We start from the raw sequence: 41,619 nt of genomic DNA on the forward strand, positions 1-41,619 counted from the left end.
GGGCTTGAGATGTCTCATCCCCGCAAACACTAAACCCCCTCCAGCAACCGATCCGCCTGCGCTCTCGCCTCGTCCGTGACATCCGCGCCGGACAACATCCGCGCAATCTCCTGCCGCCGGCCTTCATTGTCGAGCGCGCGGACATCGGTGCGCGACACGGTGCCGCTGCGCGACTTGTTGATCAGCATATGCGCGTCGCCCTTGGACGCGACCTGCGGGCTGTGGGTAACGACGAGCAGCTGCGCGCCGCGCGACAGGCGCGACAGGCGGTCGCCGATGGCCGAGGCCACCGCGCCGCCGACGCCGCGGTCGACTTCGTCGAAAATGATGGTTTTCAGGCCATATTCCTCTGCCAAAGCGACCTTTAGCGCCAAAATGAACCGCGAAAGTTCACCGCCTGACGCAATTTTGCCCAAAGGCGCCAGCGGCGCTCCCGGATTGGTCGAGATCAGAAACTCGATCCGGTCCATTCCGCTTTTGTTCCAATGCTCTTCGGGCATTTCTTCAAGCAAAGTCTCAAATCTGGCGGCATCCAGCTTGAGCGGCGTCAATTCGCCAGCGACAGCTTTATCCAGCGCCTTTGCCGCCTTGGTTCGTTTCGCCCGCAGGCTTTCTGCCGCTGCAATGTAGGATTTTCTGGCACCGACCAAAGATGCTTCCAAGTCTTCCAATGTCCTGCCGCCGTCGCTGATCGCTGACAGCCTTTTCTGGAGATCTTGGAGCAGGTCCGAAAGCTTGTCCGGTTCCACCCGATGCTTACGCGCCAGTCCCCTCAGATCGAACAGGCGGGTCTCCATATCGTCGAGTCGCTGCGGGTCGAAACTCAGCGCATCGGCCGCTGCGTTGAGCTTGTCCTCGGCATCGGTCGCGTCGATGATCGCCCGGTCGAGCGACTCCAGCGCGTCTTTCAGCAGCGCGTGATCCTCGGCAATCATGTCAAGCCGCCGCGCCGCCGATCGCAACGAGGCCAGCCCGCCGTTGGAGCCGTCAAAGGCCGCGCGAATCGCCTCGAGATCGCCGGTCAGCTTCTCGCCCTTCATCATCGTCGCCCGTTCCAGCGCAAGCTCCTGCTCCTCGCCCGGCTGCGGCGCAAATTTCGACAGTTCCGCCACGCTATGCTCGAGATAATCACGGTCGTTTTCCGCCGCTTCCTGCTCCTGCCTCGCCTGCTCCAGCGCCGATTTCGCGGCCTGCCAGGCGTCAAACGTTTCGCGGACCGCAGCGCCTTCGACGCCGGCAAAATATCGAGCAAAGCCCGGTGTCCCTTGGGATTGATCAGGCCGCGGTCATCATGCTGGCCATGGATTTCGATCAGCTGCCCGCCCACCGCGCGCAACAGGGCGGCCGAGCAGGGCTGGTCATTGATGAAGGCGCGGCTGCCGCCGTCGGCCTTGACCGACCGCTTGATGATCAGCGGTTCGCCCGGTTCGATTTCGATATCATTTTCAGCCAGCGTCGCGGCCAGTCTGCTGCCCGCGGCTGGTGGTTCAAAACTGGCGGTAACCTGAGCTTTTTCCGTGCCCTGGCGGACCAGTCCGCTGTCCGCCCGATTGCCGAGCGCCAAGCCGAGACTGTCGAGCAATATCGATTTGCCCGCGCCGGTTTCGCCGGTCAGCACGGTGAGGCCAGATCCGAACTCCAGATCGAGCGCCTCAATCAATACGATATCGCGAATGGAAAGGGACTGCAGCACAGGTCCCTCTTAAAACAGGTTCAGCCTAGCTGCAACGCATTGCAGCGCCACATGCTCTTAAGTTGCACCATGTTTGTTGACCAGATCATAAGCCCGCTCGTACCATTTGCTGCCGGGATAGTTTGCGCCCAGCACAGCGGCGGTTTTCTTGGCTTCCACCGGAACGCCCAGAGCAAGATAGGATTCGGTCAGCCGCATCAGCGCTTCCGGCGCGTGGGTGGTGGTCTCATATTTCTCGATCACCGTGCGGAAACGGATCGTCGCCGCCAGCCACTTGCCGCGACGCTGGTAAAAACGGCCGATTTCCATTTCCTTGCCAGCCAGATGGTCGTTGACCAGATCGATTTTCAGCTTGGCATCGGCGGCATAGCGCGAATTGGGATAGCGGCGCGCAACCTCGCCGAGCGTGGCCAGAGCCTGTTCGGTAATCTTCTGGTCGCGGGTCACATCACCAATCTGCTCATAATAGCAGAGCGCAATCAGATAATAAGCATAAGGCGCATCCTTGTTGCCCGGATGGATCGACAGGAACCGGCGAGCCGATTCCGTCGCCTTGCTATAGTCACCCGACAGATAATAGCTGAACGCACTCATCTGCTGCGCGCGGCGGGCCCAGGGGGAATAGGGATGCTGGCGCTCGACTTCGTCAAACAGCGCCGCCGCAATCTTGTATTCACCGCGGTCCAAACGCGATTTCGCAGCATTGTAGAGCGTGTCGACATCGCGAGCGACGTAGCGCGTATCGGTACCGCGACCGCCACCGCTGCCACCAAACATTGCACAACCGGAAAGCGCCGTGGCGGAGAGACCTATTACGGCCCATTTGAAAATGTGTTTTGTCATATGGCAGACCTCTTAACCGCTTGTTTTCATCCAGCCAAGAATAAAGCAAAAAAGCCGCTGGAGCGGAGTGACACTCCCTGTTCGGTTGCAGCTTTACCAGAGATTAATCCGGCCCGCTTGCGGCAAATATTCCGCGCAAGAAAAAGGGCCCGAATTGCTCCGGGCCCTCTTGCTGTTCCGTTTTCGGGAAATCTAGTCTTCGGTGATCGAGGACGGCAATGGAATATCGCCGCCGCCTTCGTTCTTCGGACCGTCATTGTTCCGGCCACGTCCGCCGCCGTCACGGCCACGTCCGCCACCATCACGTCCACGACCGCCACCGCCATCACGACGAGGGCCGCGTGGCTTGCTTTCGCGTGGCGGACGGGTGTCCTCCAGCTCTTCGCCGGTTTCCTGGTCAACGACCCGCATCGACAGGCGAACCTTGCCGCGCTGGTCGATTTCGAGAACCTTGACCTTGACTTCCTGGCCTTCGCTCAGTTCGTCGGAGACCTTCTCGACACGCTCGTTCTTGATTTCGGAGACGTGGACGAGACCGTCCTTGCCGCCCATGAAATTCACGAACGCACCAAAATCGACCAGATTCACAACCTTGCCGTCATAGACTTTGCCGACTTCGGCTTCTTCAACAATGCCCTTGATCCATGCGATGGCCGCATCGATCTGGGATTTGTCGGAGGAAGAAACCTTGATCAGGCCTTCGTCGTCGATGTCGACCTTCGCGCCGGTTTCGGCAACGATTTCGCGAATGACCTTGCCGCCCGTACCGATAACGTCGCGGATCTTTTCCTTGTTGATCTGCAATGTTTCGATGCGCGGAGCATGTTCGGACATTTCGGTACGAACCGAAGACAGCGCCTTGCTCATTTCACCGAGGATATGCGCACGACCGCCGCTGGCCTGTTCCAGAGCAGACTTCATGATTTCCTGCGTAATGCCGGCTACCTTGATGTCCATCTGCAAGGAGGTGATACCCTTTTCGGTACCCGCAACCTTGAAGTCCATGTCGCCGAGATGATCTTCGTCGCCGAGGATGTCGGAAAGAACCGCAAATTCTTCGCCTTCGAGGATCAGGCCCATGGCAATGCCGGAAACAGGACGCGCCAGAGGCACACCGGCATCCATCATCGCCAGCGAACCGCCACAAACGGTCGCCATCGAGGAGGAACCGTTGGACTCGGTAATGTCCGACAGAACGCGGATCGTGTAGGGAAATTCTTCCACTGTCGGCAATACCGGACGGAGCGCGCGGAATGCGAGCTTGCCGTGACCGGTTTCGCGGCGGCTGGTAAATCCGAAACGGCCCACTTCACCAACCGAATAAGGCGGGAAGTTATAGTGCAGCATGAAGTTGGTGTAGCTCAGACCGTCGAGACCGTCGATCATCTGCTCCGCGTCCTTGGTGCCCAGGGTCGTGGTCACGATCGCCTGCGTTTCACCGCGGGTGAACAGAGCCGAACCGTGGGTCCGTGGCAGCAGGCCAACCATGGCTTCGATCGGGCGAACCTGATCGAGCTTGCGGCCGTCGATACGGGTGCCGTCCTTGATGATGGCACCGCGAACGATTTCGGCTTCCAGCTTCTTGACCATCTTGCCGGCGGTCATCTGCGTCTGGCCGTCTGCGTCGGCGTATTTTTCCTTGGCTTTTTCGCGAACCGCGTTCAGCGCGTCGCTACGCTCTGACTTGTCGGTTTTCTTGTACGCCGCAGCGATATCTTTTCCGACCAGCTTGCGCAGATCTTCCTTGATTTCGCTATTGTCATCACCGGCGTCGAGCTTCCATGGCTCTTTCGCAGCCTGTTCGGCCAGATCGATGATCAGGCCTGCAACCTGTTTGGACGCTTCATGTGCGAACTGGACAGCGCCGAGCATGACTTCCTCGGAAAGCTCCTGTGCTTCCGATTCAACCATCATCACCGCGCCATGCGTCGCTGCAACCACCAGGTCGAGTTCGCCTTCGGCGACGTCTTCCATGCTCGGGTTCAGCTGATATTCGCCTTCCTTGTATCCGACGCGTGCCGCACCGATTGGGCCCATGAAAGGCACACCGGAGATGGTCAGCGCAGCGGAGGCTGCAACCATCGCGAGAATGTCGGGCTCGTTGACGCCGTCATAGCTCATCACCTGACAGATCACGTTGATTTCGTTGTAGAAACCTTCGGGGAACAGCGGACGGCAAGGACGGTCAATCAAACGCGATGTCAGCGTTTCTTTTTCCGTCGCGCGGCCTTCGCGCTTGAAGAAACCGCCCGGGATACGACCGGCGGCAGAGAATTTTTCCTGATAGTGAACGGTCAGCGGGAAGAAATCCTGCCCTTCGCGCACCGATTTGGCGGCGGTAACTGCGCACAGTACAACCGTTTCGCCGAGGGTCGCGAGTACCGCGCCGTCAGCCTGACGGGCAATACGGCCCGTTTCGAGGGTGAGGGTCTGTCCGCCCCACTCCATTTCAACTTTCTTTACATCAAACATTCGTATTTTCCTTTGTCCCGCCTGCCCTATGCAGTGCGGGGGCTTTCTTGTGTCCAGCAATCCGGCTGAACAGCGGTTCGGGGTCATTATACCCCGTTCGAAGGGCATCGCCGCCTTATTGCCGCGATACCCAATGCAAAAACGGCCCCCGTCTGGGAGCCGCTTTCAAAACTCTTACTTCCGGAGACCGAGGTCCTTGATCAGCTTGGCGTAACGCTCGACGTCCTTCTTGCGAAGATAGTCCAGCAGGCTGCGCCGCTTGTTCACCATCATCAGCAATCCGCGACGGGAGTGGTTATCCTTGTGGTGACCTTTGAAATGTTCGGTCAGGTTCACAATGCGCTCGGTGAGCACAGCAACCTGAACTTCCGGGGAACCGGTATCGCCCTTTGTCTGGCCGAATTTCTGGATCAGTTCCTGCTTTTTTCTGCGGTAATCGTCATCTATTTCATTCCTTCGAACATCTTTTACATATTGAACCCGCGGACCACCTTGACGGTGCCATCAACAATCTCTGCCAGAGCGACCGGAGAACCTTCATTCTCTGTCGCTAGAAAAAGCCCGTTGACTGCGGGGTTCCCGATCAAATCCTGCTCGTCCAGCGTCAAGCCTTGCCGAAGCATTCTTGCCTGATCAGGGTCGAGGTCGAAAGCCGGGATGTCGTCCAGCCCCGCCTCAAGCGGCAAGAGGTATTCTTTAATGTCCGCGCCCTTACCAATTTCGTTGAGTTTGTCCAGCGAAATCGCCTGTTTCAGGGTGAATGGCCCGGCCTTGGTCCGGCGCAACATGGTGACATGACCGAAAGTACCGAGGGCCCGCGCAATGTCGCGGGCCAGCGAGCGGATGTAGGTGCCTTTGGAGACTTTGGCCGTGAGGGTGATTTCCGTAATTTCCTCCCTGTGCGAAGCACGGGGAGGGGGACCAGCGTTAGCTGGTGGAGGGGTCACCGCGCTTTCCCGGCTCCTCCACCACGCTTCGGCGCGGTCCCCCTCCCCTAAGCTTCGTTTCAGGGAGGAAATAGAAAGCGCATATATCGTCACCGCCCTGAGCTTCATCTCCACATCCACCCCTGCCCGCGCCAGATCATAGGCGCGCTGGCCGTCGATCTTCAGCGCCGAATATTTGGGTGGTATCTGCTCGATCGACCCGGTGAACTGCGACAAGACCGCTTCGACTTCGGTCAAAGTCGGCCGGTGGCCAGAAGTCTCCGTCACAGCCCCCTCGACATCCAGCGTCTCGGTCTCCGTCCCGAAGCCGATCGTAAATTCATAAATCTTCGACGCATCGAGCATCCGCCCGCACAGCTTGGTCGCTTCGCCCAGCGCAATCGGCAGGACCCCGGTCGCCAGCGGATCCAGCGTCCCGCCATGCCCGACCTTCAGCTTGTTCTTGCCTTTGCCGAGCAAGCCGGCTTCGCGCAAATTGCGCTTCACCGCCCCGACCGCCTGTGTCGACCCGAGTTCGAGCGGTTTATCCAATATGATCCAGCCATGGGACTTTTCCATCGTCAATCTATATCCTGCCTGAAAAGACTAGTTTTATCGGGATCAAATTCATAGCCACTACCGATATCATCGAAAAGAATCAGCGGCTTGCGGCTGATCCTGCTCCACACTTCGGGAACATGATCATCCTCGATACTGCCGCTTTCGGTTTTCTTGCGCCACGTCAGATAATTGATGCTGACAATATTCAATGCTCCGGACCCACGATGCACATGATGATTGTCATAGCCGATCAGTCCCAATTGCGCCCCCTTCAGCCGAAACGAAAATGTCCGGTTGAACATGTCCCAGGTCCCGGCGCTGGCCCAGAAACCAATATTTAGCCGTATGACGCCCTTATCGATAGTCAGCGAACCATCCGAGGCGTTGTCAATCGGATCATCGAACATCGCGCCGCCGGTAACGGGGATGATCTGGTCATTCTGAGCGATCCGCAAATATCCGCCACCCGTCTGTTTTAGCGCCACCACGATTGTGCGCGGGTTACCGTCATATTGGTCTGCGCCAAAACCGTTCCCTTCAATGACCAGTTCCGGATCATTCTGCCGGATGATAATCGCCAGATCGGGAAGACCGTCTTTATCCAAGTCCCCCTCGACAGATTTCTCCAGATACCAGCCATCGGGAACAAATCCTTCCGCTGAGGCAGAATTCAACGGAATTGAAGCAGTACCGGATTGATCCCCGACATCATCACATGCAATGCTTGCTGTATTTGCCAGCAGCAACGTCGGGGCGAGAATCAAAAGCCTCAACTTCACAAGCTCCGCTCTTCCTTGAGCAACGCGAAAATCCCAGTATCCCGGACGTAACCCGTCCAGGTAATCCGGTTCTTGCGCAGCGTTCCCTCATGTTTCGCGCCGAGTTTCAAGACGGCGGCCATCGACCGTTTGTTGCGGGTGTCGACACGAAATTCGATGCGGGTGAAGCCGCAGGCAAAGGCCTGATCGATCATCAGCTTCTTCATAATGTCGTTGAAACCGCTGCCCCGCACAGACGGTTCGATATAGGTCCCGCCGATCTCCACCACGCCGAACTTGTCGGGATTGATAAAATTGGTCATGCCGACCACTTTGTCGGTCTCACCGTTGATCACCGCGAAACGGACCCAGTTGGTGGTATCGTGAAAGGCCTGGATCGCCTTGTCGAAATTCTCGTCGAGCATGGAAACGGGATAGATGTCCCAGATATCCTGATCTTGGGCACAGGCGGCGCGCAACGGCTCGAGATGGTGCTCGGCCAACGGTTCGAGCCGAACGGGATCCTGCTCCAGCGTTGCAGATAGTTCAGCCATTGAGCCGCTCCCGGAAATGTTTCCGGCAGAGCGCAATATAGCTTTCATTACCGCCAATTTCCGTCTGCGCGCCGGCGGCTATCGCCCTGCCCGCTTCATCAATGCGCAGATTCATTGTCGCCTTCCGCCCGCATTCGCACACGGCTTTCAGCTCGACCAGACTGTCGGCAAGGCCCAGAAGCTTAGCCGATCCTGGGAATAGATTGCCCTGAAAATCCGTCCGCAGGCCATAGCAGAGCACCGGAATTCCAGCTTCATCCGCCAATCGCGCCAGTTGCCAAACTTGTCCTTCGGTCAGAAACTGGGCTTCGTCGATCATCACGCAGGCCAGCTTGCCTTCATCCTGCTCGGTACTGACTGCGGCGAACAGGTCCGTGTCCTCGCCAAAGCGATGCGCATCCGCATGCAGGCCGATCCGGGAAGCAATGGCGCCAAAACTCGCGCGATTGTCGATCGCGGCGGTCCACAGCATGACCTTCATGCCGCGCTCGCCATAGTTGAACGCCGCCTGCAGCAGATTGCTCGACTTGCCGGCGTTCATCGACGCATAATAGAAATAGAGTTTGGCCATAGGCTCCGCTTAATAACCGTTCGTGCTGAGCCTGTCGAAGCACTTTTGCGTCCTGAAACCGTCCTTCGACAAGCTCAGGACGAACGGATCTAGTCTTCGTCAGCCTCTTTCGACAAATCCTGCGCAACCTTGGGATTGTTCAGCAGGCTCTCGATATGTTCGGCGGTATCAAAGCTCTCGTCCGCCAGAAATTTCAGCTTGGCCGCATATTTCATCTTCACCCGCTTCGCGACTTCCTTCTGGAAAAAGCGGTGTTGGTTTTCAGCGCCTTGAGGACATCCGCCTCGTTCGCGCCGAGCAGCGGCTTCACGAACACCGTCGCATGGCGCAAATCCGGCGACATGCGCACTTCGGTGACGCTGACGCTGTGCGATGTCAACACCGCATCGTGCACCTCGCCACGCATCAGCAGTTCCGACAGAATGTGCCGGACCTGCTCGCCAACGCGCAGCAAGCGGACCGAACGGCCTTCGGGAGATGTATCGTTATATTTTGCCACAATAATAAAGCCTCAAATTCGTCATGCTGAACTGGGTTCAGCATCCAGAGTGACTGGCACAAATAGCGTGGCAGCCGCTCTGGATCCCGGATCAGGTCCGGGATGACGATATTATCAAAGAACCCGTTCTTTCTCCGTGACCTGGAAGACTTCGAGCATATCGCCTGGCTTGATATCGTTGGTATCTTCCAGAACCGCACCACATTCCATGCCGGCGCGGACTTCCTCGACATCGTCCTTGAACCGCCGCAGCGACGCGATGGTCGTTGCGCTGACGATGACATCGTCGCGGGTAAGACGGGCGAACAGGCCCTTGCGCAAAGACCCTTCGGTAACCAGCAAGCCGGCTGCCTTGTCTTTCTTGCCGGACTTGAACACGTCCTTGACTTCCGCACGGCCAACCACATTCTCGATCTTCTCGGGACCCAGTTCACCGGCCATTTCGGCGCGGATATCGTCGGTCAGATCATAGATGATATCGAAATATTTGAAGCGGACCCCGTCGCGTTTGGCGATTTCACGCGCCTTGGCATTGGGACGGACGTTGAAGCCGATGATCGGCGCCTTGCTGGCTCCGGCCAGGGTCACGTCCGATTCCGTGATCGCGCCAACACCGCTGTGCAGGATGCGCACCTTGATGTCGTCATTCGAAATCTTGTTCAGCGCCTGCACGATAGCTTCGGTCGAGCCCTGCACATCGGCCTTGACCAATAGCGGGAATTCGACAGCGCTGTTCGCTGCTGCAGAGAACATATTCTCGAGACTCGTCGGCGCCTGCGTGGTGCGCTTCAGCTTCTCCTGCTCGGCACGATAGGCCGCGACTTCGCGGGCCCGTGCTTCATTTTCGACCACGGTCAGTTTGTCGCCAGCTGATGGAACGCCGGAGATACCCAGCACTTCAACCGGTGTGGACGGGCCAGCTTCCTTAACCTGCTTACCCTTGTCATCGATCATCGCCCGGACCTTACCGGTCTGCGAACCGACGACGAAGACGTCGCCGCGTTTCAAAGTGCCGCGTTCGATCAAAACCGTAGCAACCGGTCCGCGACCGATATCCAGCTTCGCTTCGACCACCGCACCTTCGGCTGGACGGTCTGGTCGCGCCTTGAGTTCGAGCAGTTCCGCCTGGACGTGGATCTTGTCCATCAGTTCATCAAGGCCGATTTTCTTGAGCGCTGAAACTTCCGCGTCGAGTACGTCACCCGACATTTCTTCCACGATCACTTCATGTTCGAGCAGACGGGTGCGGACCGTTGTCGGGTCGGCGCCTTCCTTGTCGATCTTGTTGATTGCCACAATCATCGGCACGCCAGCGGCCTTGGTGTGGTTGATCGCCTCGATCGTCTGCGGCATCAGGCCGTCATCGGCAGCCACGACCAGGATCACGATATCCGTGACATTGGCACCGCGCATCCGCATTTCGGTAAAGGCTTCATGGCCCGGCGTATCGAGGAACGTGACCTTGTCGCCGTTTTTCATCGTCACCTGATAGGCGCCGATATGCTGGGTGATGCCACCGGCCTCGCCGGCAACCACGTCGGTGCCGCGCAAAGCGTCGAGCAGCGAGGTCTTGCCGTGATCGACATGGCCCATGATCGTCACAACCGGTGCGCGTGGCTTCAGCGTTTCTTCCGGATCGACATCGGCCTGGGTGTTGATTTCGACATCGGCTTCGGAAACGCGCTGGATGTTGTGGCCGAATTCCTCGACCAGCAATTCTGCGGTATCCTGGTCGATTGTCTGGTTGACGGTGACCATAGACCCCATGTTGAACAGGGATTTGACGAGATCCGCGCCTTTTTCACCCATACGTTTCGCCAGTTCCTGAACGGTGATGGCTTCCGGCACGATGACGTCGCGGATCTGCTTTTCGCGCGGTTCGCTTGGACGACCGGACCGCTGGGCCCGTTTTTCCTTTTCGCGCGCACGTTTCAGTGCTGCGAGCGAACGCGCCCGCGCAGCACCATCTTCGCCGCGCAAGGCGCGGTTGACGGTGAGCTTGCCCGACTGGCGACGATCGTTGCGGTCGTCGCGTCCGGCTTTCTGCTTTTCCTTTTCCGGCTTTGCCCGCTTCGGTGTTTCCACTGGCGTGAATTTGCGGGCTGGTGGCCGCGCGGCACCCGCAGCGGCGGGAGTCGCGGTTGAGCCGGTATCCGCAGCAGCAGGTTCGGCAGCGTCTCCGGCAGGCGCTTCAGCTGCGGCTTTCTCTGCAGCAGCAATCTCTTCCTGAGCCTTGCGCGCCTGCTCTTCTTCGGCCTTGCGCTTTTCTTCCGCGCGCTTCTTCTCTTCCGCCGTCTGCTCTTTCTTCTCGCGAGCGTCGCGCTTGCGCGCTTCCTGCATCGCTTCGAGACGCGCTTCTTCCGCTTCGCGTAGCAGTTTCGCCTGTTTCTCCTGACGGGTCAGACCATCATCCGCTTTCGGCGCGGCGGGCTGCTTCTTCGCCACAGGCTTCGGCGCGGGAGTGGCCACCGGAGCGGGCGCAGGGGTTTCCTTGACGATTTCCTTCGCCGCTTCCTGTGCGCCGGGCTTGCCGACCAGCTTCTTGCGTTTGACTTCGACCACAACCTTGTTGGTGCGTCCGTGGCTGAACGTCTGTTTGACTTCGCCAGGCTCAACCGAACGCTTCAGCCCCAGGGGTTTGCGTGCAGGTTTTGGCGTATCTTTTGTATCTTCACTCATCGAACAGACTTAATCCTTAAAATAGTAATTACTGCAATATCTTATCCAGTTTTTCCGACCGGACTACGCAACTTTCTTTTCGGCATCATCATCGACTTTATCAGAGCCGATAAAGTGAAGCCATCTCTTCAGACTGTGCGAAACCCGTCCCGCTGCGCGCTTGTCGGTTATCCCGATATGCACCACATTCTGGCGGCCCAATGCCACAGAAAGCCCCTGCCGGTCCACCGGCAATATCAGGCCACGAACATTTTCGCCCTCCCGGTCGCTGCCGACCCGCCAGGCCTGATCCAGTTTGGCGCAACCGTCACGTCCGGCGTCGGCCGCGTGGAGCAGCATATTGAGATCGCCCTGACGCGCGGCGGTTTCGATTTTCTCCGAACCGGTGAGCAGCGTTCCGCCCCGCGCCTCGAGACCCAGCCGGTCCAATGTGGAGCGCTCGAGCGCAGTTTCAAGCAATTCCGCAAGATTCCCGGGAATATCGAGCTGGCCGGTTTTGAATGCCCGAGCAAGCGCACCCTTCAGCTGTCCCTTGGCCTGCGCCGTTTCCAGCGTGGCGCGATCGACGCCGATCCAGGCGCCGCGCCCGGGCGCTTTCGCGCGGACGTCGGGTGCAATCTGCCCGTCAGGCCCCATCGCAAGACGCATCAGTTCCTCCTGGGGAAGGCTTTCCCCAGTCAGAATGCATTTACGATATGGCGCTTGATCTAGAGGTTTAGACCGCGTCTCATTGGGGAGATTCCGCATCTGCGTCCTCCCCGGTTTCTTCGCTGGCCGCAGTAGCTGGCTCGTCTTCATCCTCGAACCAGTGCGCACGCGCGGCCATGATGATTTCGTTGCCCTGCTCTTCGGTCAGGCCATATTTGGCCAATACGCCGTCGGGCTCGGGCTTGCGGTTGTCATTGCGGCGGCGCGGTTCGGATTTGCGCTTCAGAACAAGCTCGTCGGTCGCCAGGTCGGCAACATCGTCGAGCGTTTTGAGCCCCGCTTCACCCAGTGTAACCAGCATGGCTTCGGTCAGATGCGGCAATTCGGCAATCGCGTCCTCGACACCCAGTTCGGTCCGCTTCTCGCGCGCTGCCGCTTCCCGCCGTTCCAGCGCTTCGAGAGCACGGTTCTGCAATTCGGCAGCCAGTTCGTCGTCAAAGCCTTCGATGCTCGAAATCTCTTCCGGCGCAACATAGGCAACTTCTTCGAGCTCGCTGAAACCTTCGGCAACCAGCAATTGCGACAATGTTTCGTCGACATCGAGATCGTCCTGGAACATCTCGGTCCGCGCGGCAAATTCAGCCTGACGCTTCTCGCTCGAGTCCGCTTCGGTCATGATATCGATGGCCAGGCCGGTCAGTTGCGACGCCAGACGGACATTCTGTCCGCGACGACCAATTGCCAGGCTCAGCTGATCGTCTGGAACGACAACCTCGATACGGCCCTCTTCCTCGTCGATCACCACACGGCTCACGGTAGCGGGCTGCAAGGCATTGACCACGAAGGTAGCAATATCTTCCGACCAGGGAATGATGTCGATTTTCTCGCCCTGCATTTCCTGCACGACGGCCTGTACGCGGCTACCCTTCATGCCGACACAGGCGCCGACCGGATCAATCGAACTATCGTGGCTAATCACACCGATCTTGGCACGGGAACCAGGGTCGCGGGCAGCAGCCTTGATTTCGATGATACCGTCATAAATTTCCGGCACTTCCTGCGCGAAAAGATGCTTCATGAAATCCGGGTGAGCGCGGGAAAGGAAAATCTGTGGCCCGCGGTTCTCGCGGCGCACGTCCAAAATCAACGACCGGACGCGATCGCCAACCCGAGCAGCTTCGCGCGGAATCTGCTGGTCACGGCGGATCACGCCTTCGGCGCGACCCAGATCGACAACAACATGGCCGAATTCGACCGACTTCACGACACCGGTGATAATCTCTCCGCTGCGGTCCTTGAATTCTTCGAACTGCCGCTCGCGTTCTGCATCGCGAACCTTCTGGAAGATCACCTGCTTGGCGGACTGTGCGTCAATCCGGCCAAGATCGACTTCCGGAAGAGGATCGACGATGAAGTCGCCAACCTTCGAACCGGGTTCGAGCTTTTCAGCCTGCTTGATATCGACCTGCTTGAAATAATCTTCGACTTCCTCGACCACCTCAACGACCCGCCACAAGCGCAGGTCTCCCGTGTTGATGTCGAATTTCGCGCGAATGTCATTTTCTGCACCGTAACGAGCGCGAGCAGCTTTCTGGATAGCCTCCTCCAGCGCCTCGATCACAATCGCCTTGTCGATCATTTTTTCCGTCGCAACGGCGGTCGCGATCGCAAGCAACTCGGCTTTATTGGCTGAAATAGCACTGCCCATGATTAGTCTTCCTGTTCTTCTAAAGTCTGTTCTTCGATTTCGTCCGCACCTTCCGTTGAAACCGGAACGGTTGCAGCGATCAGGGCGTCGGTCAGAATCAATTTTGCGCTATGGACATTCGTAAGAGGCGTCTCCTGACTTCCCGCCTTACGATCGTCAATCTTTATTATATCACCCTCGATACCTTCGAGCAGTCCGCGCAGCTGTTTCTTGCCCGCGACAGCATCGACCAGGTTGATCCGCGCTTCGTGACCAGCCCAGTTATCGAAATCTTTTGCGCGTGTTAGCGGCCGGTCGATGCCCGGCGAACTGATTTCCAGCCGATAGGCATAGTCGATCGGGTCGCGGCCATCTTCTTCCAGGGCATCGAATTTTGCCGAGATCCGGCGCGACAAGGCGGCACAGTCGTCAATGCCGAGCTGTCCGGTCTCCGGACGCTCCGCCATCACCTGCAAAGTGGGCTCTTCCGCTCCGGACACGAATTGCACGCGCACCAGATCAAAGCCCAAAGCATCAGCTTCCGGTTTAATTAAATCTGTCAGTGCGGCAATATCGGTCAATCCAGGTCCTTAATTCTAGTAACAATGCGAATTTGCTACCGGCCCCTTGGCGCCAGCCCCTCAAATTCTTACAATGTCGGGATGACTGCTATTTAGGGGCAGATTCTTAAGATTGCAACGCCTGATTCAAACGGCTGCGATATTATAGACCAGCATGACCAGATAGACGATCAGCAATATAGCGCCTTCCCAGCGCGTTATCTTCCGCCCGGTTGCCGCGAATATCAGCAGCAGAACGGAAGCGGCAATAAGCACCGGCAGTCCGAAATTGCTGATTTCACCAGGGATCGTGCCGGGAGCGATCACCGCAGTGACGCCGCCGATCAATAGCAGGTTGAAAATATTGGAACCCAGGACATTGCCCAGAGCAACCGCGCTGGCGCCCTTGTAGGCGGCGACAACCGAGGTCACGAGTTCGGGCAGCGACGTGCCAATCGCGATTACCGTCAACCCGATCACCGCTTCGCTCATGCCGACCAGACGCGCCAGATCGACCGCACCTTCGACGAGCCACCGGCCTCCCGTGACGATCAGGATAATCCCGACCAGCAAGACCAGTATCGACCGCCAGAGCGGTTGAATATCATGCAGGTGCGTGTCCGAGATTTCGAGAGCTTCGGCTTTTTCGTGCAGAGCGCTCGCTCCGGGCGGTTGTGTCCGCTCCGCCCAATAGGCATAGCCGAGATAGCCTGTCAGCAGCATTAGAAAAAACACCGATGGCGACTGTAATACCGGTCGTGCTGGCGACCAGCCACAGAATGACCGTCATCGCCAGCGCCAGTCCGCCGTCGCGCCACAGGGGGCCACGCGGCACCACCATTGGCAGGATCAGGGAGGCAGCACCCAGGATCAGCAGGCTGTTCGCCAGATTGGAACCGACTATATTCCCCCAGGCGATACCGGGTGATCCGGCCCGCGCCGCTTCTACGCTGGCCACAAGTTCCGGCGCCGAAGTGCCGAAACCCACGATCGTCAAGCCGATGAGAAGCTCCGACATTCCTGCCCGCTCGGCGACCCGGACAGCGCCGCGCACGAGCAACTCGCCGCCGACGATGAGAATGACGAATCCGGCAACCAGAACAAGCAGCGGTATCAGCACGACGGTGTCGCAGCACATGGTGCAAAGCCGCCGAAACATTGCGCCTCGACAGCCCGGCAGCTCCGCGACCGGCGTGGAGCCGTGCATATCCTAGCCATTGCGCTTGCCGAGCAATTTCAGGCGCAGCGCATTGAGCTTGATGAAGCCTTCTGCGTCTTTCTGGTCATAAGCACCGGCATCATCCTCGAATGTAACGACTTTTTCGCTGTAGAGGCTGTCGGGCGACTTCCGTCCCACGACATCGACCGAACCCTTGTAGAGCTTGAGCCGAACCGTGCCGTTGACGCGCGCCTGACTATGATCAATCGCCGCCTGCAGCATCTCGCGTTCCGGAGAGAACCAGAAACCGTTGTAGACCAGTTCCGCATAACGCGGTGCCAGTTCGTCCTTCAGATGGGCCGCGCCGCGATCCAGTGTAAGTTGCTCGATCCCGCGATGGGCAGCATGATAGATGGTCCCGCCAGGGGTTTCGTACATGCCGCGCGATTTCATTCCGATATAACGGTTTTCAACGAGATCCAGACGGCCAATGCCATGCTCGCGACCGTATTCGTTGAGCTTTTCCAGCAAGGTCGCAGGACTCATCGCCTCGCCGTTGATCGCGACGCCGTCGCCGCGCTCGAAATCGACCGTGATATATTCGGGCGTATCGGGCGCATCCTCGGGATTGTTTGTCCGCGAATAAACATAGTCGGGTACTTCTTCCCACGGATCCTCGAGCACCTTGCCCTCGGAAGACGTGTGGAGCATGTTGGCGTCACAGGAGAATGGCGATTCTCCGCGCTTGTCCTTGGGAATCGGAATCTGGTGCTTTTCAGCAAATTCGATCAGCCGGGTCCGGCTGGTCAGGTCCCATTCGCGCCAGGGTGCAATGACTTTTACATCGGGATTAAGGCCATAATAGCCGAGTTCGAAGCGGATCTGGTCATTGCCCTTGCCTGTCGCGCCATGGGCGACAGCATCGGCACCGGTCAACTTGGCGATTTCGATCTGGCGCTTGGAAATAAGCGGCCGCGCGATTGAGGTGCCGAGCAGATAGAGGCCCTCGTACAACGCGTTGGCGCGCATCATCGGAAAACAAAGTCGCTGACGAATTCCTCGCGCAGATCGTCGATAAAAATATGCTCCGGCTTGACCCCGAGCGTCTCGGCTACGCGGCGCGCAGGGCCAAGCTCTTCACCCTGCCCCAGATCGGCGGTGAAGGTCACCACTTCGCACTGATATTCCTGCTGCAACCATTTCAGAATAACGCTGGTATCGAGGCCTCCGGAGAAGGCCAGCACTACGCGTTTTACGGAATCGCTCATTTTATCGTCTTTCAAAGAATGAAGCCCTGTTGAGCTTGGCCGCCTAACAGGCTCCAATTTTCGGCGCAATATGATATATCGGAGGAAAGCGGGGTTATGCATGGCAAAAGCAACAAACAAAACCGGGCAGACGGATGAAGACGTCGATGCCTTCATCGGCAAAGCCGAACCGGAACGGCGAAAAGACGAGGCCCGCGCGCTGATCTCAATGTTTCGGCGAATTACCGGCAAAGAACCGAAAATGTGGGGTCCGAGCATCATTGGCTTCGGACGCTATGATTATAAATATGACAGCGGGCGGCAAGGTACATCGCTACGCACCGGCTTCTCACCGCGCAAGGCAAAGATAAGCCTCTATCTGATGGGTGCCTATTGCACCCCCGAGGCCCAAGCCGAGCAGAACCGGCTACTGAGTCTCCTCGGCAAACACAGCGTCGGCAAGTCCTGCCTCTATATCAACCGGCTGGAGCAGATCGATATGAGCGTGCTTGAAACGCTGATACGCAATAATTGGGAGTTGATGAACGAACGATATCCGCAATAGTCTCGGATGTCCGGACTGAGCAACATCAACGGGAAAATTGACGCCCGATCTGGATATCAGCCCGCCAGATTCTTCTCTGTCTCGCCGATATAGTCCCGCGTCAGCGGCAAGGTTCGCCTGCTGCGGCTGTACTGGATCTGGTAATTGCACATGCCGCCATTTTCAAACGCGGCCGTCGCGCCGGCCAGATAGAATATCCACATCCGGTAGAACCGCTCGTCATAGAGCGCGACGATCTTCTCCCGGCTCTGAACCGTTCGCTTGTACCATTCGCGCAAGGTAAAGGCATAATGCAACCGCAGATTTTCAACATCGGTCGCGATCAGCCGGTACGGTTCGCTCGCCTCCACTGTTTCGCTCAGCGCCGGGATATAGCCGCCCGGGAAGATATATTTGCGGGTGAAGGCATCGGTCGTGCCCGGTCCGCCCATCCGGCCAATCGTGTGCAGCAGCATCACCCCCTCGTCGGTCATCAGATTGGCGCAAGAGCGGAAAAAGGTGCGAAACTGGGGCGTACCGACATGTTCGAACATGCCGACCGATACGATCCGGTCAAAGGCTCCGGCCTCGCGCCGGGCGAGGTCGCGATAGTCGATCAGCTCGAACTTCACCTTGTCCGCAACGCCTTCCTTTTCGGCCCGCTCCCGCGCTTTTTTCAACTGTTCTTCGCTCAGCGTGATTCCCAGTATCTCGACCCCGGTCTTGCGGTGCAGATAGAGCGCCATGCCGCCCCAGCCGCAGCCGATGTCGAGCACCCGTTGCCCGGCTTTCAGGTCGAGTTTGGCGGCGATATGCGCCTTTTTGTCTTCCTGCGCCTGCTCCAGAGACATGTCCGGACCATGTTTGTCAAAATCCCAATAGGCGCAGCTATATTGCAGGTCCTCGTCGAGAAACAGTTCGTAGAGATCATTGCCGATATCATAATGGTGCGCGACATTGCTTTTCGACCGGCCCAGCAGGTTGATCCGGTCCAGACTGCCAGCCATATGGTCCCGCATTTTCTTCAAAACGCCCGGATCCTTGAGCTTGCCGCCGCGCTCGAAGGGTTTGTTGGCGCGCAACAGTTGCACCAATTGCATGATATCACCCTTTTCCACGATAAGCCGACCATCCATGAACGTCTCGGCCGCTCCGAGGCGCGGATCGAGCAGGATTTGCCGGACCACATTCTTGTCCGCCAGCCGGATGCCGACGTCGGGATAGCCGGCGGTGGGCGTTCCGAACGCCTCGGTTTCACCATCCGGATGGGTGACGGTAATAGAGCCTTTTTCGACAACACTCTTCAGAAACCGGCCCAATATCGACATAGATTCACTCCTGACATTCAGCAAAAATTGATGGTTCAGATACCCGCATACCATTCATAGCCGGCAACATCCTGCCAATAGCCGCCTTTTCCCTCGCCAATGCCGGCCAGGGAAGCCACCGCTTCGATCCCGGTCACATATTTGGCATGTTTGTAGCCCAGCTGTCGCTCAACCCTGAGCCGGAGCGGTGCTCCGTTCGCGACCGGCAAGGGCGATCCGTTCAGCCGATGGGCCAATATGGTCTGCGGATGAAAGCCGTCGAGCAGGTCGATGCTTTCATAATATGGCCGGCCGCCCAGCCTGTCGGCGCAATGGAAAACCAGAAAGCGAGCCTTGTCCTGCAACTGCCCCAGGTCGAGCAGGATTTTCAGCGGCACACCGGTCCACTGGCCAATCGCGCTCCAGCCTTCGACACAGTCATGACGGGTGATCTGGGTCCGCTGAGGCAGTGATTGCAGCGCCGCCAGACTGAACTGCTGGGGCTTGCGAAACAGGCCGGTCAGCCGCAGCCGCCAGTCAGCAAAATTCTGAGCCGCGCTGGAGCTATATTCCGGACTTGCCGGATCGCGGGTTCCATTGGCCCGGAAGGTTGGCGACAGATCGGCCATACGATATTCGCTGGCCAGTTCCATCCGGTCCCCGAGCGTCCGCTGCACCGCAAAATTGGCTGTTTCCGCGCTGGCCAACATATCCTGAAAAAGCGGATTGCGATTCAGCGCATCACAACCGGATAACAGCCCCCTGCGCCGATTGCCGCGCCAGTGATCAATTTGCGGCGGGTGATGATGGTCATTACAATGCCCTCCTGTCCTGCCCGCCGGTCAGCATCGCCTTGATCTGCCTTATCGGTCCTGAGAGCAGGACCATCAGGATATGGACCAGAAAAACAGCACCAGCAGGAAAGCCGTGATAAAATGCGCCGAGCGCGCCGACTGGCGGCCTCCGAACAGGTCGGTCAGAAACGGCCAGTTCGCATCCATGGCCGGGGACATGGCGAGACCGGTAAATATCATTAGCGGCAACAGAATGAATATCACGCCGATATAGCTCAGCTTCTGGACGACATTATACGGGTGCGTGGCCGACTGCCGGATCGCCGCCAAGCTGCCGTGATCCCGAAGAGATCGCCAGATATGTGAAGGTCGCCACTCTTCCCGGCGCATATGCAAATCTTTCTGGATATGCCGGTTCCACAGCGACCGGATCATGAACAGAGTCAAGCCGGTACTGAATATCCAGGCGAAAAAGAAATGCCAGCGTCGACCGTCCGCCAGGCTGTAAGTGGACGGTATGGTTGCCCAGCCGGGGAAGGCCCAAGTCTGCGTCCTACCCTCGCTATCCTGCCAATTGCCCAGAATACCGGTGGTATCGATACGCATATCGCCCAATCTCAGATAGGCCTGCGTCGGGGACGAACCAACCGCCATCCAGGCATAATCGTCATTGGCACCATATTCGCCCCAGTAGAGCCGTGGATGGGCATTGAAAATGGTCAGGCCGCTCATCAGCAAAATCAACAGGCACAGCGCGTTGGTCCAGTGCCAGATCCGGGTCGTCAGCTGATGGCGGGCTCGAACAGGCATGATGGGGTGCTCCGGCATATCTATACTCTAGCCGCTGGTTCGGCCTTGCCAAGCCTCACGTTACAACCGCCGCTGTTGCATATTCACAACACAGTGCGGCAGAATGTCATTTGTGACAAATTTAATTGGATCATGCAGTTGTCGTTCAGGTTTGTAAACTTATATGCATAAGCGACCGCGAAAGAATAATGTAAGTTGAAAAAATTAGTGGTCATTTAATCGTAAAACCAAGGAACCAAAAAAATGAAAAATGTAACAATAGCAGCCGCTATTGCAGCATCTGTGCTTGCATCCCCCGCAATGGCTCAGGAAAAAGGTGATTTTTCCGGCGTAAAAGCTACAGCAATCGCTGGATATGATAATATTGATCTCGACATCGCCGGCATCGATAATGTCGACGGCTTCCTTTACGGCGCTACACTTGGCTATGACATCCAGTCCGGTAACGTTGTCTATGGCGTCGAGTTGGAAGCAACCGAATCCACCGGCAATACCACCATTGCAGGCGGACGTGTCGAGGCGGGTCGTGATTTGTACGCCGGTGGCCGATTGGGTTTCGTTGTTGGTGACGCCGCTCTGCTCTACGCCAAGGCAGGCTACACCAATGCTCGCCTTTCCTCGCCCGGTCTCGGTGGCGACAATGGCGACGGCGTTCGCGTTGGTGCCGGTATCGAATATCAGCTGAGCGACAATATGTTTGCGCGCGGCGAATATCGTTACAGCAACTACGAAGCTGGCGTTTCCCGTAACCAGGGCCTGGTCAGCCTCGGCATGAAATTCTAATCCAGACGGATTGATGACGATGACGGGGCGGGCAGCGATGCCCGCCCCTTTTTATGGCATCCGCGCTGCCCAGTCTCTAATCTGCCGTGGCACAAAAGCGGAGAGACAATATCATGAGCGTCAAGACACAGGTCATCAATCTGGATCCCGACCCGCTTGCCCCTTATGCAATATCACCGGCATGGCGTGTGGGCGATCTGCTGTTTCTTTCCGGCCAGGCGGCGATCGACGAACAGGGACAGGTTGTCGGCATTGCCGATTTCGACGCCCAGTTGCGTCAGGTTTTCATCAATATAGACCGCGTTCTGCATGCCGCCGGCAGCAGCCGTGACCGGATTGTCAAGGTCACCATCTATCTGACCGACATGGAAAATTTTGCCAAGATCGTCCAGGCGCGCAAAATCTATTTCGAATCCCCCTACCCCGCAGATACAACGCTGGAGGTCAAGGCACTGGCCTTGCCGGACCTGATGGTCGAAATCGACGTGATCGCGACGGTCTAGCCGAGCGCAGCCTGTTTCTCTTCCGCAAGCCGGTCGAGTTCAGCACGACTTTTCTTTTCGCTGGCCGATTTAAGCTGGCCACAGGCCGCCATGATGTCCCGGCCGCGGGGAGTCCGGATCGGGGCGCTGATCCCGGCATCGAAAATGATTTTCGAGAAGGATTTGATCCGTTCCGGCATCGAGCATTCATAATCCGAGCCGGGCCAGGGGTTGAACGGGATCAGATTGACCTTGGCGGGCAGATCATAGTTGCGCAGCAGATTGACCAGTTCGCGGGCATCCTGATCGCTGTCATTCTTGTCCTTGAGCATCACATATTCAAAGGTGATCCTGCGGGCGTTATTGGCACCCGGATAATCGGCGCAGGCCTGCAGCAGTTCCTCGATCGAATATTTGCGGTTGAGCGGGACGATCTCGTCCCGGGTTTCCTTGTTCACCGCGTGCAGCGAAATAGCCAGATTGACGTTGATCTCGGCTCCAGCCCGCGCAATCATGGGCACGACACCGCTGGTCGACAGCGTGATCCGCCGACGGGAAAGCGCGAGCCCGTCACCATCCATCACAATCTTCATCGCATCGCGGACATTGTCGAAATTGTACAAGGGCTCGCCCATGCCCATCAGCACGATATTGGTGAGCAACCTGCCGTCGGATTTATAGGCTGATTATAGACTTTGGTACTTTCCGCGTCCTCATCGTCGGCAAAATCCATCACGCCCTTGGGCCATTCACCCAGCGCGTCGCGCGCCAGCATCACCTGGCCGACAATCTCGCCGGGCGTCAGATTGCGCACCAGCCGCATCGTGCCGGTATGGCAGAAACGGCAATTGAGCGTACAGCCAACCTGGCTCGAAATGCAAAGCGTTCCGCGATCCTCGTCGGGAATGAAGACCATTTCATAGTCTTGCGCATCGGCAGACCGCAGCAACCATTTGCGCGTACCGTCTTCCGACAGATGCGCCTCGACCACTTCCGGACGACCGATCACGAAGCGTTCCGCCAGCCACGGCCGCAGCGTCTTGCTCATGTCTGTCATCAGCGCAAAGTCGTTGATCCCGCGATGATACATCCAGTGGAACAGTTGCTTGGAGCGCAGTTTTCCCTGCTTCTCCTCCAATCCGGCCTCGACAAGCACATCGCGGATTTCCGCGACGCTGAGACCTATCAGGTCGACGCGACCGTCAGCACGCGGGGTGACCTTGGCGGGCAAGGGAACGGGATCAATATGGCCGGGAATCTGCATGGGAGCGCATATAGTGCGAGTCCCGGGGAAAATCTACCGCAACCGCGAACATCCCAAAGATGCCGCGTCAATCGCCGTTGCCGCGCCGCGCAACCGGTAGGCATCGACGATCGGCTTGCCGTCGCGCCCGACGCTTTCCACGGTCATGCTGGTGGACGAACGGATCGCGGCGATGATTGCGGCATCCATACGCTTGTCCTGCGACCAGCCATCCGAACGGGTAGCGGTCAACTGGAAGCGACGACCGGCGATACTGACCATCAGCCGGCTGTTGGTGGACCGGTCCCGGCTTAATCGTACATGAAATTGCCGCCGGATCTTGCGATTGGGCCAAAAGCCGACGGTGGCAAAGGATTTTCGTTCCGCCTTGCCGGTGATTTCCTCTGACTCTGCAATCGCATAGCAGCGCGGGATTTCGGGATCGCGAAACGCGCCCCAGCTGTTGAATATGCCCAGAGAATCCTTGGCCATCGCCGGAATCGAGAGAAGCGACACCGCCAGTCCCAGGAGAATATACTGCTTTTTCAAGCCTTCTCCCCTTCCCCTCCGCCGATATGGATCACATCCTCGATACCGTCCCTGATCTGGACGATGGAGCCCTGCGGCAAACCTTCGGCAATAGGCGCGTCAAAGCGCGGATGCGGATCGGCACCGACCAGCAGGCCGCGCAACACCCGGCTGGTCATGCCATGGCTGATCAGCACCGCATCGCGGGCAAATTCCTGTTCTGCCAGCCAATGTTCGAGCCGCCTCGCGATGGCACGATAATCTTCGCCACCGGGCGCGACGGTCACAAACAGCCTTTCGGTCTCGTCAATTTCCAGCTGGCCGGCCAGATCGCGATACCAGGCACCGCCCCACTCGCCCATATCGATTTCGCGCAGACGCTCGTCGCTGCGCGCCTGGTGCCAGTCCGCACCGACATGTTCGGCTACTACCGAAAGCGTCTGCAACGCCCGGTCGGTGTTCGACGCAATCAAATCAAGTTCGGGCTGCTCTGTTGCCAGATGGCGTGCCAGCGCCTTGCCCATCTCGTCGGCCTGGGCAAATCCGGTTCGGGTCAGTGGCGTATGGACGTGATCGCCCTGGAGCCGGCCGGCCAGATTGAAGATTGTCTCGCCATGCCGCGCGATAAACAGTCGTTTTCCCTTGGTATCAATGCCGCTCATATTAACCCTGTTCTGTCCCGAAATGGCCAAATCCATCCCCTGTCCCTGCGGCTTTAGCCGCCTTGTTGCTTTTTCCACAGTTTTTCACGGCATTATCGGACGTTGACGGCGATCAGGCTTGCCCTGCGGCACTTTATTGTTAATGAAGCCATGAACTATCCGTGAACCTGTGGAGAGTCTTTTCCACTGCATTTTTCACGGACGATCGGGAACAAGAAGGACGGTTTATGAAAGCGACCATTGAACGCGCGGCATTGCTAAAGAGCCTGGGGCATGTCCAGTCCGTGGTTGAGCGGCGCAACACCATCCCCATTCTCTCCAACGTGCTGATCGAAGCCAGCGCCGACGGCAGCATCAAGCTGATGGCCACCGATCTCGATCTCCAGGTCGTCGAAACCGTGGAAGCCCAGGTCGATACCGCCGGTTCGACAACCGTTTCGGCACACACATTGTTCGACATTGCCCGCAAGCTGCCGGACGGTTCGCAAGTGCAACTGGATGCAGCGGACGGCAAGATGAAGGTCAATGCCGGTCGCGCCCGCTTCAATCTGCAGACGCTTCCCCGCGACGATTTCCCGGTCATTGCCGAAGGCGAGCTGCCGACCAGCTTCGAACTGCCCGCCTCTTCGTTGATCCAGATCATCGACAAGACGCGTTTCGCGATCTCGACCGAAGAGACCCGCTACTATCTCAACGGCATCTTCCTGCACGTGCAGGATGAGGAAACACCGGTGCTGAAAGCCGCCGCGACCGATGGCCACCGCCTCGCCCGCGTTACCCTGCCCCGCCCTGCCGGCGCGGAAGGCATGCCCGACGTGATCGTTCCCCGCAAATGCGTCAACGAACTGCGCAAGCTTCTCGACGAGAATGCTGAATCATCGGTTCAGGTCGACCTGTCGGCGAGCAAGATCCGCTTCACACTGGGCACAGCGATTCTGACCAGCAAGCTGATCGACGGCACCTTCCCGGACTACACCCGGGTCATCCCAACCGGCAATGACAAGCTGCTCAAGATCGACGCAAAGAGCTTCGCCCAGGGCGTCGACCGCGTCTCGACCATCGCCACCGAGAAAACCCGTGCCGTCAAAATGGCGCTCGGCGATGACAAGATCACGCTTTCCGTCACCTCGCCGGAAAATGGCAAGGCCGAGGAAGAAGTTCCAGGCTCCTACAGCGACGACACGTTCGAAATCGGTTTCAACTCGAAATATCTGATGGATATTCTCGGCGAGATCGAAGGCGACACCGTTGAGTTGCATCTGGCAGACGCCAGCGCGCCGACGCTCATTCGCGAAAACGACAAGTCGACGGCGCTCTATGTGCTGATGCCGATGCGGGTTTAGTCGCTTACGTGAATGAAAAATATTTCCAAAATGTAGCAGCATCTAATCATTGTCCTAACTGCAATAAGCAACTCGGTTTTTGGCAAGTTATGTTAAGTGGCAGCCGCAAACCTATGCCATGCGATAAATGTGGCTTTTGGATCCTGAAACATGACAATAAAGCTATTATCATTGGCGGGTTAGTGGCATTTCTCGGGTTGAGGTTGGTTTTTGGCTTGAGCTGGACAAGTCCCCTTTTATTGGCGATCACCGTGATCACTCTTGCTGGCATCTATTATTTTAATAGAAGAACGCTACGCATCATCGCCGCTCCACCGGAATTGATGGACAAGTCCAACTCCGGCAAAAGCTAGGCTGGTATCGTCGTTCAATCGCATGCTGGGCCGACGACGGCGTAAGTTCCGTCAACCAAATCTAACACGTTCGATCGAATCTAACGGCCTCTCTCTCTCTATCGAGTAAATCAGAACACTAGCATTTGCGCTCACCACCCAATATAGCGCCCGGATATACAATGACTCGGCCCCTCGCCCTCTCCCGGTTCCTGAAAACCAACCCGGCGATCCACGCTTTCGCCTTGCTCGCAATGTTGCTGAGCACACTGGCACCGCAGGGTTTCATGCCCGCGCACAGTGCCAGCGGTTTTGCGATAAAACTCTGCTCCGGCCATCCCGACAGCAAGCTGGTGATCACCCGGGACAATCCCGACTATGACCTGCTGACGCTGATCTATGGTCAGCAGGACGAGTCCGCGCCCGAACCCGGCCAGGAACCGTCAACGCCTGCCTGCGCCTTCGCCGGTGGAACAGGCTTCGGCCTGGCATCGTCCGCACCCGAACTCGCAATGTCCACCTTGCTCCCGCCACGCACGAACCATCCGAACCGCGCCGCTTTGCGCTGCGCAACCGGATCAATATCCCGCCCGCAACCGGGCCGCCTGTAACCGTCTGAACCCGATTTCAAATTTGCAGTGCGCCACACGGCGACCATTGCGTTCAGATATTTACAGGAAATTTTCATGAAGAAATTCGCTTTTGCAGGCGCGATGATCGCGTCCTGTACCCTCGCCTCTCCGGCACTCGCCCATGATGTGCGGGCCGATGACCACGCTCCTATCGGCGTATCGGCCGACCATACGCACAAGAAGGGCGAGATCATGTTCTCGCTGCGCTACATGCATATGGAGATGAGCGGCAACCAGATCGGTACCGACAGCATCAGCAATGATGCCATTGTAACGACCGTTCCCAATCGCTTTGCTGGCATGCCGATGCAGCCGTCAACCTTGCGGCTGGTACCCCAATTGATGTCGAAGGACATGGTGATGTTGGGCGCCATGTATTCGCCCGCAGACTGGATCACCCTGGTCGCCATGCTGCCCTATAGCGAGCGGGAATCAAACATCACGACCTATGCGGGGCCAACCGGGACGACGGTGCTGGGAGACTTTCAGACCAATCCCAAAGGCATTGGCGATATCAGCGCCGGCGCGATCTTCCCGCTGCTCGGGCAGAAGCCAGCGACCAGCGACACCGGCACCGAGCTGAACCTGCGCGCCGCAGTCGGCATGCCAACTGGCTCGATCGATGAAACCGGCCAGACGCTGTCTCCGATGAACATGCAAATGACCATGACCATGCCCTATGGCATGCAGAGCGGGTCAGGCACCTGGGACCTGAAGCCGGCGCTGACACTCAAGCAATGGCAGGGCAGATGGAGCTTTGGCGCCCAATATGCGGGGACCATCCGCACCGGCACCAATGATAATGGCTATCGGCTCGGGGATGTCCATGAGGGCTCCTTATGGGCCAGCTATTTGCCGGCGCAGTGGGTCAGCCTATCAGGCCGCGTCCGTGCGCAATCCACCGGCCGTATCGTGGGTCTGAACCCGAATGTCATGGGGCCGGTACAGACGGCCAATCCAGAGTTTTCCGGTGGGGAGCGGGTCGAACTGCTCGGCGGCGTCAATTTCGTCGCCACCCACGGTCCGCTGGCAGGACACCGGCTCGGCATCGAGATCGGCGCGCCGGTCTACCAGAATGTCAACGGTCCCCAGATGACCGGCGACTGGATGCTGACCGTCGGCTGGCAGAAGGCGTTTTAGACAAAAATGTGCTCCGCACTTGATGCGGAGCCCTGGAGGCAATCAACTTCAAGCCGCCTAGGGCTCCGCGTCGATGCGCGGAGCACAGTTCTTTCCAGTTTCGCGTGGTTATTCCGCCGCTTCGAGCATTTCGACCATTTGCGGTCCGCGGATCAGACCACCGGGGCGTTTGTCGGTCACGACGCCGCCCTTGAAGGTCACCTGCCCCGACTTGATCGTATAGTCATAGCCGTCAGCCTTTTGCAGCAGGCGCTTGCCGCCCGCCGGCAAGTCAAAGGCGAGCCATGGCTTGCCAAGCTTGATCCGCTCCATGTCGATCACGTTCACGTCGGCCAGATAGCCGGGCTTCAGCACACCGCGATCGTTCAAGCCATAGAGTCGCGCTGTATCCAGACATTGCCGCTTGATCGCGTTCTCGATGCTGATCGTGCCGCGCTTGCGGTTTTTCACCCAATGTTCGAGCATGAACGTCGGGCTGGCTGCATCGCAGATGGTGCCGCAATGCGCGCCGCCGTCGGACAGGCTGTTTACCGTGTCATCCGCCTGCTGCAAGGTCTCGAGGAAATCGAGATTGCCGTCCATATAGTTGAGCAAGGGCAGATAGATGAAGCCCTTGCCGTCATCCGCCATCATCAGGTCATAGGCATATTCCGCACCGGACTTGCCAGCGGCTTCGGCGCGCGCGGCGATGCTTTCATCGGCCTGTGGTTCATAGTCGAAATCCTCATCCATTTCGAACTGCGCAGCCCAGCCTTGTGTGATCACCATGAAGACCGGCACCATATCGACCTGCTCCGGCATTTCCGCGGTCTCGCTCAGCAATTGTGCCTTGAATGCCGGATCCTTGAGTTTGGCATATTTCTCGTCCCAGCTCAGCTCTTCCATCGCCATCCAGCTCGGGTGACGGACAAAGGGATGCACCGTGCCCTGCCAGGCCATGACAATGCCGTTTCCGCGCAGCGCGATTTGCGCGACGATATTGGCGCCATTGTCATTTTCCGCCCGCATATTGGCGATCTGTTCATCGAGCGACTGCTCCTTGGCGATCGACTGCAGCGCCGCGAAAGTTACCGGCATGCCGGTTTCGCGGCTGAGGTCGCCCATCCAGCCAAATTCGTCCCACTCCTTGTTGAGATCGCTCGCCATTTCGAACACGCCATAACCGACCCGCCCCATCGCGCGGCCGATGCCGATCAATTCTTCCTTGGTCGCGGTCGTGCCGGGAACCAGTTCACCGTCGATACTGCGGTGCAGGATCGTCCGCGAGGTCGAGAATCCGAGAGCGCCGGCTTTCAGGCCATCCTCGACGATCTTCGACATCTGCTCGATTTCGTCTTCGGTAGGAACCGCGCCGGGCTTCTCTCTGTCGCCCAGAACATAGGCACGAACCGCACCATGCGGCACATGGGTTGCGATATCGACCGTGCGGGGCATTCTTTCCAGCTCGTCGAGATATTCGGGGAATGTCTCCCAGTTCCAGCTCATGCCTTCGGCCAAAGCGGTGCCGGGGATATCCTCTACGCCTTCCATCAGATTGATCAGCCATTCGTGCCGGTCGGGCCGAGCGGGGGCAAAACCGACGCCGCAATTGCCCATCACGACTGTGGTGATGCCGTGCCAGCTCGAAGGCGCCATTTCATCGTCCCAGGTCGCTTGCCCGTCATAATGGGTGTGCACGTCGACAAAGCCCGGCGTGACAAATTTTCCCGATGCATCAATCTCCTCACGGCCTTGCGCCGCAACCGTTCCGACCAGCGAAACGCGATCCCCATCAATCGCCACATCGGCCACGAAGGGCGCGCCGCCTGTGCCGTCAACCACCGTACCACCACGAATTACCAGATCATGCATCGACTCTCTCCTTATTATTTGCAGAAGCCTTAACAGATTTAACTGGATGGTTAAAGTTCCAGTTTCAGGCGAACCGCTCGGCAAGAGCATTGATCTGCAGATATTCAGTCTGTGCCCGGGTGATATCTTTCACCAATCGGATCGCGGCTGGAAACAGCAGGAACGATGCTACGGAACTGATTGCGCCGATCTGGGTGGCCCACATCAATTGTTCGGCATCCGTTGCCGCAACCGTCAGACGTAGCGATATGTTTCCCGAGATCGTTACCACCAGCCAGGCGCTCCACCAGATGGTCACTGTCTGGGATCCTTCGTTCAGAAAACCGCTTGCGCCGTGGCTCGCGTTCCAGATCTGTCGCATGGCCTGAAATGGCTTGAAGAGGTTCGCAAATGGGATGAAAAACCAGCCCACTGCCCAGCCGGGGGTATAGGAAAAGCCGTCGATATCCGCAGTCACGATATTATGAGCGGCGCGATGTATCCACATGCTGAAGACAATGACGGTGACAAAATAGATAAGCGAATGCGTCAGCCCGGTAATGCCATATATGATACCCAAAGGAGAATTGAACGGATCATTCACGTCGACCACCCAGAAACCGGTAATTTCAGACAGTTCGAACAGGAAAAACATGGCCGTCGCCACCAGACCGGCAATCAGCAGATATACCAGCAATCTGGACCGCCGGAGCAGAATTTCGACCCCGTCATCTTGAAACTCCGCCATTCCACCGCCCTTTTGAAGATTTGACCGTCGACAAACATCAACACGGCTTACAAATCTTTGCTAGAGTTGCATATTATTTTTCCAGGCGGCAGATGCTTTTCGCAGCTTTGGAAAATCGGAGAAACAGAATGTCCCAGTTTTCCTGGATTCCAGATCCAGCCGCAGGAATTTCCGTCACTTTCGTCGAAGCCAATGGCCAGAGGTTCGAAGTCGCGCAGGCCGGTCATGGCAAAAAGCTCGCGCTGTGCCTGCACGGCTTCCCCGAACTGAATTACTCATGGCGCCACCAGATTCCGCTGCTGGTGAAACTGGGCTATACGGTCTGGGCTCCCAATTTGCGTGGCTATGGCGGCTCCAGCAAGCCGGAGGGTATAGAATCTTACCGTCTGAACGCTCTCGTCCAGGATGTCGCTGCGCTGATCGACGCCAGCGGCGCGGAAGAGGTCACCCTGATCGCCCACGACTGGGGCGCGATCATCGCGTGGCATTTCGCGATCCAGAAAATCCGGCCACTCACCAGACTGGTGATCATGAACGTGCCGCATCCCAAATGCGCGCAGCGGGAGATCAGACATTGGTATCAGCTGAAGAAAAGCTGGTATATTTTCTTCTTCCAGCTGCCGTGGCTGCCCGAAAAAATGCTCGGCAGAAATCGGGCCCAGCCGATTAAAGAGGCCTTCTCGAAAATGGCCGTCGACAAAAGCCGTTTCCCCGACAGCGAGTTGCAGGTCTACGCCGACGCCGCCCGCCGCCCCGGCGCGCTACGATCCATGATCAACTATTACCGCGCCCTGCTCCGTACCAAAGACGCGCGCGATATTGGCGACGGCATGGTCACTGTCCCCACCCTGATGATCTGGGGTGAGGCAGATACCGCCATCGACATCCGCTGCACCGACGGAACGGATCAATGGGTGCCCGATCTCGAACTCCACCGTCTGCCCGGCGTATCGCACTGGGTGCAACAGGAAGCCCCGGAAAAGGTGAACGCGATTTTGCGGAAGTGGTTGGCTTAGTTAGTATAATTTTTGAAATAGTTTGAGTTACTATCCGCAATAGTTACAACAATGCTAAATATGCGGAGAATAACATGGCTGACCTTCCCGATTTAATGAATCCACAACGTGCGCGCTTGTTTCCAGTTCTAGCCGACACTTCTAAGGAAGGCAGAACTCTTTCAATTTTCCTGGCAACGCTCACTTTCGTTCGTGATTTTTCACAAAATCTATTTGGGTCTCTGGGTCAACGAATAGGAACGACGACAACGATATCAACTTACACTGAAGTAAATTTCAACAACCTTTCCGATAAAAACTGGGGCGCCCGGATGGATTGATCGTGTTGCAAACTGGCAAACGCACATGGACAGCCCTTGTTGAAGCCAAAGTTGGAAAATCTGAAATCTCGAACGATCAATTAGAACGTTATCTGGAAATCGCGAAAGCAAAAAGATAGATGCCGTCGTAACGATCTCGAACCAGTTCGCCACGGTACCGGATCATCATCCCGTCAAAATTAATTCGACGAAATTAAAAGGTATAGAACTCTATCACCTTTCATGGATGCAAATAATGACCATTGCTCGATTGCTGACAGCTAATCACGATATAGAAGATCAGGAACAAGCGAATATCCTCAAGGAATTCTTGCGCTTCATCAGCCATCCAAGTGCAGGGGTGGAGGGCTTCTCTCAGATGCCAAAGGCATGGAGTGGCGTTTGCGCTCTGGTGCAGGCTGGAGGCAAATTGGTACGCAACGACAACCTAAATTCCGTGGTGGAAGCATGGCAACAAGAGACCAAAGATTTGAGCCTTATTCTCAGCCGCCAGCTTGGAACTTTTGTACGAGAAAAGCTTTCTCGTGCTGAATCATCGAGCCCTGGCGCAAAGTTCGAGAGTGATATAAAGGAGCTCGTTTCAATGCAAGCTCTTTGCATAAATTTGGATGTACCCGATGCGGCAGCACCTCTATCAGTAATAGTCGATTTGCGTCGCCGCTCTATCCTGAATTCTATGTATGTGAAGGCGCCTGGTGATAAAGTTTCAAACAAGGCGCGTTTGAACTGGCTATTGCGACAAATCCCGAAACAAGCCGATCCGAAAGCCCATGTCAGAATGTACTGGCCAGGCTCTTCGCCGTCGACGCAATTGCCATTGAGTGACTTAAGGGAAAATCCCGACCGAATTGGTGAAGACAAAGGGAAAATGACGGTCGTTGGCTTCGACGTGATCATGCCGGTCGATTTGGGAAATCGCTTTGGTCAGACCAGAACTATTATCCAAGAGTTGGAGACTTCGGTTCCACATTTTTATGAATCAGTGGGCCAGCATCTGAGACAGTGGGCACCGCCGCCACCGAAACTATCCCAAGAACGAGTCAGTCCCGAGACAGTAAGTCCAAACACAATATCTGAAAACACCGGTTCGATTGAGTCTGATTAATCGAAACCTGTAAACTGGATCAATCCCGCGCCGCGATCATGTCGGCGATATCGGTGAATTTCTCGCGCGGCGAGCCTTCTCTTGCGCGGGCGATTTCGGCTTCCTCGATCTTCTTCCAGTCACGGAAGGTGACGGCCTCGACGCCGCGCTCTGCAAACAGCCGGTCCAGCCCGGCGCGGCCTTCCTTGCCTTCGCCAGCACCGATATCTTCGGCAATGGCATCGATGATCGCGAAGCCGTCCGGCTTGTTCGTGCCAATCGTTCCGGAAGGCCCTCGCCTCGCCCAGCCGACGCAATAGAGGCCCGGCAATATCCGTCCGTCGATATTGGCGAAGCGGCCACGACCATCTTCATAGGGCACGCCTTCGATCGGCGGCGTGCGATAGCCGATGCAGCTGATCACCATCTGGCAATCGAGATCGTAGCGTTCTCCGGTACCGACAGATCGCAGATCCGCGTCCAGTTCGGTCCTTTCGACGACCAGTTTCTCGACCTTGCCATCGCCCTGGATTGCAACCGGCATGGCGAAAAAGTCGAAGACAATCTCGATCGGTTTATGCTGCGCGTCATCTTCGATAATCTGGAAATTGCGCAAATGGGTGACCGATTTGCGCATGCCCGGATCAAGCACGGCATCGTCGTCCAGCTCCGGAAAATCAGCCGTTTCGACCACCGGTCTTGCCCGCTCCAACTGGCTCAGTTCACCCAGTTCCTTCGGCGTCATTGCAATCTGATGCGGCCCGCGCCTTCCGAGAAAAGTGATCTTTTCGACCTTGCTCTGTTTCAGCCCATCCAGAGCGTGGCCGACAATATCGCTGCCGGCGAATTCCGCTTCGGTCTTGGCCAAGATGCGCGCGACATCGAGCGCGACATTGCCGTTGCCGATGACCGCGACCGACCGGGCGTCGAGCGGCGGATCGAGATCCTTGAAATCGGGATGGCCATTATACCAGCCGACGAAGGCGGCGCTGCCGATGACCCCGTCCAGATCGCTGCCCGCGATGTCGAGAACCCGGTCATTCGGGGCGCCGGTCGCCAGCACGACGGCATCGTACAGGTCTTGCAGCTCCGCGACACTGACATCCTCGCCGACGGTGACATTACCGACGAAGCGGACATTGTCGCCGAGATTGGTTTTCTCGTAGCGCCGCGACACCGCCTTGATCGATTGATGGTCGGGTGCAACGCCGGTGCGGATCAGGCCGAAGGGAACGGGCAAGCGGTCGATAATGTCGACCGCGACATCGTCACCGAATTTCTTCTGGGCGGCTTCCGCCGAATAATAGCCCGCAGGTCCCGATCCGATGATCGCAATATGACGCATAGTCTTGCCTTCCCCATTCGCTGGCCCGATTAGCTGGAGCTCATGCTAACGCCATAATTTCAAAAGAAAAGCAAAAGGCGGCTGTCATTTTCGCGAGGCCGGAATATTGCGGGGCGAAGCCTAGCCGCCGACATTGGCGACATTGTAGCGCAGCGCTTCCTCGTTGGTCAGGCAGCGGCGGGTGGATCCGTCGCCATCCTCGGTTTTCACCGCATTGGTCCGGTACATGATCTCGGACAGCAATTTCCGCGACACGCCCATGCGGATCAGGAAATCATTATCCTCGGTCGCCAGCAGCGCGCTCTGCTGCTCGACTTCGCCGATCAGGCCGACCGTCGAGTCCGTGCCCATTTCGATGCTGTAATTGATCGCGTTGCGGTCGCCCGTCATGGTGAACATATGGACCATGAAATGGCCGCCGGGCTCGACGATCCGGGCCCTGCCCCCATGAAAACAAAATTGCAGGCGCTGAAACAGGTCCAGCCTGGGGAATTCGGGTAATGATCAGGGCATCGGATTGCCGGATCACCCGACCGGTTTCATTGCCGGCTCTCGCGTTGCCGCCGGAAGACCGCAGCCAGATTTCGGAAATGTCGGGATTGTCGGCCAGCATCTTGCGCATCCGTTCGGGCAGGCCCGTATCGACGGCTCCTTCGGCGAGCAAGACCTTGGTGCCGCCGATCATTTTCGGGGTCAGTTCCATCTTCTCGTTGGTCGACCAGTTCGGCGCGATCGGACAGGTCGGATTTTCGGGGTCCATGCCGGGTTTCACATCGGTAGCGCCCAAGGTGAAAAGCGAAGCGATGACGATGGCGGTTTTGATCGTTTTTTCATGTTCATGCCACGACTATATATCGTGATTCTCCGGGAGCTTTGCACATCCGCTTGGACACACGGGTTTCTTCGCCATCGACAATAGCAATATCTGTGATCGTCATGCAACTTGTACCGTCCGCCGTCTCGGTTTTCGCTGTCGCGGTGGAACTGCCCGAGACGCCGGGGCGGGTTTCGCTGGTCCACTGCGCGCTGGCGCCGGGTTCGCCCGAGCGGGTCACGCTGCGCGTCGCTTCCGCGGCCTGCAGCTGCTCGTCAGGTCGAGTCGGCACGCAATCGAATTGGTCAGCGTATCCGCCACTTCCGCCCGCGGGATATAGGTGCCGGCAACCCCCATATTCTGCGTGGCCCGCCGCGTGAAATCGCCGATCATATTGCCCAGTATCGATCTGCCGATGGCGCCTTTCGGATTGCTGGCACAATCATCACCCCCGGCCTTGGTATCCGGAGTCCCGCTGGTGGCCGGCGGCTTTTTGAACAGCCCGCCGAATTGCGCCGAAGCGGGCGAAGCAACGACCAGAGCCGTGACCACAGTCGCGGACACAAGTGGGGAAGCGAAACGGTGATTTTTACACGCATGACAAACCCTCGATGGCTATCAGAATATATATTCTACCATCTCTGCTTTCACCCGCAGTGGCCTTCATCACATCTGCTTCGAAAACAGGGATAGAAAAAGCGTAATATCCTGTTATCCTGCATGAAAAGATAGGACAGGTTGGACAATGGCGAAGAAAATTGCACGTTTCTGTTCGGCGATATTCCTCCTCGCTGTCGCTGCGGGATGCGACGAACAGCTCGCCGCCGAAGCGGGGGCCACATCCGGGACATTGCTGGTCGGCAACAAGGCGGAGGACAGCCTGAGCTTCATCGATCTGGCAAGCGGCAGTGAAATCGCGCGGCAGGATACCGGACACCAGCCGCACGAGATCGCGATATCCCCCGACGGCCGGCTCGCCGCGGTAGTCTCTTATGGCAGAGACACAATCGACATTTTCGACATAGCGGCAAGCGAGCGGATCGAAACCGTGTCCCTCGCGCCGAGCCAGCGACCGCACGGCATTTTGTGGCTCGACGACGGCCGGATCATCGCCACGACTGAGGGTAGCGACAATATCACCATCGTCTCTCCGCCGGACGGGGAAATCCAGAAACGCGAGATTTCAACGATATCCACCGGGCAGAAAGGCAGCCATATGCTGGTCGTGACACCGGACAAGTCGCGCGCCTTTGTCTCCAATATGCAGTCGGGCACGGTGAGCGTGCTGGATCTGCTGGCAGGCAAGAAAATTGCAGATCTGCCGGCCGGAACCGAACCGGAAGGACTGGCGATCACCCCCGACGGCGCAAGCGTCTGGGTCGCCGATCGCCGGGGCGATGTCCTGCGCGTCTTCGATGCGCGCAGCCTTAAGGAACTCGCCGCCATCGAGACCGGAAAATTTCCGATCCGCGTGGCATTCAGCCCCGATGGCACCACGGCCATCACCTCCAATCTCGGTGACGGCGCGCTCGGCTTGTACGATGTTGCGACGCGCAAGGCGACCGGCTCGATCGGTGTCAGCGGGGAAGCCGGTTCCCAGCAGGTCACTATTCTCTTTTCGCCGGATGGCAAAAAACTCTATGTCGCGGAAACCGGTCCTGATACGATCGCCGAAGTCGATCTTGCCGCCGGCGAGGTCATTCGGCGTTTCGAGGCCGGAGATGACGGGGATGGGCTGGGCATAGCCCCGGCAAGCGAAGCAGCACCAGACCAGATCAGATGAATATACCCCGGGTCGCGCCTTGGGAGATGAAAGTTGAAAAAGCCGTTTAACCGACTGCAGGCGCTGATGATAAAGGCGATGGCAGAAGCGTTGTTCCATAACCGGAAGATGGCGATCTCTGCCGATCAGGTGGTCGAAAATCTGCAGGAGCATTTTACCAATATCGAGGGCAAGAAGCCGGATGAAATCCGCATGGCGCTTTACGGGTTGCTGGTCGTTCTGGGTGGTCCGTTCTTTCTCGTCGCTTCTCCCAGAATACGAGCTAAGCTGATCAGCAGGCGGCTGCAGAAATCACGGATCGATTTCCTCCAGGACATTGCTCGTACCAAGGGTGTCATACTGGCTGGCTATTACGGCCACTGGGAGCACGGCGATGAAGAGGAGAATTTCGACAATCCGATCTTTGCCGATCTCGATTTCGAACTGCCGGCGCAGCGTGACCGCTCTGCGCCGGGCGAGCGCCCGGTCCGCCGCGACACCCGCCGCGATCTGACAGCAAAATATTTGTCGGCCATGGCGCCGTTCCGGAAGAAGCAGACGTGATCGTGATCGGATCGGGTGCGGGCGGCGCCGTGGCTGCGGCGGCCGTTGCCGACGAGGGTCATCGAGTGTTGATCATAGAGGCCGGCAGCCATTATCCGTCGTCGCGCCTGACCCATGAAGAAGCCCGGATGACCGCGCGCCTGTTCAAGGATGGCGGGCTGCAGACGACAGCCGACCGCGATATCATCGTGTTTCAGGGCCGTGTGGTTGGCGGTTCGACCGTCATCAACAACGGCATCTGCCTTCGGATGAAACAGGAAGGCCTGGTCCATCCGGAGGCCGAGGATGTATTCGAAACCTGGGCCAGACTGGGCGCGCCGATAAGCGAAGCCAGTCTGGCTGCGAGCTATGATGCGGTCGAGCAGGCGCTGGATGTCACCCAGATCGACGCGATCACCGGTCGCAATAACGGTCCACATTTGATCGACGGCTGGAACAAATATGCCGCACAGTCGGCTGACCCGAAAGATCGTACCGCCATTACCGCATGGTTCCGGAAAACTATGGCCCCCCGACGCCAGAAAGCGAGTGTATCTATTGCGGCTATTGCAACACCGGCTGTCCCTACGGCCGGAAAAAGCGATGCCGGAAAGCTATCTGGCCCATGCGACCAGCGATGCGCGCAAAAAGCCGGCCCGGATACTGGACCGCGCCGAAGCAACAGAAATCCTGTGGCGCGAGGGGGCCAATGGCAAGCGGGTTGCCGACGCCGTCGAAGTCAGACTGAAAAATGGCGGCAAGCGCGTCATTCGAGCCCGCAAGGGCGTGGTGGTAGCCGCGGGCGCGCTGGCTTCCAGCAATCTGCTCTACAACAGCGGAATTTTGCAGTCGGGCAGCAATATCTCGCTCAACATCGCCTGCCCGGTTGTTGCGCTGATGCCCGAAGGCACACAGGTCAACGCATGGAACGAAGACCAGATGGCGACCTATATCGATCGCGGTGACTATCTGATCGAGAGCCATTTCCAGCCGCCGATGAGCATGGCGATGCTGGTACCCGGCTGGTTCGAGGACCATTATGAGCGGATGAGAAACTATAACCGGCTGGTGTCGGCTGGCGTCCTGTTTCCGGCCGACCGGCTTGGGTACATGGACCATGGCAAGCTCAAGCTGAAAATCGGCGAGAAAGAGCTGGCCCTGTTGCGCCGCGCACTGGCGACGATGACCAAAGTCCATTTCCTCAACGGCGCAATCGAGGTCTACCCTGCCCTGCTGCGCGGCCAGACTCTGACCAGCGACATGAGCCATGACGAGATCGATGCCTTTTTCGATAAGGCAATCGTCGAGCCGGACGATGTCGTGCTTTCCAGTTCCCATCCTCACGGCGGCAATGCGATCCACGAAGACCCGCACAAGGGCGTCGTCGATCTCAACCAGCGGGTCCACAATACGACCAATTGCTATGTCGCCGATGCCAGCGTGATGCCGAGCTGCATCCGCGTCAACGCGCAACTCACCACGATGGCGATGGCGCACAGGGCGATGGCGGGGAAAAGACGCTTCGGCTAGTCTTCGAAGCTGAAGTCGGGCAACGACTGGAATGCGCTTCTCAGTGCATCACCCCATCCTTCGGAGATCGTCTGGAAATAGGGATCGTCTTTTTCGATCCGTTGCTGGTGTGTAATCGCAAAGCTGTCGGCTTCATAGACCTGCATATCGAGCGGCAAATCCACCGCCAGATTGGCTCTTATCGTTGAATCGAAAGAGACCAGCAACAGTTTCACGGCATTTTCGAAAGACATTTCGGGATCGAAGCCGCGAACCAATATCGGCCGGCCGTATTTGGTTTCGCCGCTCTGGAAAAACGGGCTGTCATCGCTCGCTTCAATGAAGTTGCCAGCCGGATAGATCATGAATAGCCGCGGATCACTGCCGTGGATCTGGCCCCCGACGATCAGCGTGGCGCCAAAGGGCGACTTGGCCTCCTGCCCCTCGCGGGAATAGGTTTTGACCACTTCGCGCAAGGTGTCGCCGATAATCGTCGCGACCTGAAACATCGACGGGGCCTGCAGGATCGACGGATTGCGGTCGTCGGGATGCTTGCCGCGTTCGTCCAGCAGGCTCACGACGGCCTGGGTGGTGGCCAGATTGCCCGCCGAAAGCAGCGTGATCACGCGATCGCCCGGCACTTCCCAGCTGGTCAGTTTCTTGACCTGGGCGATATCATCGACACCGGCGTTGGTGCGCGTATCCGACATGAAAACAAGGCCGCGTTTCATCCGCAGTGCCACGCAATAGGTCATTGGTAATGTTTGTCCCTGATTAGAATTGCCTGTCTCTCTACTGCTGCACCTGCAGGCTGACAATCATATCCTCGCTGCCCGCACCATAACGCAATCCGGTAATTGGCGATGCATCGCGATAATCCAGGCCCGTTGCGATACGGACATAGCGCTCGTCAGGCGAATAGCCATTGGATATGTCGAAGCCGACCCAGCCGATATGTTCGACATAGGCTTCCGCCCAGGCGTGTGTCGCATCCTGGTCGACACGGTCGCTCATCATCAGATATCCGGAGACATAACGGGCCGGAAAGCCGAGCGAGCGGGCCGCCGCGCAGAAGATATGGGCGTGATCCTGACAGACGCCACCGCCGATGGCGAGCGCCTGCTCCGCAGTGGTCTCGGCATCGGTCTTGCCCGTTTCGTAGGCAACCTTGTCGGTGACTGCCGCCGAAAGGGCGTGCAGCCGGACTATGTCATCCTCATAATCCTGATCCAGCGATGCGACCAGTCTGGCGATTTCATCCTCCGGCCTCGTAAGCGCGCTTGCCCGCTTGAAATACCACAAGGGCGCAAATCCCGCATGCCTGCCGATGACCCCGCTGCCGTCGCTATTCTCCACCTCGCCGGTGCAGCGGATGATGATCTCGCTGCGCCCGCGCTCGATATTGATCAGATCGACATGGTTGCAATGCTGGTCCTCGAACGACAATTCCAGCGCTCCGCCCTCGATCTCGATATTCCAGTCGACGATCCGCTGTCCGGCTCTCTCCTTCGGGCGGAGGCGCAATTGTTGCAGGCCATATTGCACAGGCTTGTCGTAATTATAGCGGGTCTCGTGTTCAATTTTCAGCAGCATGTTCAGCTAATCCTGTCTTGAAAATTATAGTCGCTCTCGATCTGCGCCGCGAGGCTGTTGTTGGCCGCCAGAAATTCGACAATGAACTCGTGCAGCCCGCCTTCGAAAATATTCTGGACCGGCTGGCCGAGCAGCCGGTTGCAAATATCGGTGGCAAGCCGGTGGGAGGTGACTTCGCTGCCATATTCGCTTTCCAGATATCCGAGATTGTCGGATATCTGGGCGTAGCAGAATGCCAGCGACCGTGGCATCTGGCGATGCAGGATCAGATATTCGGCGACGCTCAGGGCGCTGATGTCCGAACCGTTGAGCCAGCGGTAGGACCGTTGCGCGGACACCGATCGCAATATCGTTTCCCACTGGACATTATCGACGGCGGTGCCGATCTGGGCGATTGAAGGCAGCAGCAGATAATATTTGACGTCCAATATCCGGGCAGTGCTGTCGGCCCGCTCGATGAACGTACCGAGCCGGATGAAATTGAACCCGTCGTTGCGCAGCATCGTCCCCAGTACGGCGCCGCGGACCAGCGAACTTTGCTTGCGGATAACCGCCAGCACCTCGGGCAAATCCCGTTCGTCCACCGGATTGGCCAAGGCCGTCTTCAGGTTCATCCAGGCTTCGTTGGTGGCTTCCCAAACCTCCCGGGTCAGGGCAATCCGTCCGGTGCGCGCGCTGTCCCGCGCCTGTTTGATCAGCGAGATGACGCTGCCGGGATTGTCCTTGTCGCGCAAGAGATAGTCGATCACCTTGGCCGAACTATAATCGGCATGTTTGGCCAAATAACTTTTCTTGGCGCCCGACGAGGCCAGGATGGACGCCCATTCGTCGGACGCAGACGAGGAGTGGGTCAGCGCGATGCGAAAGCCCGCCTCGATCAGACGCGCACTATTCTCCGTCCGCTCGAGCAGACGCGACATCCAGAACAGACTGGCGGCGGTTTTGCCTAGCATGATCCCTGCCCCCTCATTCTTCCAGCACCCAGGTATCCTTGGTCCCCCCACCCTGGCTGCTGTTGACCACCAGAGATCCCTCGGTCATCGCAACGCGGGTGAGACCGCCGGGCGTGATGTCGATCCGGTCGGGCGAGACCAGCACGAACGGCCGCAGATCGACATGCCGTGGCGACAGACCCTTTTCGGTAAAGATCGGCACGGTCGAAAGCGCCAGCGTCGGCTGGGCAATATAATTGCTGGCATTGCCGATCAGCTTGGCACGGAAATCCTCGACTTCCTTCTTGGACGCCGCCGGGCCGACGAGCATGCCATAGCCACCCGATCCGTGCACTTCCTTGACCACCAGCTCGGCGAGATGTTCCAGCACGTAGTCCAGCTGATCCTTCTCCGAACAGCGCCATGTCGGGACATTCTCCAGCAGCGGTTTCTGGCCGGTGTAAAATTCAATAATGTCCGGCATGTAGGAATAGAGCGCCTTGTCATCGGCAATCCCGGTGCCAGGCGCGTTGGCGATGGTGATCCCGCCGGACCGGTAGACATCCATGATCCCGGGCACACCGAGCATCGAATTGGGCAGAAAATTCAGCGGATCGAGATAATCGTCGTCGATCCGCCGGTAAATCACATCGATCGGCGTATAGC

Annotated in this window: 39 protein-coding genes and 8 pseudogenes; 15 read left to right on the forward strand and 32 right to left on the reverse strand. The window is 57.7% G+C overall.

Features of this window, described 5'->3' with window-relative positions; translation table 11 throughout:
• Positions 1 to 29: 29 nt before the first annotated feature.
• The 16 genes and pseudogenes from recN to C8024_RS07320 all read right to left on the reverse strand — a co-directional run bounded on the left by recN (position 30) and on the right by C8024_RS07320 (position 16,878).
• Positions 30 to 1,693: pseudogene (gene recN / locus C8024_RS07250) on the reverse strand (DNA repair protein RecN).
• 57 nt (positions 1,694 to 1,750) lie between these two features.
• Complete coding sequence (locus tag C8024_RS07255; protein ID WP_173203787.1) at positions 1,751 to 2,536, reverse strand: outer membrane protein assembly factor BamD; 786 nt, start codon at positions 2,534 to 2,536, stop codon at positions 1,751 to 1,753.
• Positions 2,537 to 2,728: 192 nt separating this feature from the next.
• A complete protein-coding gene (pnp, locus tag C8024_RS07260) occupies positions 2,729 to 5,008 on the reverse strand; it encodes a polyribonucleotide nucleotidyltransferase (protein WP_173203789.1) in 2,280 nt (759 codons plus the stop codon).
• A gap of 174 nt (positions 5,009 to 5,182) precedes the next feature.
• Positions 5,183 to 5,451: pseudogene (rpsO, locus tag C8024_RS07265) on the reverse strand (30S ribosomal protein S15).
• A gap of 24 nt (positions 5,452 to 5,475) precedes the next feature.
• The gene (gene truB, locus C8024_RS07270) at positions 5,476 to 6,513 is read right to left on the reverse strand and encodes a tRNA pseudouridine(55) synthase TruB (protein WP_173203791.1); all 1,038 of its coding nucleotides are present in this window, start codon (positions 6,511 to 6,513) and stop codon (positions 5,476 to 5,478) included.
• A 2-nt stretch (positions 6,514 to 6,515) separates the two neighbouring features.
• Complete coding sequence (locus tag C8024_RS07275; RefSeq protein ID WP_173203793.1) at positions 6,516 to 7,169, reverse strand: hypothetical protein; 654 nt, start codon at positions 7,167 to 7,169, stop codon at positions 6,516 to 6,518.
• A gap of 101 nt (positions 7,170 to 7,270) precedes the next feature.
• Positions 7,271 to 7,807, reverse strand: coding sequence for a GNAT family N-acetyltransferase (locus C8024_RS07280; protein ID WP_173203795.1), 537 nt, complete (start codon positions 7,805 to 7,807; stop codon positions 7,271 to 7,273).
• Entirely contained in the window at positions 7,800 to 8,378 is a 579-nt protein-coding gene (locus tag C8024_RS07285; RefSeq protein WP_173203797.1) for a thymidine kinase, read from the reverse strand. The genes C8024_RS07280 and C8024_RS07285 overlap by 8 nt, the downstream gene beginning before the upstream one ends.
• Positions 8,379 to 8,467: 89 nt before the next feature.
• Positions 8,468 to 8,877 (reverse strand): annotated as a pseudogene (rbfA, locus tag C8024_RS07290) (30S ribosome-binding factor RbfA).
• 114 nt (positions 8,878 to 8,991) lie between these two features.
• Positions 8,992 to 11,556 carry a translation initiation factor IF-2 gene (gene infB / locus C8024_RS07295; protein WP_173203799.1) on the reverse strand — a complete coding sequence of 855 codons (2,565 nt, stop codon included), beginning with the start codon at positions 11,554 to 11,556 and terminating at the stop codon, positions 8,992 to 8,994.
• A gap of 63 nt (positions 11,557 to 11,619) precedes the next feature.
• Positions 11,620 to 12,303, reverse strand: coding sequence for a DUF448 domain-containing protein (locus C8024_RS07300; protein WP_100094564.1), 684 nt, complete (start codon positions 12,301 to 12,303; stop codon positions 11,620 to 11,622).
• On the reverse strand, positions 12,284 to 13,912 hold the full coding sequence (gene nusA, locus C8024_RS07305) for a transcription termination factor NusA (RefSeq protein ID WP_173203801.1): 1,629 nt from the start codon (positions 13,910 to 13,912) through the stop codon (positions 12,284 to 12,286). Before nusA ends, C8024_RS07300 begins: the two co-directional genes overlap by 20 nt.
• Before the next feature lie 2 nt (positions 13,913 to 13,914).
• Positions 13,915 to 14,472 (reverse strand): ribosome maturation protein RimP, encoded by a 558-nt coding sequence (gene rimP, locus C8024_RS07310; protein WP_173203803.1) that lies wholly within the window; start codon positions 14,470 to 14,472, stop codon positions 13,915 to 13,917.
• Between the two features lie 126 nt (positions 14,473 to 14,598).
• On the reverse strand, positions 14,599 to 15,174 hold the full coding sequence (locus C8024_RS21205; protein WP_254305682.1) for a sodium:calcium antiporter: 576 nt from the start codon (positions 15,172 to 15,174) through the stop codon (positions 14,599 to 14,601).
• Positions 15,056 to 15,610, reverse strand: a complete 555-nt coding sequence (locus C8024_RS21210) for a sodium:calcium antiporter (RefSeq protein WP_254305683.1) — start codon at positions 15,608 to 15,610, stop codon at positions 15,056 to 15,058. Before C8024_RS21210 ends, C8024_RS21205 begins: the two co-directional genes overlap by 119 nt.
• Before the next feature lie 51 nt (positions 15,611 to 15,661).
• A pseudogene (locus C8024_RS07320) lies at positions 15,662 to 16,878 on the reverse strand (argininosuccinate synthase).
• Positions 16,879 to 16,978: 100 nt separating this feature from the next.
• On the opposite strand from C8024_RS07320, the gene C8024_RS07325 reads away from it, so the two are divergent.
• A complete protein-coding gene (locus tag C8024_RS07325) occupies positions 16,979 to 17,422 on the forward strand; it encodes a DUF1801 domain-containing protein (RefSeq protein WP_173203805.1) in 444 nt (147 codons plus the stop codon).
• Between the two features lie 56 nt (positions 17,423 to 17,478).
• Here C8024_RS07325 and C8024_RS07330 read toward each other — a convergent pair whose 3' ends face one another.
• From C8024_RS07330 to C8024_RS07340, 3 genes and pseudogenes are all read right to left on the reverse strand, one after another.
• The gene (locus C8024_RS07330; protein ID WP_173203807.1) at positions 17,479 to 18,729 is read right to left on the reverse strand and encodes a cyclopropane-fatty-acyl-phospholipid synthase family protein; all 1,251 of its coding nucleotides are present in this window, start codon (positions 18,727 to 18,729) and stop codon (positions 17,479 to 17,481) included.
• Between the two features lie 35 nt (positions 18,730 to 18,764).
• Positions 18,765 to 19,522, reverse strand: a pseudogene (locus tag C8024_RS07335) (molybdopterin-dependent oxidoreductase).
• Positions 19,522 to 20,330: pseudogene (locus C8024_RS07340) on the reverse strand (cytochrome b/b6 domain-containing protein). The pseudogenes C8024_RS07335 and C8024_RS07340 overlap by 1 nt, the downstream one beginning before the upstream one ends.
• A gap of 225 nt (positions 20,331 to 20,555) precedes the next feature.
• Between C8024_RS07340 and C8024_RS07345 the strand changes: the two are divergent.
• Both C8024_RS07345 and C8024_RS07350 read left to right on the forward strand, forming a co-directional pair.
• Positions 20,556 to 21,095 (forward strand): outer membrane protein, encoded by a 540-nt coding sequence (locus tag C8024_RS07345; RefSeq protein WP_100094557.1) that lies wholly within the window; start codon positions 20,556 to 20,558, stop codon positions 21,093 to 21,095.
• A 113-nt stretch (positions 21,096 to 21,208) separates the two neighbouring features.
• On the forward strand, positions 21,209 to 21,598 hold the full coding sequence (locus tag C8024_RS07350; protein WP_173203809.1) for a RidA family protein: 390 nt from the start codon (positions 21,209 to 21,211) through the stop codon (positions 21,596 to 21,598).
• On the opposite strand, the pseudogene rlmN reads toward C8024_RS07350, so the two are convergent.
• The 3 genes and pseudogenes from rlmN to C8024_RS07365 all read right to left on the reverse strand — a co-directional run bounded on the left by rlmN (position 21,595) and on the right by C8024_RS07365 (position 24,010).
• A pseudogene (gene rlmN, locus C8024_RS07355) lies at positions 21,595 to 22,841 on the reverse strand (23S rRNA (adenine(2503)-C(2))-methyltransferase RlmN). The gene C8024_RS07350 and the pseudogene rlmN overlap by 4 nt on opposite strands.
• Before the next feature lie 33 nt (positions 22,842 to 22,874).
• The gene (locus C8024_RS07360; protein ID WP_254305684.1) at positions 22,875 to 23,369 is read right to left on the reverse strand and encodes a hypothetical protein; all 495 of its coding nucleotides are present in this window, start codon (positions 23,367 to 23,369) and stop codon (positions 22,875 to 22,877) included.
• Positions 23,366 to 24,010, reverse strand: coding sequence for a histidine phosphatase family protein (locus C8024_RS07365; RefSeq protein ID WP_173203811.1), 645 nt, complete (start codon positions 24,008 to 24,010; stop codon positions 23,366 to 23,368). The genes C8024_RS07360 and C8024_RS07365 overlap by 4 nt, the downstream gene beginning before the upstream one ends.
• A gap of 227 nt (positions 24,011 to 24,237) precedes the next feature.
• Between C8024_RS07365 and dnaN the strand changes: the two genes are divergently transcribed.
• The 4 genes from dnaN to C8024_RS07385 all read left to right on the forward strand — a co-directional run bounded on the left by dnaN (position 24,238) and on the right by C8024_RS07385 (position 27,457).
• Positions 24,238 to 25,353, forward strand: coding sequence for a DNA polymerase III subunit beta (gene dnaN, locus C8024_RS07370; RefSeq protein WP_100094553.1), 1,116 nt, complete (start codon positions 24,238 to 24,240; stop codon positions 25,351 to 25,353).
• Positions 25,354 to 25,361: 8 nt separating this feature from the next.
• The gene (locus tag C8024_RS07375; protein WP_173203813.1) at positions 25,362 to 25,706 is read left to right on the forward strand and encodes a hypothetical protein; all 345 of its coding nucleotides are present in this window, start codon (positions 25,362 to 25,364) and stop codon (positions 25,704 to 25,706) included.
• 161 nt (positions 25,707 to 25,867) lie between these two features.
• On the forward strand, positions 25,868 to 26,296 hold the full coding sequence (locus tag C8024_RS07380) for a hypothetical protein (protein WP_173203815.1): 429 nt from the start codon (positions 25,868 to 25,870) through the stop codon (positions 26,294 to 26,296).
• A 75-nt stretch (positions 26,297 to 26,371) separates the two neighbouring features.
• A complete protein-coding gene (locus C8024_RS07385; RefSeq protein WP_173203817.1) occupies positions 26,372 to 27,457 on the forward strand; it encodes a transporter in 1,086 nt (361 codons plus the stop codon).
• Between the two features lie 108 nt (positions 27,458 to 27,565).
• On the opposite strand, the gene C8024_RS07390 is transcribed toward C8024_RS07385, so the two are convergent.
• Both C8024_RS07390 and C8024_RS07395 read right to left on the reverse strand, forming a co-directional pair.
• A complete protein-coding gene (locus C8024_RS07390) occupies positions 27,566 to 29,308 on the reverse strand; it encodes an amidohydrolase family protein (RefSeq protein WP_173203819.1) in 1,743 nt (580 codons plus the stop codon).
• Between the two features lie 64 nt (positions 29,309 to 29,372).
• A complete protein-coding gene (locus tag C8024_RS07395) occupies positions 29,373 to 30,035 on the reverse strand; it encodes a DUF4328 domain-containing protein (protein WP_173203821.1) in 663 nt (220 codons plus the stop codon).
• 128 nt (positions 30,036 to 30,163) lie between these two features.
• Between C8024_RS07395 and C8024_RS07400 the strand changes: the two genes are divergently transcribed.
• The 3 genes from C8024_RS07400 to C8024_RS07410 all read left to right on the forward strand — a co-directional run bounded on the left by C8024_RS07400 (position 30,164) and on the right by C8024_RS07410 (position 32,476).
• Positions 30,164 to 31,051 (forward strand): alpha/beta fold hydrolase, encoded by an 888-nt coding sequence (locus C8024_RS07400; protein ID WP_173203822.1) that lies wholly within the window; start codon positions 30,164 to 30,166, stop codon positions 31,049 to 31,051.
• Between the two features lie 74 nt (positions 31,052 to 31,125).
• Positions 31,126 to 31,371, forward strand: coding sequence for a hypothetical protein (locus C8024_RS07405; RefSeq protein WP_173203824.1), 246 nt, complete (start codon positions 31,126 to 31,128; stop codon positions 31,369 to 31,371).
• A gap of 235 nt (positions 31,372 to 31,606) precedes the next feature.
• Positions 31,607 to 32,476, forward strand: coding sequence for a hypothetical protein (locus C8024_RS07410; protein ID WP_173203826.1), 870 nt, complete (start codon positions 31,607 to 31,609; stop codon positions 32,474 to 32,476).
• 19 nt (positions 32,477 to 32,495) lie between these two features.
• Here C8024_RS07410 and C8024_RS07415 read toward each other — a convergent pair whose 3' ends face one another.
• Together C8024_RS07415 and C8024_RS21215 are read right to left on the reverse strand one after the other, a co-directional pair.
• Positions 32,496 to 33,800: an FAD-dependent oxidoreductase gene (locus C8024_RS07415; RefSeq protein WP_173203828.1), complete on the reverse strand. Its 1,305-nt coding sequence runs from the start codon at positions 33,798 to 33,800 to the stop codon at positions 32,496 to 32,498.
• 120 nt (positions 33,801 to 33,920) lie between these two features.
• A complete protein-coding gene (locus C8024_RS21215; RefSeq protein WP_254305685.1) occupies positions 33,921 to 34,208 on the reverse strand; it encodes a hypothetical protein in 288 nt (95 codons plus the stop codon).
• A gap of 92 nt (positions 34,209 to 34,300) precedes the next feature.
• Here C8024_RS21215 and C8024_RS21220 point away from each other — a divergent pair, with 92 nt between their 5' ends.
• The gene (locus C8024_RS21220; protein WP_254305686.1) at positions 34,301 to 34,660 is read left to right on the forward strand and encodes a hypothetical protein; all 360 of its coding nucleotides are present in this window, start codon (positions 34,301 to 34,303) and stop codon (positions 34,658 to 34,660) included.
• On the opposite strand, the gene C8024_RS21225 is transcribed toward C8024_RS21220, so the two are convergent.
• Both C8024_RS21225 and C8024_RS21230 read right to left on the reverse strand, forming a co-directional pair.
• Complete coding sequence (locus C8024_RS21225; protein ID WP_254305687.1) at positions 34,637 to 34,855, reverse strand: hypothetical protein; 219 nt, start codon at positions 34,853 to 34,855, stop codon at positions 34,637 to 34,639. The genes C8024_RS21220 and C8024_RS21225 overlap by 24 nt on opposite strands.
• Complete coding sequence (locus tag C8024_RS21230) at positions 34,852 to 35,178, reverse strand: hypothetical protein (RefSeq protein WP_254305688.1); 327 nt, start codon at positions 35,176 to 35,178, stop codon at positions 34,852 to 34,854. The genes C8024_RS21225 and C8024_RS21230 overlap by 4 nt, the downstream gene beginning before the upstream one ends.
• A 181-nt stretch (positions 35,179 to 35,359) precedes the next feature.
• Between C8024_RS21230 and C8024_RS07430 the strand changes: the two genes are divergently transcribed.
• From C8024_RS07430 to C8024_RS21245, 4 genes and pseudogenes are all read left to right on the forward strand, one after another.
• The gene (locus C8024_RS07430; RefSeq protein WP_173203830.1) at positions 35,360 to 36,397 is read left to right on the forward strand and encodes a beta-propeller fold lactonase family protein; all 1,038 of its coding nucleotides are present in this window, start codon (positions 35,360 to 35,362) and stop codon (positions 36,395 to 36,397) included.
• 33 nt (positions 36,398 to 36,430) lie between these two features.
• Positions 36,431 to 36,940 (forward strand): hypothetical protein, encoded by a 510-nt coding sequence (locus C8024_RS21235; protein ID WP_254305689.1) that lies wholly within the window; start codon positions 36,431 to 36,433, stop codon positions 36,938 to 36,940.
• A gap of 29 nt (positions 36,941 to 36,969) precedes the next feature.
• A pseudogene (locus C8024_RS21240) lies at positions 36,970 to 37,287 on the forward strand (GMC family oxidoreductase N-terminal domain-containing protein); the annotation flags it as partial.
• 235 nt (positions 37,288 to 37,522) lie between these two features.
• Positions 37,523 to 38,449 carry a GMC oxidoreductase gene (locus tag C8024_RS21245; protein WP_254305691.1) on the forward strand — a complete coding sequence of 309 codons (927 nt, stop codon included), beginning with the start codon at positions 37,523 to 37,525 and terminating at the stop codon, positions 38,447 to 38,449.
• Here C8024_RS21245 and C8024_RS07440 read toward each other — a convergent pair.
• From C8024_RS07440 to C8024_RS07455, 4 genes are all read right to left on the reverse strand, one after another.
• Entirely contained in the window at positions 38,446 to 39,183 is a 738-nt protein-coding gene (locus C8024_RS07440) for a peptidase (protein WP_173203832.1), read from the reverse strand. The genes C8024_RS21245 and C8024_RS07440 overlap by 4 nt on opposite strands.
• Before the next feature lie 37 nt (positions 39,184 to 39,220).
• Positions 39,221 to 40,021: a transglutaminase family protein gene (locus C8024_RS07445; protein WP_173203834.1), complete on the reverse strand. Its 801-nt coding sequence runs from the start codon at positions 40,019 to 40,021 to the stop codon at positions 39,221 to 39,223.
• Between the two features lie 2 nt (positions 40,022 to 40,023).
• Complete coding sequence (locus C8024_RS07450) at positions 40,024 to 40,974, reverse strand: alpha-E domain-containing protein (RefSeq protein ID WP_173203836.1); 951 nt, start codon at positions 40,972 to 40,974, stop codon at positions 40,024 to 40,026.
• A gap of 13 nt (positions 40,975 to 40,987) precedes the next feature.
• Positions 40,988 to 41,619 (reverse strand): circularly permuted type 2 ATP-grasp protein (locus tag C8024_RS07455; protein ID WP_173203838.1); only part of this gene is annotated, 632 nt, incomplete at its 5' end.

The sequence above is a fragment of the Sphingopyxis sp. BSNA05 genome (assembly GCF_013265645.1).
In the GTDB taxonomy this organism is placed as follows: Bacteria; Pseudomonadota; Alphaproteobacteria; order Sphingomonadales; family Sphingomonadaceae; genus Parasphingorhabdus.

Excerpts from the sequence above, each read along its gene's own strand:
- nusA (WP_173203801.1), bottom strand. The coding sequence starts at position 13,912 with ATGGGCAGTGCTATTTCAGCCAATAAAGCCGAGTTGCTTGCGATCGCG.
- C8024_RS07365 (WP_173203811.1), bottom strand. The coding sequence starts at position 24,010 with ATGAGCGGCATTGATACCAAGGGAAAACGACTGTTTATCGCGCGGCAT.
- C8024_RS07330 (WP_173203807.1), bottom strand. The coding sequence starts at position 18,729 with ATGTCGATATTGGGCCGGTTTCTGAAGAGTGTTGTCGAAAAAGGCTCT.
- C8024_RS07450 (WP_173203836.1), bottom strand. The coding sequence starts at position 40,974 with ATGCTAGGCAAAACCGCCGCCAGTCTGTTCTGGATGTCGCGTCTGCTC.
- C8024_RS07410 (WP_173203826.1), top strand. The coding sequence starts at position 31,607 with ATGACCATTGCTCGATTGCTGACAGCTAATCACGATATAGAAGATCAG.
- truB (WP_173203791.1), bottom strand. The coding sequence starts at position 6,513 with ATGGAAAAGTCCCATGGCTGGATCATATTGGATAAACCGCTCGAACTC.
- C8024_RS07280 (WP_173203795.1), bottom strand. The coding sequence starts at position 7,807 with ATGGCTGAACTATCTGCAACGCTGGAGCAGGATCCCGTTCGGCTCGAA.
- pnp (WP_173203789.1), bottom strand. The coding sequence starts at position 5,008 with ATGTTTGATGTAAAGAAAGTTGAAATGGAGTGGGGCGGACAGACCCTC.
- C8024_RS07400 (WP_173203822.1), top strand. The coding sequence starts at position 30,164 with ATGTCCCAGTTTTCCTGGATTCCAGATCCAGCCGCAGGAATTTCCGTC.
- infB (WP_173203799.1), bottom strand. The coding sequence starts at position 11,556 with ATGAGTGAAGATACAAAAGATACGCCAAAACCTGCACGCAAACCCCTG.
- C8024_RS07440 (WP_173203832.1), bottom strand. The coding sequence starts at position 39,183 with ATGACCTATTGCGTGGCACTGCGGATGAAACGCGGCCTTGTTTTCATG.
- dnaN (WP_100094553.1), top strand. The coding sequence starts at position 24,238 with ATGAAAGCGACCATTGAACGCGCGGCATTGCTAAAGAGCCTGGGGCAT.
- C8024_RS21220 (WP_254305686.1), top strand. The coding sequence starts at position 34,301 with ATGATCAGGGCATCGGATTGCCGGATCACCCGACCGGTTTCATTGCCG.
- C8024_RS21205 (WP_254305682.1), bottom strand. The coding sequence starts at position 15,174 with ATGCTGCTGACAGGCTATCTCGGCTATGCCTATTGGGCGGAGCGGACA.
- C8024_RS21245 (WP_254305691.1), top strand. The coding sequence starts at position 37,523 with ATGCCGGAAAGCTATCTGGCCCATGCGACCAGCGATGCGCGCAAAAAG.
- C8024_RS07415 (WP_173203828.1), bottom strand. The coding sequence starts at position 33,800 with ATGCGTCATATTGCGATCATCGGATCGGGACCTGCGGGCTATTATTCG.
- C8024_RS21210 (WP_254305683.1), bottom strand. The coding sequence starts at position 15,610 with ATGTTTCGGCGGCTTTGCACCATGTGCTGCGACACCGTCGTGCTGATA.
- C8024_RS07350 (WP_173203809.1), top strand. The coding sequence starts at position 21,209 with ATGAGCGTCAAGACACAGGTCATCAATCTGGATCCCGACCCGCTTGCC.
- C8024_RS07325 (WP_173203805.1), top strand. The coding sequence starts at position 16,979 with ATGGCAAAAGCAACAAACAAAACCGGGCAGACGGATGAAGACGTCGAT.
- C8024_RS07395 (WP_173203821.1), bottom strand. The coding sequence starts at position 30,035 with ATGGCGGAGTTTCAAGATGACGGGGTCGAAATTCTGCTCCGGCGGTCC.
- C8024_RS07300 (WP_100094564.1), bottom strand. The coding sequence starts at position 12,303 with ATGCGGAATCTCCCCAATGAGACGCGGTCTAAACCTCTAGATCAAGCG.
- C8024_RS21215 (WP_254305685.1), bottom strand. The coding sequence starts at position 34,208 with ATGGTCCATATGTTCACCATGACGGGCGACCGCAACGCGATCAATTAC.
- C8024_RS07430 (WP_173203830.1), top strand. The coding sequence starts at position 35,360 with ATGGCGAAGAAAATTGCACGTTTCTGTTCGGCGATATTCCTCCTCGCT.
- C8024_RS07405 (WP_173203824.1), top strand. The coding sequence starts at position 31,126 with ATGGCTGACCTTCCCGATTTAATGAATCCACAACGTGCGCGCTTGTTT.
- C8024_RS07385 (WP_173203817.1), top strand. The coding sequence starts at position 26,372 with ATGAAGAAATTCGCTTTTGCAGGCGCGATGATCGCGTCCTGTACCCTC.
- C8024_RS07285 (WP_173203797.1), bottom strand. The coding sequence starts at position 8,378 with ATGGCCAAACTCTATTTCTATTATGCGTCGATGAACGCCGGCAAGTCG.
- C8024_RS07445 (WP_173203834.1), bottom strand. The coding sequence starts at position 40,021 with ATGCTGCTGAAAATTGAACACGAGACCCGCTATAATTACGACAAGCCT.
- C8024_RS07345 (WP_100094557.1), top strand. The coding sequence starts at position 20,556 with ATGAAAAATGTAACAATAGCAGCCGCTATTGCAGCATCTGTGCTTGCA.
- C8024_RS07380 (WP_173203815.1), top strand. The coding sequence starts at position 25,868 with ATGACTCGGCCCCTCGCCCTCTCCCGGTTCCTGAAAACCAACCCGGCG.
- C8024_RS07255 (WP_173203787.1), bottom strand. The coding sequence starts at position 2,536 with ATGACAAAACACATTTTCAAATGGGCCGTAATAGGTCTCTCCGCCACG.
- C8024_RS07390 (WP_173203819.1), bottom strand. The coding sequence starts at position 29,308 with ATGCATGATCTGGTAATTCGTGGTGGTACGGTGGTTGACGGCACAGGC.